Source organism: Streptomyces sp. NPDC007157 (assembly GCF_040634235.1).
GTDB lineage: Bacteria > Actinomycetota > Actinomycetes > Streptomycetales > Streptomycetaceae > Streptomyces.
This window is the reverse complement of record NZ_JBEYFE010000013.1, coordinates 170,245-224,516: the sequence shown is the minus strand read 5'-3', so window position 1 is coordinate 224,516 and position 54,272 is coordinate 170,245. Positions and strand designations below refer to the sequence as shown.

Annotated in this window: 56 protein-coding genes, 1 pseudogene and 1 riboswitch (2 of these 58 only partly in view); of the genes and pseudogenes, 17 read left to right on the top strand and 40 right to left on the bottom strand. The window is 71.8% G+C overall.

Going from position 1 to position 54,272, the window contains the following annotated elements:
• The 4 genes in view from ABZ642_RS24495 to ABZ642_RS24480 are tightly spaced (each overlapping or abutting the next) and all read right to left on the bottom strand, a layout consistent with a single transcriptional unit that may run on beyond the window.
• Positions 1–380: the 5' end (the start) of a YihY/virulence factor BrkB family protein gene (locus ABZ642_RS24495; RefSeq protein ID WP_360487827.1), read on the bottom strand. 526 nt of this gene lie to the left of the window's left edge; the window shows 380 of its 906 coding nt (coding positions 1–380); its start codon is at positions 378–380; its stop codon lies off the left edge, out of view.
• Positions 368–793, bottom strand: a complete 426-nt coding sequence (locus ABZ642_RS24490) for a GtrA family protein (protein ID WP_360487824.1) — start codon at positions 791–793, stop codon at positions 368–370. Before ABZ642_RS24490 ends, ABZ642_RS24495 begins: the two co-directional genes overlap by 13 nt.
• Positions 790–1,860: a decaprenyl-phosphate phosphoribosyltransferase gene (locus ABZ642_RS24485; RefSeq protein WP_360487821.1), complete on the bottom strand. Its 1,071-nt coding sequence runs from the start codon at positions 1,858–1,860 to the stop codon at positions 790–792. Before ABZ642_RS24485 ends, ABZ642_RS24490 begins: the two co-directional genes overlap by 4 nt.
• Positions 1,857–2,381 (bottom strand): phosphatase PAP2 family protein, encoded by a 525-nt coding sequence (locus ABZ642_RS24480; protein WP_360487818.1) that lies wholly within the window; start codon positions 2,379–2,381, stop codon positions 1,857–1,859. The genes ABZ642_RS24485 and ABZ642_RS24480 overlap by 4 nt, the downstream gene beginning before the upstream one ends.
• A 150-nt stretch (positions 2,382–2,531) precedes the next feature.
• On the opposite strand from ABZ642_RS24480, the gene ABZ642_RS24475 reads away from it, so the two are divergent.
• Positions 2,532–3,932, top strand: a complete 1,401-nt coding sequence (locus ABZ642_RS24475; protein WP_360487815.1) for an FAD-binding oxidoreductase — start codon at positions 2,532–2,534, stop codon at positions 3,930–3,932.
• A gap of 15 nt (positions 3,933–3,947) precedes the next feature.
• Positions 3,948–4,703 carry a decaprenylphospho-beta-D-erythro-pentofuranosid-2-ulose 2-reductase gene (locus ABZ642_RS24470; RefSeq protein ID WP_360487812.1) on the top strand — a complete coding sequence of 252 codons (756 nt, stop codon included), beginning with the start codon at positions 3,948–3,950 and terminating at the stop codon, positions 4,701–4,703.
• A gap of 16 nt (positions 4,704–4,719) precedes the next feature.
• On the opposite strand, the gene ABZ642_RS24465 is transcribed toward ABZ642_RS24470, so the two are convergent.
• The 3 genes from ABZ642_RS24465 to ABZ642_RS24455 form a co-directional block, all read right to left on the bottom strand.
• Complete coding sequence (locus ABZ642_RS24465) at positions 4,720–5,298, bottom strand: 2'-5' RNA ligase family protein (RefSeq protein ID WP_360487809.1); 579 nt, start codon at positions 5,296–5,298, stop codon at positions 4,720–4,722.
• A 225-nt stretch (positions 5,299–5,523) separates the two neighbouring features.
• The gene (gene trpS, locus ABZ642_RS24460; RefSeq protein WP_360487806.1) at positions 5,524–6,537 is read right to left on the bottom strand and encodes a tryptophan--tRNA ligase; all 1,014 of its coding nucleotides are present in this window, start codon (positions 6,535–6,537) and stop codon (positions 5,524–5,526) included.
• 142 nt (positions 6,538–6,679) lie between these two features.
• Positions 6,680–8,134, bottom strand: a complete 1,455-nt coding sequence (locus ABZ642_RS24455) for a glycine hydroxymethyltransferase (RefSeq protein WP_360487803.1) — start codon at positions 8,132–8,134, stop codon at positions 6,680–6,682.
• A gap of 32 nt (positions 8,135–8,166) precedes the next feature.
• A riboswitch (ZMP/ZTP riboswitch) is annotated at positions 8,167–8,256 on the bottom strand.
• A gap of 102 nt (positions 8,257–8,358) precedes the next feature.
• Here ABZ642_RS24455 and rocD point away from each other — a divergent pair.
• Positions 8,359–9,564 carry an ornithine--oxo-acid transaminase gene (gene rocD / locus ABZ642_RS24450; protein ID WP_360487800.1) on the top strand — a complete coding sequence of 402 codons (1,206 nt, stop codon included), beginning with the start codon at positions 8,359–8,361 and terminating at the stop codon, positions 9,562–9,564.
• 144 nt (positions 9,565–9,708) lie between these two features.
• Here rocD and ABZ642_RS24445 read toward each other — a convergent pair whose 3' ends face one another.
• Together ABZ642_RS24445 and ABZ642_RS24440 are read right to left on the bottom strand one after the other, a co-directional pair.
• Positions 9,709–10,893 (bottom strand): glutathionylspermidine synthase family protein, encoded by a 1,185-nt coding sequence (locus ABZ642_RS24445; RefSeq protein WP_360487797.1) that lies wholly within the window; start codon positions 10,891–10,893, stop codon positions 9,709–9,711.
• 7 nt (positions 10,894–10,900) lie between these two features.
• Positions 10,901–11,251, bottom strand: a complete 351-nt coding sequence (locus tag ABZ642_RS24440) for a hypothetical protein (protein ID WP_360487794.1) — start codon at positions 11,249–11,251, stop codon at positions 10,901–10,903.
• A 335-nt stretch (positions 11,252–11,586) separates the two neighbouring features.
• Here ABZ642_RS24440 and ABZ642_RS24435 point away from each other — a divergent pair.
• The 4 genes and pseudogenes from ABZ642_RS24435 to ABZ642_RS24420 form a co-directional block, all read left to right on the top strand.
• Positions 11,587–12,513: pseudogene (locus ABZ642_RS24435) on the top strand (hydrolase); the annotation flags it as partial.
• Between the two features lie 114 nt (positions 12,514–12,627).
• Positions 12,628–13,455 (top strand): DMT family transporter, encoded by an 828-nt coding sequence (locus ABZ642_RS24430; RefSeq protein ID WP_360488016.1) that lies wholly within the window; start codon positions 12,628–12,630, stop codon positions 13,453–13,455.
• A gap of 67 nt (positions 13,456–13,522) precedes the next feature.
• Positions 13,523–14,014: a DUF2975 domain-containing protein gene (locus ABZ642_RS24425; protein WP_360487791.1), complete on the top strand. Its 492-nt coding sequence runs from the start codon at positions 13,523–13,525 to the stop codon at positions 14,012–14,014.
• Positions 14,014–14,235, top strand: coding sequence for a helix-turn-helix transcriptional regulator (locus tag ABZ642_RS24420; RefSeq protein ID WP_360487788.1), 222 nt, complete (start codon positions 14,014–14,016; stop codon positions 14,233–14,235). The genes ABZ642_RS24425 and ABZ642_RS24420 overlap by 1 nt, the downstream gene beginning before the upstream one ends.
• A 74-nt stretch (positions 14,236–14,309) precedes the next feature.
• Here ABZ642_RS24420 and ABZ642_RS24415 read toward each other — a convergent pair whose 3' ends face one another.
• Positions 14,310–15,740 (bottom strand): PLP-dependent aminotransferase family protein, encoded by a 1,431-nt coding sequence (locus tag ABZ642_RS24415; protein WP_360487785.1) that lies wholly within the window; start codon positions 15,738–15,740, stop codon positions 14,310–14,312.
• Positions 15,741–15,786: 46 nt separating this feature from the next.
• Here ABZ642_RS24415 and ABZ642_RS24410 point away from each other — a divergent pair, with 46 nt between their 5' ends.
• On the top strand, positions 15,787–16,284 hold the full coding sequence (locus tag ABZ642_RS24410; protein WP_360487782.1) for a carboxymuconolactone decarboxylase family protein: 498 nt from the start codon (positions 15,787–15,789) through the stop codon (positions 16,282–16,284).
• Between the two features lie 97 nt (positions 16,285–16,381).
• Here ABZ642_RS24410 and ABZ642_RS24405 read toward each other — a convergent pair whose 3' ends face one another.
• The 3 genes from ABZ642_RS24405 to ABZ642_RS24395 form a co-directional block, all read right to left on the bottom strand.
• Complete coding sequence (locus ABZ642_RS24405; protein ID WP_360487779.1) at positions 16,382–17,035, bottom strand: chaplin; 654 nt, start codon at positions 17,033–17,035, stop codon at positions 16,382–16,384.
• A gap of 329 nt (positions 17,036–17,364) precedes the next feature.
• On the bottom strand, positions 17,365–17,640 hold the full coding sequence (locus tag ABZ642_RS24400; protein WP_360487776.1) for a hypothetical protein: 276 nt from the start codon (positions 17,638–17,640) through the stop codon (positions 17,365–17,367).
• Positions 17,641–17,715: 75 nt separating this feature from the next.
• Complete coding sequence (locus ABZ642_RS24395) at positions 17,716–18,456, bottom strand: hypothetical protein (protein ID WP_360487773.1); 741 nt, start codon at positions 18,454–18,456, stop codon at positions 17,716–17,718.
• A gap of 463 nt (positions 18,457–18,919) precedes the next feature.
• Here ABZ642_RS24395 and ABZ642_RS24390 point away from each other — a divergent pair, with 463 nt between their 5' ends.
• The 3 genes from ABZ642_RS24390 (at position 18,920) to ABZ642_RS24380 (ending at position 20,411) form a co-directional block, all read left to right on the top strand.
• Positions 18,920–19,405, top strand: a complete 486-nt coding sequence (locus tag ABZ642_RS24390; RefSeq protein WP_360487770.1) for a hypothetical protein — start codon at positions 18,920–18,922, stop codon at positions 19,403–19,405.
• Positions 19,406–19,611: 206 nt separating this feature from the next.
• Positions 19,612–19,899 carry a hypothetical protein gene (locus ABZ642_RS24385; RefSeq protein ID WP_360487767.1) on the top strand — a complete coding sequence of 96 codons (288 nt, stop codon included), beginning with the start codon at positions 19,612–19,614 and terminating at the stop codon, positions 19,897–19,899.
• Between the two features lie 224 nt (positions 19,900–20,123).
• Positions 20,124–20,411: a hypothetical protein gene (locus ABZ642_RS24380; RefSeq protein ID WP_360487764.1), complete on the top strand. Its 288-nt coding sequence runs from the start codon at positions 20,124–20,126 to the stop codon at positions 20,409–20,411.
• Between the two features lie 84 nt (positions 20,412–20,495).
• On the opposite strand, the gene ABZ642_RS24375 is transcribed toward ABZ642_RS24380, so the two are convergent.
• The 16 genes from ABZ642_RS24375 to ABZ642_RS24300 form a co-directional block, all read right to left on the bottom strand.
• On the bottom strand, positions 20,496–20,840 hold the full coding sequence (locus ABZ642_RS24375; protein ID WP_360487761.1) for a hypothetical protein: 345 nt from the start codon (positions 20,838–20,840) through the stop codon (positions 20,496–20,498).
• Positions 20,841–21,140: 300 nt separating this feature from the next.
• Complete coding sequence (locus tag ABZ642_RS24370; RefSeq protein ID WP_360487758.1) at positions 21,141–21,464, bottom strand: hypothetical protein; 324 nt, start codon at positions 21,462–21,464, stop codon at positions 21,141–21,143.
• A 96-nt stretch (positions 21,465–21,560) separates the two neighbouring features.
• Positions 21,561–21,926 carry a hypothetical protein gene (locus tag ABZ642_RS24365; protein ID WP_360487755.1) on the bottom strand — a complete coding sequence of 122 codons (366 nt, stop codon included), beginning with the start codon at positions 21,924–21,926 and terminating at the stop codon, positions 21,561–21,563.
• Positions 21,927–21,933: 7 nt separating this feature from the next.
• The gene (locus tag ABZ642_RS24360) at positions 21,934–22,179 is read right to left on the bottom strand and encodes a hypothetical protein (protein WP_360487752.1); all 246 of its coding nucleotides are present in this window, start codon (positions 22,177–22,179) and stop codon (positions 21,934–21,936) included.
• A 229-nt stretch (positions 22,180–22,408) separates the two neighbouring features.
• Positions 22,409–23,821, bottom strand: a complete 1,413-nt coding sequence (locus tag ABZ642_RS24355) for a condensation domain-containing protein (RefSeq protein WP_360487749.1) — start codon at positions 23,819–23,821, stop codon at positions 22,409–22,411.
• Positions 23,822–23,945: 124 nt separating this feature from the next.
• On the bottom strand, positions 23,946–24,896 hold the full coding sequence (locus ABZ642_RS24350) for an ABC transporter substrate-binding protein (RefSeq protein WP_360487746.1): 951 nt from the start codon (positions 24,894–24,896) through the stop codon (positions 23,946–23,948).
• A gap of 2 nt (positions 24,897–24,898) precedes the next feature.
• A complete protein-coding gene (locus ABZ642_RS24345) occupies positions 24,899–26,833 on the bottom strand; it encodes an ABC transporter permease subunit (RefSeq protein ID WP_360487743.1) in 1,935 nt (644 codons plus the stop codon).
• The gene (locus ABZ642_RS24340) at positions 26,833–28,158 is read right to left on the bottom strand and encodes a betaine/proline/choline family ABC transporter ATP-binding protein (protein ID WP_360487740.1); all 1,326 of its coding nucleotides are present in this window, start codon (positions 28,156–28,158) and stop codon (positions 26,833–26,835) included. Before ABZ642_RS24340 ends, ABZ642_RS24345 begins: the two co-directional genes overlap by 1 nt.
• Positions 28,158–29,684 carry a GMC oxidoreductase gene (locus ABZ642_RS24335; RefSeq protein ID WP_360487736.1) on the bottom strand — a complete coding sequence of 509 codons (1,527 nt, stop codon included), beginning with the start codon at positions 29,682–29,684 and terminating at the stop codon, positions 28,158–28,160. The genes ABZ642_RS24340 and ABZ642_RS24335 overlap by 1 nt, the downstream gene beginning before the upstream one ends.
• A 115-nt stretch (positions 29,685–29,799) precedes the next feature.
• Entirely contained in the window at positions 29,800–31,311 is a 1,512-nt protein-coding gene (locus ABZ642_RS24330; RefSeq protein WP_360487733.1) for an aldehyde dehydrogenase family protein, read from the bottom strand.
• A gap of 162 nt (positions 31,312–31,473) precedes the next feature.
• On the bottom strand, positions 31,474–32,217 hold the full coding sequence (locus ABZ642_RS24325) for a DUF2637 domain-containing protein (protein WP_360487730.1): 744 nt from the start codon (positions 32,215–32,217) through the stop codon (positions 31,474–31,476).
• 24 nt (positions 32,218–32,241) lie between these two features.
• Entirely contained in the window at positions 32,242–32,406 is a 165-nt protein-coding gene (locus ABZ642_RS24320) for a hypothetical protein (protein ID WP_360487727.1), read from the bottom strand.
• A 194-nt stretch (positions 32,407–32,600) separates the two neighbouring features.
• Entirely contained in the window at positions 32,601–33,446 is an 846-nt protein-coding gene (locus ABZ642_RS24315) for a hypothetical protein (protein WP_360487724.1), read from the bottom strand.
• A 389-nt stretch (positions 33,447–33,835) separates the two neighbouring features.
• On the bottom strand, positions 33,836–34,186 hold the full coding sequence (locus ABZ642_RS24310) for a hypothetical protein (protein WP_360487721.1): 351 nt from the start codon (positions 34,184–34,186) through the stop codon (positions 33,836–33,838).
• Positions 34,176–35,933: a hypothetical protein gene (locus ABZ642_RS24305; protein ID WP_360487719.1), complete on the bottom strand. Its 1,758-nt coding sequence runs from the start codon at positions 35,931–35,933 to the stop codon at positions 34,176–34,178. The genes ABZ642_RS24310 and ABZ642_RS24305 overlap by 11 nt, the downstream gene beginning before the upstream one ends.
• A 125-nt stretch (positions 35,934–36,058) precedes the next feature.
• Positions 36,059–37,027 carry a LysR family transcriptional regulator gene (locus tag ABZ642_RS24300; RefSeq protein WP_360487716.1) on the bottom strand — a complete coding sequence of 323 codons (969 nt, stop codon included), beginning with the start codon at positions 37,025–37,027 and terminating at the stop codon, positions 36,059–36,061.
• A 102-nt stretch (positions 37,028–37,129) separates the two neighbouring features.
• On the opposite strand from ABZ642_RS24300, the gene ABZ642_RS24295 reads away from it, so the two are divergent.
• Positions 37,130–38,533: an MFS transporter gene (locus tag ABZ642_RS24295; protein WP_360487713.1), complete on the top strand. Its 1,404-nt coding sequence runs from the start codon at positions 37,130–37,132 to the stop codon at positions 38,531–38,533.
• Positions 38,534–38,572: 39 nt separating this feature from the next.
• The gene (locus tag ABZ642_RS24290; protein WP_360487710.1) at positions 38,573–39,259 is read left to right on the top strand and encodes a siderophore-interacting protein; all 687 of its coding nucleotides are present in this window, start codon (positions 38,573–38,575) and stop codon (positions 39,257–39,259) included.
• A gap of 9 nt (positions 39,260–39,268) precedes the next feature.
• Here ABZ642_RS24290 and ABZ642_RS24285 read toward each other — a convergent pair whose 3' ends face one another.
• Positions 39,269–40,057, bottom strand: coding sequence for a hypothetical protein (locus ABZ642_RS24285; RefSeq protein ID WP_360487707.1), 789 nt, complete (start codon positions 40,055–40,057; stop codon positions 39,269–39,271).
• Between the two features lie 202 nt (positions 40,058–40,259).
• On the opposite strand from ABZ642_RS24285, the gene ABZ642_RS24280 reads away from it, so the two are divergent.
• A complete protein-coding gene (locus tag ABZ642_RS24280) occupies positions 40,260–40,682 on the top strand; it encodes a hypothetical protein (RefSeq protein WP_360487704.1) in 423 nt (140 codons plus the stop codon).
• 65 nt (positions 40,683–40,747) lie between these two features.
• Here ABZ642_RS24280 and ABZ642_RS24275 read toward each other — a convergent pair whose 3' ends face one another.
• The 7 genes from ABZ642_RS24275 to ABZ642_RS24245 form a co-directional block, all read right to left on the bottom strand.
• Entirely contained in the window at positions 40,748–41,737 is a 990-nt protein-coding gene (locus tag ABZ642_RS24275; RefSeq protein WP_360487701.1) for a malate dehydrogenase, read from the bottom strand.
• 393 nt (positions 41,738–42,130) lie between these two features.
• Positions 42,131–43,177 carry a DUF2690 domain-containing protein gene (locus ABZ642_RS24270; protein WP_360487698.1) on the bottom strand — a complete coding sequence of 349 codons (1,047 nt, stop codon included), beginning with the start codon at positions 43,175–43,177 and terminating at the stop codon, positions 42,131–42,133.
• 346 nt (positions 43,178–43,523) lie between these two features.
• Positions 43,524–43,991 carry a helix-turn-helix transcriptional regulator gene (locus tag ABZ642_RS24265; RefSeq protein WP_360487695.1) on the bottom strand — a complete coding sequence of 156 codons (468 nt, stop codon included), beginning with the start codon at positions 43,989–43,991 and terminating at the stop codon, positions 43,524–43,526.
• 265 nt (positions 43,992–44,256) lie between these two features.
• Positions 44,257–44,961 carry a response regulator transcription factor gene (locus ABZ642_RS24260; RefSeq protein WP_360487692.1) on the bottom strand — a complete coding sequence of 235 codons (705 nt, stop codon included), beginning with the start codon at positions 44,959–44,961 and terminating at the stop codon, positions 44,257–44,259.
• Positions 44,958–46,121 carry a sensor histidine kinase gene (locus ABZ642_RS24255; RefSeq protein WP_360487689.1) on the bottom strand — a complete coding sequence of 388 codons (1,164 nt, stop codon included), beginning with the start codon at positions 46,119–46,121 and terminating at the stop codon, positions 44,958–44,960. Before ABZ642_RS24255 ends, ABZ642_RS24260 begins: the two co-directional genes overlap by 4 nt.
• A 281-nt stretch (positions 46,122–46,402) precedes the next feature.
• Positions 46,403–46,831, bottom strand: coding sequence for a DUF3017 domain-containing protein (locus tag ABZ642_RS24250; RefSeq protein ID WP_360487686.1), 429 nt, complete (start codon positions 46,829–46,831; stop codon positions 46,403–46,405).
• Entirely contained in the window at positions 46,821–47,675 is an 855-nt protein-coding gene (locus tag ABZ642_RS24245; RefSeq protein ID WP_360487684.1) for a bifunctional methylenetetrahydrofolate dehydrogenase/methenyltetrahydrofolate cyclohydrolase, read from the bottom strand. Before ABZ642_RS24245 ends, ABZ642_RS24250 begins: the two co-directional genes overlap by 11 nt.
• 230 nt (positions 47,676–47,905) lie before the next feature.
• On the opposite strand from ABZ642_RS24245, the gene ABZ642_RS24240 reads away from it, so the two are divergent.
• Positions 47,906–48,502 (top strand): RDD family protein, encoded by a 597-nt coding sequence (locus tag ABZ642_RS24240; protein ID WP_360487681.1) that lies wholly within the window; start codon positions 47,906–47,908, stop codon positions 48,500–48,502.
• A gap of 93 nt (positions 48,503–48,595) precedes the next feature.
• Here the strand turns inward: ABZ642_RS24240 and purH are convergent, their stop codons facing one another.
• Positions 48,596–50,161, bottom strand: coding sequence for a bifunctional phosphoribosylaminoimidazolecarboxamide formyltransferase/IMP cyclohydrolase (gene purH / locus ABZ642_RS24235; RefSeq protein WP_360487678.1), 1,566 nt, complete (start codon positions 50,159–50,161; stop codon positions 48,596–48,598).
• Positions 50,158–50,787: a phosphoribosylglycinamide formyltransferase gene (purN, locus tag ABZ642_RS24230; RefSeq protein WP_360487675.1), complete on the bottom strand. Its 630-nt coding sequence runs from the start codon at positions 50,785–50,787 to the stop codon at positions 50,158–50,160. The genes purH and purN overlap by 4 nt, the downstream gene beginning before the upstream one ends.
• Before the next feature lie 358 nt (positions 50,788–51,145).
• Between purN and ABZ642_RS24225 the strand changes: the two genes are divergently transcribed.
• The gene (locus ABZ642_RS24225) at positions 51,146–51,895 is read left to right on the top strand and encodes a hypothetical protein (RefSeq protein WP_360487672.1); all 750 of its coding nucleotides are present in this window, start codon (positions 51,146–51,148) and stop codon (positions 51,893–51,895) included.
• A gap of 123 nt (positions 51,896–52,018) precedes the next feature.
• Here ABZ642_RS24225 and ABZ642_RS24220 read toward each other — a convergent pair whose 3' ends face one another.
• On the bottom strand, positions 52,019–53,641 hold the full coding sequence (locus ABZ642_RS24220; protein WP_360488013.1) for a DUF6350 family protein: 1,623 nt from the start codon (positions 53,639–53,641) through the stop codon (positions 52,019–52,021).
• A gap of 105 nt (positions 53,642–53,746) precedes the next feature.
• Here ABZ642_RS24220 and ABZ642_RS24215 point away from each other — a divergent pair, with 105 nt between their 5' ends.
• On the top strand, positions 53,747–54,272 hold the 5' portion of the coding sequence (locus ABZ642_RS24215; RefSeq protein ID WP_360487669.1) for a sigma factor-like helix-turn-helix DNA-binding protein. The gene runs 326 nt beyond the window's last position; the window shows 526 of its 852 coding nt (coding positions 1–526); the start codon lies at positions 53,747–53,749; the stop codon falls past the right edge of the window.

The window sequence follows — 54,272 nt, the reverse complement described above, 5'->3', positions numbered from 1 at the left end:
TCCCACACCGTGCGCAGACAGTCCCGCACCTGGCCGACCCAGCCGATGCCGGTGAACAGCAGGACGGCACCGGCGATGAGACCGACCGTGCCGGCGTTCTGCACCAGCGAGTTGATGTCCAGCTGGTCGGAGATCCCCGGGAACTGGTCCGCGATCTTGCCTTGCAGGGTGTGCTGCCGAGACTCGCTCAGGGTGGCGGCGGCGATCGCGGCGGCCACGGTCAGCAGCGGGAAGAGCGAGATGAAGCTGATGAAAGTCATGGCGGCGGCCAGCCGGGCCCACTTCACCCGGTCGAGCCGCTCGTACGACCGCCACGCGTGCGTGTGCATCAGCCGGCCGACCAGCGGGCCGACGACGGGAAGTTTTCTCAGCCAGTCCATGATCCGACTCTGCCCTCCGCGCGGAAGACAAATGTACGGGTACCCCAGAAGCGCAGAACCGTGGCAAGCGCCATGCCGACGACCGCGCCGGAGACGGTGTCGGCGCGCTGTGAGGTGAGACCGAGGCCGTAGTGGCTGACGGCGAGGCAGAGCAGCTGGACCAGGGCGCCGGCGAGGTTCACGGCGACGAAGACGGCGTAGGGGCGCAGCCCCGACAGGCGCGCGTTGCGGTAGGTGCCGCGCGCGTTGCCGACGTAGGCGACCGTGCAGCCCGCCAGGAAGGAGAGGGACTTGGCGGTGAGCGGGTCGAGGGCGGCCGGGCCGCGCAGACAGCTGAAGAGGGTGAGGTCGGCGGTGTAGGCGAGCAGGCCGACGGCCGCGAAGCCGATCAGCTCGCGCTGGTGCGCGGTCACCAGTGAGCCACCGCCAGCCCGTACATCGCGAGCCAGGCCAGGCCGATCAGGGCGAGGGCGCGGTCGCGCAGGACGACGTCCTCGGGTTCGCCGGCGGTGCCCCGGTCGGCGAAGACGGCGTAGCGCAGGATCGCCAGGATGAAGGCGACCATGGACAGCTGACGCCACGGCAGCAGGCCCGCGGCGGGGGTGCGGTGGCCCTCCAGGGCCCACAGGCAGTAGGCGAGCACGGCGACCCCGGCGGCGAGCTGCCAGACGAAGCGCAGGTAGCCGGTGGTGTATTCGGTGAGCAACGCGCGCGTGGCGCCCGCCTTGCCCGCCAGTTGCACGGCCTCGGAGTAACGCTTGGCCGACACCATGAAGAGCGCGCCGAAGCCGGTGGTGATCAGGAACCAGCGGGACAGCGGGATGCCGAGCGCGACCCCGCCGATCACCGCCCGCATCAGGAAGCCGGTGGTGACGACGACGAGGTCCACCACCAGGACGTGCTTCAGGGCAACGCAGTACGCCAGTTGCATGCCCACGTAGGCGATCAGGAGGGCCGGGACGAGGGGCGGGGTCAGCCAGACCGCGAGCAGCGGTCCCAGGACGGCCAGGACGCCTCCTGCCACGTAGGCGACGGGGACCGGGACCTGGCCCGCGGCGACCGGGCGGCGGCACTTGGTGGGGTGGGCGCGGTCGGCGTCCGCGTCCCGGGCGTCGTTGATCAGGTAGACGGCGGCGGCGCAGGTCGTGAAGAGGACGAAGGTGAGGGTGAGCGAGAGGAGCGCGTGCGCGGAGAAGAGCCGGCCGGCGGCGGCCGGGGCGGCGATGACGAGGGTGTTCTTGACCCACTGTTTGGGGCGGGTGGTCTTCAGCAGGCCTTTGAGCAGACCGCCGGGGGTGACCCGCGCGCGGGCCGGTCCGTTCGTCGGTCCGTGCGCCGGTTCGTGCGGCCGGGCGGGGTGGCCGCGCTGCTCGTGCAGATTCGTTTCAGCAGTGCCGTCGGCCGTCGCCTCGGTGGCGCCGGCCGTCGCTTCGACGGAGTCGGCGGTCGCTTCGGTGGCGGCGTGCGCGGTCTCGGTCACCCACGCCTCCCCGCGCACGCGGAATCCGGCACTCCTCCGCGCATCCACCGCGCCCCGGCGCGCGCCGTGAGCGCCCCCAGGGCCGCGCCCGCGGCGACGTCCGACGGGTAGTGCACGCCGACGACGAGCCGGGAGAGGCACATGGCGGCCGCCAGGGGCGCGAGGGCGGGCGCGCCGAGCGCCCCGAAGGCGACGGCGGCGGCCGCGGCGGAGGTGGCGTGCGAGCTGGGGAAGGAGTGCCGGCCCGCGGTACGCACCCGGGGCCGCACATGCGCGGGGCGCGCACGGCGCACGAGCCGTTTGACGCTCATGCTGCCGAGGTGCGCGCCCGCGACGAGCGCCGTGCCGCGCAACCAGGCGCCGCGTCGCGCGCCGTCCACGGCGGCCCCCGCGAGGCCGGCCGCGAGCCAGAGCGCGCCGTGCTCACCGGCGACGGAGAGACCGCGCGCGGCCGACGCGACGCGTGGATCGGCACCGCAGGCGTGCAGCGCGGAGAGGATCCGGTGGTCCATGTCGTCCATTGGACTCACTGTTCACCTTGATCCCGCCAAAGCTACGACCATATTGAGCGACATTCCGATAATCACCCGTTTCGGGGAGTCAGGTGATCTTCTGTAACCAATCACCAATAGCACCCATAACACCCATACGGCAGCGATACGGTCGCCCTCATGCCTGGAAAGCCTGGCGGGCCCGCAGGTCCCGCCGAGTCCGCACCCCCCGGAACCACCGTGTCCGTCACCGGCTGGGGCCGCACCGCCCCCACCGCCGCCCACCTGATCCGTCCCCGGACGTACCAGGAGGCGGCGAACGCCGTCCGGGACTGCGGGGCACGCGGCGGCATCGCGCGGGGCCTGGGGCGCGCGTACGGGGACGCGGCGCAGAACGCCGGCGGCGCCGTGCTCGACATGACGGGCCTCGACCGCATCCACGCCATCGACGCCGACGGCGGCACCCTCCTGTGCGACGCGGGGGTCTCCCTGCACCGCCTGACGGAGGTGCTGCTGCCGCTCGGCTGGTTCGTCCCGGTGACCCCGGGGACCCGCCAGGTGACGGTGGGCGGCGCGATCGGCGCCGACATCCACGGCAAGAACCACCATGTCTCGGGATCCTTCTCCCGTCACGTGCTGTCCTTCGAACTCCTCACCGCGGACGGCCAGGTCCGCACGGTGAGCCGCGGCACCCCGCTGTTCGACGCGACGGCCGGCGGCATGGGTCTGACCGGAGTGATCCTCACGGCGACCGTCCGCCTTCTCCCGGTCGAGACGTCGTACATGACGGTCGACACCGAACGCGCCACCGACCTCGACGACCTGATGCACCGCCTGACCACCACGGACCACCACTACCGCTATTCGGTCGCCTGGATCGACCTGCTGGCGCGTGGGGCGGCGACCGGGCGCGCGGTGCTCACGCGGGGCGACCACGCGCCCCGGGAGGCGCTCGGTGAGGACACGCGCGCCGGGCGTGCACCACTCGCCTTCCGCCCCCGTCAGCTCCCGGCCGCCCCCACGTTCGTCCCCGAAGGCCTCCTGGGCCGCACCACCGTCGGTCTCTTCAACGAACTCTGGTACCGCAAGGCGCCACGCGCGCGTACCGGCCAACTCCAGCGCGTCTCCGCGTTCTTCCACCCCCTGGACGGCGTCCCGCACTGGAACCGCGTCTACGGCCGAGGCGGCTTCGTGCAGTACCAGTTCGTCGTCGGCTACGGCCAGGAGGACGCCCTGCGCCGGATCGTGGCCCGTATCTCCGAGCGCCGCTGCCCGTCCTTCCTGGCCGTCCTCAAGCGCTTCGGCGACGCCGACCCCGGCTGGCTCTCCTTCCCCGTGCCCGGCTGGACCCTCGCGCTCGACATCCCGGCCGCGCTGCCGGGCCTCGGCGCGTTCCTCGACGAACTCGACGAGGAGGTCGCGGGCGCCGGCGGCCGCGTCTACCTCGCCAAGGACGCCCGGCTCCGCCCCGACCTGCTCGCCGCGATGTATCCACGGCTCGCCGACTTCCGCGCCCTGCGTGCGGAGTTGGACCCGCGCGGGGTGTTCGTCTCCGACCTGTCCCGCCGTCTCGGCCTCTAGGAGCTGATCGCTGTCATGAAGGACGCCTTCGGAATGCCCCAGTCCCTGCTCGTGCTCGGCGGTACGTCCGAGATCGCGCTGGCCACCGCGCGCCGGCTGATCGCCCGCCGCACCCGCACGGTCTGGCTGGCCGGCCGCCCCTCCCCCGCCCTCGACCACGCCGCCGGACATCTGCGCACGCTGGGCGCCGACGTCCGCACCGTCCCCTTCGACGCGCTCGACCCCGAGTCCCACGAGGCCGTCCTCGGCAAGGTCTTCGCCGAGGACGACATCGACATGGTGCTGCTCGCCTTCGGTGTCCTGGGCGACCAGGCGACCGACGAGCGGGAGCCGGTGCAGGCCGTGCGGGTGGCGCAGACCAACTACACGGGCGCCGTTTCGGCGGGCCTGGTCTGCGCGCGGGCCCTGCAGACGCAGGGCCACGGCTCACTGGTGGTGCTGTCCTCGGTGGCCGGGGAGCGGGCGAGGCGCTCCAACTTCATCTACGGCTCCAGCAAGGCGGGCCTGGACGCGTTCGCCCAGGGCCTGGGCGACGCGCTGCACGGGACGGGCGTGCACGTGATGGTCGTACGGCCGGGGTTCGTGCGGTCGAGGATGACGGCCGGACTGGCGGAGGCGCCCCTGGCCACGACCCCGGAGGCGGTGGCGACGGCGATCGAGACGGGGCTGCGCAGGCGCTCGGAGGTGGTGTGGGTGCCGGGGGCGCTGCGGGTGGTGATGTCGGCGCTGCGGCACGCGCCGCGGTCGGTGTTCCGGCGGCTGCCGATCTAGGGCCTGTCCTGGTCGGCTACCGGCTGGCGATGGTGTCCCGCTCCGCGTGCCCCACCTGAGGCGGCACGACGGAGCCCCCGAACACGTACTCGTGCAGCTTCCGCCACACGCCGTCGGAACCCTGCTCGTAGAGGGCGAACCCCATGCAGGGCCACTCGGCCTCGTACCCCGCCAGCTCGGCGAAGGCCCGGTCCATCGCCGCCTCGTCGATCCCGTGCGCGACGGTGACATGCGGGTGGTACGGGAACTGCAGCTCGCGGTCGAGCGGCCCGGACGCGGCACGGACCCGCTGCTGGAGCCAGGCGCAGTCGTCCGCCCCCTGGACCACCCGGACGTACACGACCGGCGAAAGGGGCCGGAAGGTGCCCGTGCCGCACAGCCGCATCGGGAACGGCCGGCCCACCGCGGCGACCTCGCCCAGGTGGGCCTGGACGGCGGCCAGCTCGCCCTCGGCGATCTCCGTGGGCGGCAGCAGCGTGACGTGCGTGGGGATGCCGTGGGCCGCGGCGTCGCCGAAGCCCGCGCGCCGCTCCTGGAGCAGGCTGCCGTGAGGCTCCGGGACCGCGATCGAGACGCCGATCGTTACGGTCCCCACGTCATCTCCTGTCGGTCGTGATGGCCGGACGCGTGTCGGGTTCGTACCCGGCCGTCCGTCTATCGACTGTACGGCCACGGCCGCCTTCCGGGCAGCCGTGGCCGAAGTGATGTGCAGCGCTCCCGTGCGCTCCCCCGAGCGCCCCGAGCGCCCCGAGCGCCCCCGGCGCCCCGCTCGGTACCGTCGGCGCTCCGCCCGGCGCTCGGCGGGTCAGTGCTCGGCGGGTCAGTGCTTGGCGGGCAGGAAGCCCACCCGGTCGTAGGCCTGGGCCAGGGTCTCCGCGGCGACGGCGCGGGCCTTCTCCGCGCCCTTGGCGAGGATCGAGTCGAGCGTCTCCGAGTCGTCCAGGTACTGCTGGGTGCGCTCCCGGAACGGGGTCACGAAGTCGACCATGACGTCGGCGAGGTCCGTCTTGAGCGCGCCGTACATCTTGCCCTCGTACTCCTGCTCCAGCTCGGCGACCGACTTGCCGGTGAGGGTGGAGTAGATGGTGAGGAGGTTGCTGACGCCCGGCTTGTCCGCCACGTCGTAGCGGATGACCGTGTCGGTGTCGGTGACCGCGCTCTTGACCTTCTTGGCCGTCGTCTTCGGCTCGTCGAGGAGGTTGATGAGGCCCTTCGGCGTGGACGCCGACTTGCTCATCTTGATCGACGGGTCCTGGAGGTCGTAGATCTTCGCCGTCTCCTTGAGGATGTACGGCTTCGGGATCACGAAGGTCTCGCCGAAGCGGCCGTTGAAGCGCTCGGCGAGGTCGCGGGTGAGCTCGACGTGCTGGCGCTGGTCCTCGCCGACGGGCACCTCGTTGGCCTGGTAGAGCAGGATGTCGGCGACCTGGAGGATCGGGTACGTGAACAGGCCGACGCTGGCGCGGTCCGCGCCCTGCTTGGCCGCCTTGTCCTTGAACTGGGTCATCCGGCTGGCCTCGCCGAAGCCGGTGAGGCAGTTCATGACCCAGGCGAGCTGCGCGTGCTCGGGGACGTGGCTCTGCACGAAGAGGGTGCAGCGGTCCGGGTCCAGGCCGGCGGCGAGCAGCTGGGCCGCGGCGAGGCGGGTGTTGGCGCGCAGGTCGGCGGGGTCCTGCGGGATCGTGATCGCGTGCAGGTCGACGACCATGTAGAAGGCGTCGTGGGATTCCTGGAGGGCTACCCACTGGCGGACGGCGCCGAGGTAGTTGCCGAGGTGGAACGAGCCGGCGGTGGGCTGGATGCCGGAGAGCACGCGGGGTCGATCAGAGGCCATGCCCCCATTCTCGCAGAGGGTGCGGGTGGGATTGGTCTCCGCGGTGGGGGGGGTGTCCGATGCGCGGGGGACTGCGGCGCCGTTGTGGCCGGTCGCGCAGTTCCCCGCGCACGTCAGGGGGCGCTGCCCCTGACGGCGTTGATCAGCCCAGGTCGATCTCCGGGTACAGCGGGAAGCCCGCCACCAGGTCCGTCGCGCGCTGGGCGATCTCCGTCGACACCTTCTCGTCCAGGACGTGCGAGGCCTTGCTCGGCGCGCCCGACTTCGTCGTGCCCGGCTCGGTCGCCGTCAGGACACGGTCGATCAGGGCCGCCACCTCGTCCATCTCGGCCGTGCCCAGGCCGCGCGTGGTCAGGGCCGGGGTGCCGATGCGGATGCCGGAGGTGTACCAGGCGCCGTTCGGGTCGGCCGGGATCGCGTTGCGGTTCGTCACGATGCCGGAGTCGAGGAGGGCCGTCTCGGCCTGGCGGCCGGTGAGGCCGTAGGACGACTCGACGTCGATCAGGTTGAGGTGGTTGTCCGTGCCGCCGGTGACCAGGGTGGCGCCACGGCGCGTCAGCCCCTCGGCCAGGGCACGCGCGTTGTCGACGATGCGCCGGGCGTAGTCCTGGAAGGCGGGCTGCCGGGCCTCGGCGAGGGCGACGGCCTTGGCGGCCATGACGTGCGGGAGCGGGCCGCCGAGGACCATCGGGCAGCCGCGGTCGACCTGGTCCTTCAGCGAGTCGTCGCACAGGACCATGCCGCCGCGCGGGCCGCGCAGCGACTTGTGGGTGGTGGTGGTCACGATCTGGGCGTGCGGGACCGGGTCGAAGTCACCGGTCAGGACCTTCCCGGCGACCAGGCCCGCGAAGTGCGCCATGTCGACCATCAGGGTCGCGCCGACCTCGTCGGCGATCTCCCGCATGATCCGGAAGTTCACCAGACGGGGGTACGCGGAGTAGCCGGCCACCAGGATCAGCGGCTTGAACTCGCGGGCCTGGACACGCAGCGCGTCGTAGTCGATCAGGCCGGTCGCCGGGTCGGTGCCGTAGGAGCGCTGGTCGAACATCTTGCCGGAGATGTTCGGGCGGAAGCCGTGGGTGAGGTGACCGCCGGCGTCCAGGGACATGCCGAGCATCCGCTGGTTGCCGAAGGCCTGCCGCAGCTCGGCCCAGTCGGCCTCGGAGAGGTCGTTGACCTGGCGGACGCCCGCCTTCTCCAGGAAGGGGACCTCGACGCGGTCGGCGAGGACGGCCCAGAAGGCGACCAGGTTGGCGTCGATGCCGGAGTGCGGCTGGACGTAGGCGTGCCGGGCGCCGAACAGCTCTCGGGCGTGCTCGGCGGCGAGCGCCTCGACCGTGTCGACGTTGCGGCAGCCGGCGTAGAAGCGGCGGCCGACGGTGCCCTCGGCGTACTTGTCGCTGAACCAGTTGCCCATCGCGAGCAGGGTCGCCGGGGAGGCGTAGTTCTCGGAGGCGATCAGCTTGAGCATCTCGCGCTGGTCGTGGACCTCCTGGCCGATGGCGTCGGCGACCCGCGGCTCGACCGCGCGGATCACGTCGAGGGCGGCGCGGTACGCGGTGGACTCGGTGGAGAGGGGCGCGGACTTGTCTGACATTCGGGACCTCCGGACATGGCGTTCGGCGTTCACGGTTCGGCCCAGGCGCACGGCACTCGATCAGACACAGGCCGCTCCCCGATGGTCGGTCCCATCCCAGCGCGCCAGTCACGGCCCGCTGGTCAGACTACCCGGCACGCCGGGCCCGGGGGCCGTGGCGTCCACCAGTCGGGCAGGGGCAGAGGGTAGTAAGGGGGCACCTCGCCGCGTTCTCTGGAGTCGCCGTGACCACTACGGAAGCCCTCATCGCCGCCGCCGACGCGCACAGCGCGCACAACTACCACCCGCTGCCGGTGGTGATCGCCACGGCCGAGGGGGCGTGGATGACGGACGTGGAGGGGCGCAGGTACCTGGACTTCCTGGCGGGTTACTCGGCGCTGAACTTCGGGCACGGCCACCCCCGGCTGGTGGCGGCGGCGAAGGCGCAGCTGGAGCGGGTGACGCTGACGTCCCGCGCCTTCCACCACGACCGGTTCGCCGCGTTCTGCACGGAACTGGCGGAGCTGTGCGGGATGGAGATGGTGCTGCCCATGAACACGGGGGCGGAGGCGGTGGAGACCGCCGTGAAGACCGCCCGGAAGTGGGGGTACCGGGTCAAGGGGGTGCCGTCGGAGAGGGCGAAGGTGGTGGTCGCCGGCGGCAACTTCCACGGCCGTACGACGACGGTGATCAGCTTCTCGACCGATCCCGAGGCACGGGCGGACTTCGGGCCGTACACCCCCGGCTTCGAGATCGTTCCGTACGGCGATCTGACGGCCATGCGGGCCGCGTTGACCGAGAACACGGTGGCGGTGCTGCTGGAGCCGATCCAGGGCGAGTCCGGGGTGATCGTGCCGCCGGAGGGCTATCTGGCGGGGGTGCGGGAGCTGACGCGCGAGCGGGATGTGCTGTTCGTCGCGGACGAGATCCAGTCCGGACTCGGGCGGACCGGGCGGACCTTCGCGTGCGAGCACGAGGGGGTCGTACCGGATGTGTACGTCCTCGGGAAGGCGCTGGGGGGCGGGGTGCTGCCGGTGTCGGCGGTGGTGGCGCGGGCCGAGGTGCTGGAGGTCTTCCGGCCCGGCGAGCACGGGTCCACCTTCGGCGGGAACCCGCTGGCCTGTGCGGTGGCGCTGGAGGTGATCGCGATGCTGCGCAGCGGTGAGTACCAGGAGCGGGCGGCCGAGTTGGGGGAGGTCCTGCATCGGCGGCTGGCGGAGATCGCGGGCAGTGGGCGGGTGACCGCCGTGCGGGGGCGGGGGCTGTGGGCGGGCGTGGACGTGGATCCGGCGGTGGGATCGGGGCGGGTGGTGTCGGAGCGGTTGATGGAGCGGGGGGTGCTGGTGAAGGACACGCACGGGGCGACCGTGCGGGTGGCTCCGCCGTTGGTGGTGGCGGAGGAGGATCTGGAGTGGGGGGTTGAGCAACTGTGGGAGGTCCTGAGCGCCTGAGGGGGTGCCGCCGCGAGACGAGCGCGAGTGCCGGTGCGCCGTGGCTCGCCGCGCCCACGCGGCGGTTGCCGCGGATCCGATACAGCCCCACGCCCCTATGGGGCGCTCCCGTGCGGGGCGTTCAAAGAATCACGTGCGGGGCGTTCAAAGAATCACGTGCGGGAGGAAGCGCGCGTAGTCGTCCGTCACCAGGCCCGCCGACTCCCTGATGCCCAGGCCCGCCGGCTCCTCCCCCACCACCCACGCGCCCAGCACGACGTGGTTGCCGTCGAAGGTCGGCAGGGGGGCCAGCTCCTGGTAGCAGCACGCCTCGTGACGCTGGACGGCCGCCGTGCCCGGGGTGTGCACCCGCACGCCGGCGCCCTCCCGGCCCAGCAGCGGCTTGCTGACGTACCCCTTGCCGGCCGCCAGCTCCCTGGGGCCGTCGACGTAGGCCGGCAGCAGGTTCGGGTGCCCCGGGTACAGCTCCCAGAGGATCGCCAGCAGCGCCTTGTTGCTCAGGAGCATCTTCCAGGCCGGCTCTATCCACATCGTGGTGCCCGTGCCGCCGCCGTTGTCCAGGGTGTCGAGGACGTGGCCGCCGAAGGCGTCGGTCGTGAGCCATTCCCAGGGGTAGAGCTTGAAGCAGCTGCGGATGAACCGGAGCCGGTTGTCGACGAAGCGGCCGGAGAGGGTGTCCCAGCCGATCTCCTCCATGGAGATCCACTCGGTGTCCAGGCCCGCCTGCTCGGCGGTCTCCTTCAGGTAGGCGACCGTCATCAGGTCCTCGCCGAGTTCGTCGGCGGCGGAGTGGGCGAAGTGGAGGGGGATGCCGGGCGGGAGCAGCCGGGCCTGCCGCTGCCAGGCGGCGACGAGGCGTTCGTGGAGACTGTTCCACTGGTCGGCGCCCGGGAAGCGGTCCTCCATCCAGAACCACTGGGCCGAGGCGGCCTCCACCAGGGAGGTGGGGGTGTCGGCGTTGTACTCCAGGAGCTTCGCCGGGCCGGTGCCGTCGTGGCGGAGGTCGAAGCGGCCGTAGAGGGAGGGGAGTTCGGAGCGGCGGTGCCAGGACTCGGTGACGGCGGCGCGGATGCGGGGGTCGGTGATGCCCAGTTCGGCGAAACGATCCTGCGCCACGATGTGGCCGGCCGCGGCCAGACACATGGCGTGCAGCTCCTCGACCACCTCCTCCAGCGCTTCCACCTCCTCCAGGGTGAAGACGTAGTACGCGCTCTCGTCCCAGTACGGGCGCAGGGCGCCGTCGGGATGGCGGGTGAGGGGGTAGATCAGGCCCTGTTCCTCGACGGTCCGCTGCCAGCCGGGACGGGGTGCGACGGTACGGCGCTCCATCGCGGGGTCAGCCGCCGGAGCTGCCGTGGCCGCTGCCGTGCCCGAACCCGCCGCGGTGGACGCCGTGGCCGCCGCTGGACGAGCCGCCGGAGCCCTTGGCCGGCTTGATGAACGAGCCGCCGCTGACCCAGCCGCTCTTCTTCTTGCCGCCGTAGTAGTAGGCGCCGTCGACAGCGGCCTTGGTGGAGCCGCAGTTCTTGTCGGAGACGACCTGGTAGCCCTTGGTGGCGGTGTAGCTGTTGCGGTCGACACAGCGCTTGTCGGGCTCGGAGGAGCAGGCGGTGAGGGCGGCGGCCAGCAGGCCCATGCCGCCGAGGACCACGGTGCCCGAGCGGAGTTGTCGGCGTGCGTCAGCCATGTTCGTGTTCCCCCGTGTGGCGTGCGGTGGGCCGACGGGAGTCCAGTGATCGCCGGCCGGGTGTGCGGCGACAGCTTAGACGAACGGACTCAGCCGCCTCGACTTGTCATGTCCTGGTAAGAAAATCATGTGAAGCCGCCGGGAGACCTGCCGCCGCACCGGGCACCACGGGTACCGTCCAGCTGTTCGTAGATGAACGATCAACTTCGAACTCTACGCGCGCAGAACCACGGACCACCCCACGGAACCACACCCGTGGCCACGCGCGAAGAGACAACCGCCGCAGCACCCGCACGCCATCCCTCTCGCACCCCCCACCGATGGAGGAATGACAGATGCCCGGCTTCGCCACCTCGCGCCGCACACTCACCGCGGCCCTGACCGTGCTCGGCCTGCTCACCGCTGGAGCCGCGCTCCAGGCCGCCCCCGCCCATGCCGCCACCACCTACCGCGTCCTGTTCGACGACGGCCACGCCGAGGAGGCCGGCAACGCGGACTGGATCATCTCCACCAGCAAGCCCGACCCGCTCTCCCAGGACTCCTCCCCGTCCGACGAGACGGACTGGACCGGCGCGCTGTCCTCGTGGGGCGTCGCCCTGCAGCAGACCGGCGACTACAGCCTGAAGACGGCCACCGGCGCGCTGACCTACGGCGGCTCGTCCTCGACCGACCTGTCGAAGTTCGACGCGCTGGTGCTGCCCGAGCCCAACACCAAGTTCAGCACCGCCGAGAAGACGGCGATCATGAACTTCGTGAAGGCCGGCGGCGGGCTGTTCATGATCTCCGACCACACCGGCGCCGACCGCAACAACGACGGCTACGACGCGGTCGAGATCCTCAACGACCTGATGATGAACAACAGCGTCGACTCGACCGACCCGTTCGGCTTCTCGATCGACTCCCTCGACATCGGTTCCGGCTACCCGAAGGCCGTCAGCGACAGCGGAGACGCCGTCCTGCACGGCGGCTTCGGCACGGTCACCAAGAGCCTGATCGCCGACGGGACGACGGCGACCCTCAAGCCCGCCGACAACGCGAACGTCAAGGGTCTGGTGTACCGCAGCGGTTACTCCGGAAACACGGGCGCCTTCTTCCTGACGTCCGCCTACGGCAGCGGGCGGGTCGCCTTCTGGGGTGACAGCTCGCCCATCGACGACGGCACCGGCCAGTCAGGCAACACGCTGTACGACGGCTGGAACGACAGCGGCGCCACCAACGCCGCCCTCGCCCTCAACGCCACCGCCTGGCTGGCCGGCGCCAGCTGACGCACCGGGTGCGGCGGCGGCTCCGGGTACCGCCCCGGGCCCGCCGTCCGCCCTCCCCCGACCACTTCGCCCCTCACTCCCCTCCCCTACAGTCCCTTTGTGCTCTTTGGAATGGTGTGCGCGCTCGCCGCGGCGCTCTGCTTCGGTACCGCGACGGTTCTGCAGGCGATGGCCGCCCGGGCGGCCGGTGACGGTACGGGCGGGGAGGCCGCGCTGCTGCTGCGGGCCGTCCGGCAGTGGCGGTACGTCGCCGGGCTGGGGCTGGACGGGCTGGGGTTCGTGTTCCAGATCCTGGCGCTGCGGTCGCTCCCCATCTACGCGGTGAGCGCGGCGCTGGCGTCCAGCCTCGCGGTGACCGCGGTGGTCGCGGCCCGGCTGCTGCGGGTGCGGCTGAGCGGGCTGGAGTGGGGCGCGGTGGGGGTGGTGTGCGCGGGGCTCGCGATGCTGGGGCTGGCGTCGGGACCGGAGGGCGACCGGGCCGGGTCCGACGCGCTGAAGTACGCGATGCTCGCGACCGCGGTGGGCGTGCTGCTGCTCGGGCTCGTCGGCGGTCGGCTGTCCGGGCGGTGGCGGGCACTGCTGCTGGGCCTCGGGGCGGGGTTCGGGTTCGGGGTGGTGGAGGTGTCGGTGCGACTCATCGACACCCTGTGGCCGGGCGGCCTGCTCACCAACCCGGCGGCCTACGCGCTGCTCGTCGGCGGCGGCGGTGCCTTCCTGCTGCTGACCTCGGCGCTGCAGCGCGGCTCGGTGACCACGGCGACGGCCGGGATGGTGATCGGCGAGACGATCGGCCCGGCGGCCATCGGCGTGGTCTGGCTCGGGGACCGCACCCGCGAGGGGCTCGCCTGGCTCGGAGTGCTCGGCTTCACCGTGGCCGTCGCGGGGGCGCTGGCACTGGCCCGGTTCGGGGAGGCGCCGGAGAAGGTCGAGGAGGGCTGAGCCCCACCCTTGTCACATCTATCGAGAAACGATAGATTCCCATCGCAAGTCGATGGAAGGATGAGTCGTGGGGAAGCTGACAGTGCGCGCGTTGCGCACCGTGCTCGCGGTGGTGCTCACCGGCACCGTGTTCGTACAGGCGGGCATGGTGTGGACGCTGGCCAGCGGGAACGATCCTGAGGACGGGTCGCTCCCGCTGACCGCGTTCCGCGTGATCACGATCCTGGGCATGGTGTCGGCTCAGGTGGCCCTGGTCTGCGTGTGGCGGCTGGTGACGATGGTGCGACGCGGAACCGTGTTCTCCGACGCGGCCTTCCGGTACGTGGACAGGGTGATCGGCGCGATCGTGGCGATCGCCCTGCTGTGGTTCACGGTCACCGCCCTCAACGCGCCCGGCCAGCGGGACGACCCGGGCGTCACGATCATCATGGGCGGGGTGGGCCTGGCCATCCTCGGGGTCGCGCTCATCGTGCTCGTCCTGCGGATGCTGCTCGCCCAGGCCGTCGCGCGCGACGTCGAAGCCGCGCAGATGCAGGCCGAGCTGGACGAGGTCATCTGATGCCGATCGCCGTCGACATCGACGTGATGCTGGCCAAGCGGAAGATGTCCGTGGGCGAGCTCGCGGACCGGGTCGGGATCACGCCCGCCAACCTGGCGGTACTCAAGAACGGCCGCGCCAAGGCGGTACGGTTCGCGACGCTCGCCGCGCTCTGCGAGGTGCTCGAGTGCCAGCCGGGCGACCTGCTGCGCTGGGAGACCGAGGACGCCGCCGGCGGATGACGTGCCCCCGAGCGAGCGAGAAGCGCCTCCACAGGTGATTTCCGGGCCGTCCTACCGGAGTTCGGTCCGGGAATTCATTCGGCGCCGGTCACGGCCGGGTCCGACAGCACCGTGCACAGGACGTCCAGCGCCCCCGACCAGGCGTGGTCGGCGGGGGTGCCGTAGCCGAGGACGAGGGCGTCCGGGGGCGCGGTGGCCGCGTCGGGGTGGCGGTGGCGCGGGGTGAGGCCCTCGAGGGCGAGGCCTTGTGCGGCGGCGGCCCGGATCACCCGGTGCTGGGTGCCGGGCGGGAGCCGCAGCAGCATGTGCAGGCCGGCCGCGATGCCGGTGACCCGGATCTCCGGGGCGCGCTCGGCGAGGGCCGCGACCAGGTCGTCCCGGCGGCGCCGGTAGCGGGAGCGGGACGCCCGGACGTGCCGGTCGTAGGCGCCCGAGGCGATGAACTCGGCGAGGGTCAGCTGGTCCGGTGCCCCGCAGGTGTCCACGCCGCCCTTGACCGCCGTCACCTCCCGGGCCACGCCCGGCGGCAGCACCATCCAGGCCAGTCGCAGTCCGGGCGCCAGGGACTTGCTGGCCGTGCCCAGGTAGACGACCTCGTCGGGGGCGAGGCCCTGGAGGGCGCCGACGGGACGGCGGTCGTAGCGGAACTCGCCGTCGTAGTCGTCCTCCAGGACCAGACCGCCGGTGCGCCGCGCCCAGTCCACGGCGGCCGCCCGCCGGTCGTGATGCAGCGGCGCGCCCATCGGGAACTGGTGGGCGGGGGTCAGCAGCACGGCGGCCGGCCCCTGCGCCAACTCCCTTGTGTCCGTGCCGCGTTCGTCGAAGGGCAGCGGGCGGGTACGGAGTCCGGCCGCCGTCAGCAGCTGCCAGTGCTCGTCGAGGCCGTACGACTCCACGGCGACCGTGTCCGCCCCGCGGGCCCGCAGCAGCCGGCCGAGCAGGCCGAGGCCGTGCGCGAACCCGGCGCAGATCACGATGCGTTCGGGGTCGGCGCGCACCCCCCGGGCACGGGCGAGGTAGGCGGCGAGCGCGGTGCGCAGTTCGACGCGGCCGCGCGGATCGCCGTAGCCGAAGGCCTCGCTGGGGGCGGCGGTGAGGGCACGGCGGGCCGCCCTGAGCCATTCGGCGCGCGGGAAGGCGGAGACGTCGGGGTGGCCGGCGCGCAGGTCGTAGGCGGGGCGGTGGACGGTCGGTCCGGTGGCGGGGGTCGTGCCGTGCCGCCCGGACGGCGACGCCGTCGGCTCCCTGGTCGCGACCCGGGTGCCGGAGCCCTGGTGGGCGGTGAGCCAGCCCTCGGCGACCAGATCGGCGTAGGCGTCGGCGACGGTGTTGCGAGCGATCCCCAGGTCGGCGGCGAGGGACCGGGAGGAGGGCAGCCGGGTGCCGGGGACCAGCCGGCCGCCGCGGACGGCTTCGCGCAGGGCGTCGGTCAGGCCCCGGCGCAGACCCGGACCGGCTGGTTCCAGATGGAGGTCGATGCCCAGAGTGGCCCATGTTTTCCCCATGGAAATGCACCATACTCCTGGGCTGCCTGGCTCCTAGGGTCGAGATATGAGCACAGAACACCCGACTGAGTACGCACCGGAACACACCCCCCGTCTTGCCTGGTCGGAGCTGGCGCCCGACGTCTTCCGGGCGATGGTCCGGCTGGACACCGCCGCCCGGAAGGGCCTCGACCCGAAGCTCCTGGAGCTGGTGAAGATCCGGGCCTCGCAGCTCAACCGCTGTGCGCTCTGCGTGGACATGCACAGCAAGGACGCGCTGGCGCAGGGCGAGAGCGTCGAGCGGATCATCCAGCTCAGCGCCTGGGACGAGTTCGAGCACTTCTACACCGAGAAGGAGCTGGCGGCGCTGGGGCTGACGGAGGCGGTGACCGTCCTGACGGACGGCTTCGTGCCGGACCACGTCTACGAGCGGGCCGCCAAGCACTTCGAGGAGGCGGAGCTGGCGCAGCTGATCGCCGCCATCACGGTGATCAACGCCTGGAACCGGTTCGGGGTGACCTGCCGGCTGGTGCCCGGGCACTACACGCCGGGCCAGCACGCCTGAGCAGGGGCCGGTGACGTCCGGGCCGGGGCTCCGGCGGTGGGCCGCGGCGGCGGTCGGGGAGAGCGCCGCCGGGCTCCGTCGGACGGGGCGGCCGGGATCACCTCATGTGGCTGACCGTCCTCGGACGGAAGCGCCGGTACAGCACCACTCCAGCGGTCAGCGAGGCCAGGCTCGCGGCCGCCGGCGCCCAGGGGTTGCCCGTTCCGGTGTGCGCGAGCGTGCCGGTCGTCCGCTGCCGGACGACGGTGGCGGGCGGCTTCGGCGCCGGGTGGGCCTTGGCCGGGTGCGACGGCTGGTGGCGGACGGGCGGCGCGGGAGGTGTGGACGGGCCGGGCTCGTCGGCGGACTCGTTGCCGAAGACCGGATTGCCGACCCCCACCACGTTCACGCTGTTGCCGATGACGTTCAGGGGAACGTCGATCGGAAGCTGGATGTCGTTGCCGGAGAGGACGCCCGGCGAGTCGTGGGCGCTGCCGACGGCTGCCGCCCCGTCCTTCTCCGCGGACTTGCCCCCCTCGTTGGCGCACCGGTTGCCCATCGCGGGGTTGAGGAGCCCGACCACGTCGACGGTGTTCCCGCACACGTTCACCGGGATGTTCACCGGCAACTGGATGTCGTTGCCGGACACCAGCCCGGGCGAGCCGGCCGCGGAACCGTCCGCGGCGGAGTCGGCCCACGCGGGCCCCGCGACCGCCATCGCACCAGACGCGACGGCGAAGGCGATCACACTGTTCCGGGTAGCCCGTTTCATGGGTTCCCTGCCCTTCCAGACACGTCGCGGGCACTCACCCGCGATCAGTGAAATCCAAATAAAGCGAAATAAGTAGTACCTTTTGGGGCCGGTATCAGGGCGATACGGGCGTGCCGGGCTGGAGCCTGCGGGCCCGCCTGGCGTCTACGAGACGGGGCGTGCCACGGTCGTCCGGTCCGGCGCCCCCCGACGTCTCGCTGCGCCATGGTTCGCTTCGGGGGCGGCGGATGCGCGCACGACGGCGGGGCACATGGCCGGGGGATCGACACGGCCGACGGCTGTTGCGCGTCGGCTGTGGCGGCACCGGCCGGGCGGGCGGCGGCGAGATGTCAGAGCGCCTGGTTGTTACAGCCCATGTCCGAACCGAGGTGGTTCTGCTGTGCGCCCGGGTTGCCCTCGCCGTTCAGCAGGTTGCCCGCCAGACCGGTGATCGCGCCGACGCTGCCGATCACTTCGATGTTCATGTCGTGCGAACGGCACTCGGTGGCCTGGGTGATGTCGAGGTCGCGGCCCAGGTCGTCGTGGGCGGACGCGGTGCCGGCGCCGAAGGAGCCGACACTGCCGAGCATGGCGCCCACGAGGACTGCCTTCTGGAACTTGCGCATGGGTTCTCCATTGGTATGGCGGATGGAATCTGCGAGAGATCGTGCGGGACGTGCGGATGTTCGCCGGCGCGGCCGTCAGCCGAGTCGGGGGAGCCCCAGCTGGCCGACCGGAGGCGCCGCGACCTGCCCGAGGCCGACCGGGGAGAGCTGCGGCGCGCCCGGGGACCCGAGCTGCGGGCTGAGGAGCGGGTTCACCTGCGGGTTGATCTGGGGGTTCAACTGCGGGGCGACGATCGCCGGCGCCTGCTGGGCGAAGTCCTGGGGTACCTGGGGCATGGCCAGCTGCGGGGCGACCTGCGGCATGACCTGGGGCATGACCTGCGGCACCACCTGAGCCGGCTGCGCGGGGGCGGCCTGGGCCGGCTGCGGCGGGGCGGCCTGCTGCGGGTACTGCGGCGCGGCCTGCTGCTGGTACGGAGCAGGGGCCTGCTGCGGGTACGGCGTCGTGGCGGCCTGCGCGACTCCCTGCGAAGAAGCCGTGCTGGAGGCGTAACCGGTCGGCTGTGGCGCCGGCGTGGCCTGCTGCACCGGCTGGGGCGCGGGCGCGGCCTGCTGCACCGGCTGGGGCGCTGGCGCGAACTGCTGCTGGGGCGCGGGCGCGGCCTGCTGGACCGGCTGGGGCGCGGGTGCGGCCTGCTGGACCGGCTGGGGCGCGGGTGCCGGGGCAGCCTGGGGAGCGAATTGCTCGGGAGCCGGAGCCGGAGCCGGGGCGGGACTGCCTTGTCCGATGGGAGCGGCATGACTGACACCGCCGCCGAGTGCGGACAGACCGCTGGCCGCCACTGCAAAGAGCGCGGCCTTGTGAAGCTTGCGCATGAAACCCTCGGCCCTTCGATACCTGATGGGAAGTCCATTGCATTCAGCGCGGTCGCACGTGCAGTCGGTGTGATACTCGTACCGCATCACAGGCAGCAGTAATTCAGATAAGCACGCGGACTTCGCATTCGGAGCCGACAGCGATTGCCTCACCCTCTTCAGGTCCACGGTCGCTGCCCTCTCCTCGTCGGAACGACGATCGACCGGCCGCGGTCACGGGATCCAAAAGCCCGTCACCCATTTGCCTTCCGACGGGGCGCACTTCACCACTCGCACACCCTGCGGCAAATGGGTGACCACGACCCGGCGACCGTTTCTGGTTCTGCACGCGTCTCGTTCCCCACGGGGCAAGAACGATGGTTCACCGCAGCCACGCAGGGGCGGCAGGAACAGCGACAACTGCGCTGCCTCATCAGCATTTCATCAGATTCCGTGCACAGGTCAATGAAGGGCCGAGAATTCCATGCGCAAGCTTCGTAGGGTCGCGCTCGTCGTCGCAGCAGCCGGAGGTCTCACCGCCGTCGGCGCCGCCCCAAGCTCCGCCGTCACTCCCGCCGCCTACAACGGGGCTGTGCCGCCTCCCGTTTCACAGCCGGACGCCCAGGCCGCCTCGGCCGCCTCCGCCCAGGCCACCGCACAGTCCTACGGCTCGCCGGCCCCGCAGCAGGCGCCCCCGCAGCGTGCCACCGAGGTCGCCCCGCAGATCAACCCGCAGCTGAACCCGCAGATCAACCCGCAGCTTTCGTCGCCGGCCCCGCAGCCGGCGCAGGGACAGGCCGCCCCGGTGAGCCAGACCAACATGTTCCGTCCGTCCCAGGAGTGCAGCCCGCAGAGCCTGCTCGACGCGAACGTCCCGGTCGCCCTGCTCGCCGCTTCCCAGACCCGCGGCATCGACTGTTCCCAGGCCAACAGCCAGTCGAACTCGCTCGCCAACGCGCGCCAGGGATGACGGCCAAACGTCGGCGCGCGACAGGGAGTTGTCGAAAACCGCGACCGGCGGGACCGTTCCGACGCGATACGACTTTCGGGTGCTTTCGCCTTTTGATCGCGAAATCGGCGCGTCGCTGCCATCTTTGGCGTATTTCGTACTAATCTCCCGTAACTGTAATAAGTCGATCTCCCGCAGATCGCACCCACTCACTCCCCGGAGATGACATGCGTAAGCTTCGCAACGTTGCCGTCCTGATCGCCGCAATCGGCAGCATCGGACTCGTCGGCGGCACGGCCCACGCCGACCAGGGCGGTAAGGGCGGCGAGCACGGCGACAAGTTCAACATCCAGCAGAGCTCCAACTGCAAGTCGCACGACCTGAACCTGGACGTCCTCGGCGAGGTCGGCCTGCTCAACGGCGTTCTGGGCAACGCGCTGAACGGCGAGGGCAACCCGGGCGCCCAGGCCACCGACATCGGCTCCACCATGGGCTGCAACAACAGCGCCTTCTGAAAATCTGATCGGCGCGAAAACGTCGGTTGACAAATGGTCCCGGCGCCGGGCTTCAATCCTGCGCCGGGACCATTTGCGTGCGTCGGCCGACCGCAGAGGTGACGAAAATCAGGCGAGTTCGGCGCGCCGCTGGATTATCTCGGTTATTTCGTATCAACCTTCAGGTCAAGAACGCCGATCTTTCACAGATCGCCTCTACCTCACCTCACCTCACCGGAGATGAAATGCACAAGGTCCGCATGGCTGCCGTCCTCTTCGCCGCATTCGGGAGCATCGGGCTCCTGGGTGCCGGCGCCGCCCACGCCGACCAGGGCGGCGGCAAGCGAGGCGACAGCTTCGACATCCGGCAGAGCAGCACCTGTACGTCGCACGACGGCAACGTCGACATCCTCGGCGAGGTCGGCATCGGCAACGGCCTGGGCGGCAACCTGCTGAACGGCGAAGGCAACGCCGGTGCGCAGCAGAGCCACCTCGGTTCGGACATGGGCTGCAACAACAGCTTCGGCAAGTAGGCCGAACCGACAGATCCCGGTGCCCCGGCAACGGCCGGGGCACCGGGATCTGTCCTGTCCGCGGTGCGCACCACCAGATGGTGCTCAGAATTCGATGTGCGGCTTCTTGAAGCCCTTGGGCAGCTCCGCCGTGTTGGAACAGTCCACCTCCGGTCCGGCGCTCGTGGATCCGCTGCCCAGCAGTCCGTCCTCCGGATACACCGCGCTCGGCCGGTCGGTCGTCTCGCAGTTCTGCGCCTGCTTGATGATGTGCGTGCCGTCCTTGTCGGTGTGGACCTCGCTCTTGCGAATACAGACGGTGTCGCCCTGCGCGTTGGTCTTGCAGTCGCCCGAGTGTCCGTCCGCGTACGCGTGTCCGGCGCCGACGCAGATCGCTGCGAGACTCCCGACGAGGCCCGTGACGGTGGCAATCTTCTGCCGAGTGAACATGTGCTGCTTTCCTTTGCAAAAGAGGCCCGGTCGCGTGCCGTTACCGGCATGCGTCCAGGCCCGAGAAGGTCGAATCAGGGCATCCTGCGCCTGCACGCGGTGCCGACCGCTTCCGACGACAGGATGGCGGCAGCCCGGACGCGTGCCCCGAGGGAGCGGTGCGTCCGGGCTGCCTTCGCCGCGGGGTGTCACTCAGCAAGCCGCTGAACGGACCCCGGAGTTCGTGCGATGTTCCTCGGGCTTCCGAAGGAGGCCGATGCGCTCGTGGTGGCGCCGAGAGGACGAGTCCTCGGTACGCCGTTACTCGCCTTCGCCGCCCTGCTGCTGGCCGTAACCCTGCTCGGGCTGCTCGGACTGGTCGGGGCCGGCCTTCTGCTCCTCCGGCTGGCCCTCCGGCTGGCCCTGCGGCTGGGCCTCCGGCTGCGCCTCCGGCTGACCCTGCGGCTGGGCCGCCGGGCCGTAGTAACCGCTGCCGACGGCAACGGCGTTGGCCGACGAGTTGGCCACGGCGGTGACGCCCTGGCCCGCGTCCTCGCCACCGGCGGCGAAGCTGGCCCCGGCACCGACGAAGGACAGGCCGGCAATCGCCGCCGCTACGACCGCGGCGCGCTGAAACTTACGCATGATATGACCCTTTCTTGTCCGGGCAGGACAGCCCGGCTTGACTACACAATGTGAGCATATACACACATTAGGTAGTCATTCAGGATCTACACTCGCTCATGTCGCGTCGTTCTCGCCTCGCATCATCCCCCGCCAATGACCCGCATGCCGGTCCTCGCGGGTGCCGGTCGATCCCCACGTCTCGGGGGAACAGGTCACCTCGGGCCCGAGCCGCGCCCTCCCGTTGCCCAGGGCGGCGGGCACCGTCAGGGGCTGCACCGTCTGGCAGGTGTCCTGGTGGGGCGGGAGTTCGCCTTCGGGGACCTCGCCCTTGAACCGCTGGGTGCAGGCGAGGTTGCCCAGGAGGTCACGAGTGCAGCCCCCCGGGTCCGCCGCGGCATACGCCTGGGTGATGCCGGCGCCGGTCGCGACGAGGCCGCCGACGAGCACCGAGAGAGCCGCGATCTTCTTCCTGTTCACCATGTCAAGCTCACCCGGTGAAAGCGGTGTTGTACTGACCGCAGGTGGTGTCCGTGGTGCCCGCGAGACCGAGCACACCGATCGGGACGTCGTTCTCGGCGACCGTCTGCGGACTGCACTCCTGGTAGGGGCGGTACAGGTCGGACACCTGCAGCCCGTTGGCGCCGTTGTCGGCGACAGCGGTGCCGGCGCCGAGGGCAGACAGGCCGCCGGCCGCCGCCACCGCCGCGAACACGACCTTCTGAAGCTTGCGCATGGAAACCTCGATTCTTTTTCTGTACATCGAGACCGATTGCCTAGCGTGACCGCGCAAACACTAGCAGTAGCCGCACATGACTTACCGCACGGGAGAACCGTGTTCCCCATGGGGCATATAGCCCGACGAAATCACCGGACGGACGCCAATTGACGGCATAGGGCCGTGAGTTGCGGTTTACCGGATATCGACGCCGATACCAATACGGTCGTATCAGAGGGAAGTTGGGTCAGAGGAGTTCCGGCTGCGCGGCCCGCATGTGATCGCTCGCCGGCACGGAGGCAATCAAGTCCCGCAACTTCTCGGCATATCGCCGCACGTTCTTGTAGGCGGCCTCGGTGTCCGGGTAACGGCAGGCGAACCACAGCCCCTCGTGCAGTCGGCTGACCCAGGCACACACCTGGTCGCCGTACGACACCCGGATCAGCCCGTACGTCTTCTGCTCGCTCCAGCCGGCCGAGCCGGGGGTGAGGCGGGCGTCCACGTACGAGACGATCGAGTACATGTCGGGCGAGGTCGGACGGAAGTCCGCACCGAGCAGACGCAGTACGCGGGCCAGCGGGATGCGCGCCAGCGACCGGTTGGCCCGCAGCTCGGCGCGGACCGTGGCGAGCGCGCCGTCGAAGTCCCGTGCCGCCGGCACCTCGATCGGTGCGCCACCGACGTACCAGCCCACGGAGTCCGACCACTCGGACTTCAACCGGGTGTGGAACGGCACGACCGTACGGTAGACCGGCTGCCCGCCGAGCTCGTGGACGATCAGACTGGTCGCGGCCAGGATGCCCACCAGGCTGCCGCCGTAGGGCCGGCAGTGCGCCTCGAACGCGGCGGCGGTGTCCGCGTCGACGAGCGGCTCGCACATCAGCTTCTGGGCGGGCAGCGCACCACCGGGTTGCAGACCGAGATCGACGGGGAACTCCGGAAGCCTCCCGTCGCACCGGGCGATGAACTCCCGCCAGCGCGCGACGATCGCGTGGGTGTCGTCGATCCCGTCCGCGTTCGCCCGCTCGTGCCGGCAGAAGTCCACGTAACTTCCCACCGGCGTACCGGTGACGGGCCGCCCCGTGACGCCCGACGTGTACAGCCCGTGGATCTCGTTCGAGGTGAGCTGGAGGGAGTAGGCGTCGACATTGGTGTGGTCGAAGGCCATGTACACACTGGTGGAGTCGTCACGGACGACCGCCGCGTAGATGAGGTTCGGCCAGTCGAGCGCGTCCGCCGCGACGTCGAACCGATCCTGCAGGTACCGGGTCAGCACCTCCGCGTCGGCGAAGTCGCCGACCACCTCGCGGTGCAGCGTCACGTCGTTCGCGTCGAGCGTGAACCGGTGCATGTCGTCGCCGACCCACCGGAAGCCGCTGCGCAGCGTCTCGTGACGCAACGTCCAGCCGCGCAGGGCCTCTTCCAGCGCGTCCAGGTCGGCCCGGCCCGGCAGGTCGAACGCCGTGCCGAGCCAGGTCGGTACGAACAACCCGTCCTCGCGCACCGCCCGCGCCGTTCTGATGTGCGACTCCTGGATGTACGCCGGCGGCCGCGGATCCGGCGGGAGCGCTGTCGCGGCCGCGACGGTCGCCGGGCTGAACGTCCACTCGACTAGCCGTCCGGGCCGGACCTCGCAGCGCTGAATGTCAGAAATTCGCACGATGGCGTCTCCTTCACAGAAGACACCAGCTTGATCAAGTCAAAGCCGTGCGCGAGCGATGGCCGCTGTGTCGCCCACTTTTCAGCGAGACGTGTGACACCTCGAACGAGTTGACGGAAGCGGCTCAGGACAGCCACTTCCTCCAGACCGAAGGGTGGTTGTCCACCCACTTCTTGGCGGCCTCCTGAGGGCTCAGCTTCTGGTCGGCGATCATCAGCGAGACCTCGTTCTGGTCCTCGGTCGTCCACTTGAACTTCTTCAGGAAGGCCGCCGCTCTGCCGCCGCTCTTCGCGAAGTCCGCGTTGAGGTACTTCTGCAGCGGGGTGTGCGGGTAGGCGCAGGCCACCTTGGCCGCGTCGGCGTCACAACCCTCCTGGTACGCCGGGAGCTTCACCTCGGTCATCGGCACCTTCTTGAACAGCCACTGGGGCGAGTACCAGTAGGTCAGGAAGGGCTTCTTCTCCTTGGCGAACTGCTTCATCTGGGTGATCTGAGCGGCCTCGGAACCGGCGAAGACGACCTGGTAGTCCAGCTTCAGGTTGTTCACCAGCGCCTTGTCGTTGGTGACGTACGACGGTGAGCCGTCCAGGAGTTGGCCCTTGCCGCCGCTCTCCGCGGTGCGGAAGAGGGAGGCGTACTTGTTGAGGTTCTTCCAGTTCGTGATGTCGGGATGCTGCTTGACCAGGTAGGTCGGCACGAACCACCCGATGTGCCCGGTGACCCCGAGGTCCCCGGCACGGCCGATGGTCTTCTTGTCCGCGACATACCGCTTCTCCTGGTCCGGGTGGCCCCAGTCCTCCAGGATCGCGTCGACGCGGCCCTGGCTGAGCGCGTCCCAGGCGGGCACCTCGTCCACCTGCACGGTGTCGACGCGGTAGCCGAGTTCGTGTTCGAGGAGGTACTGGGCGACGGCCACGTTGGACTGCGCGCCGACCCAGGACTGCACGGACAGGGTCACGGTCTTCGACCCTTGCGCGTTGGCGAAGGGCGAGGCCTGCTTGGTCATGTCGGCGGCACCACAGCCGGTCGCGAGGACCAGCACGGAGGCGGCGGCCACGAGAGTCGTACGACGCATGGTCAGGCTCCCTTCCCCGTACGGCGTTCCGTGGGCTGGGTGACGCGGTCGAGCATCAGGCCCAGGCAGACGATGGCGGCACCGGCCACCAGTCCGGTCGCCAGGTCGCCCTGGGCGAGCCCGAAGGCGACGTCGTAGCCGAGGGCGCCACCGCCGACCAGGCCGCCGATGATGACGACGGCGAGGACCAGCACCACTCCCTGGTTGAGGGCGAGGAGCAACGCGGGCCGGGCGAGCGGAAGTTGGACCTGCCACAGCTGCTGGCGGCCGGTCGCGCCGAGCGACCGCGCGGACTCCAGGGCGGCGGGGTCGACCTGCCGCAGCCCCTGGGCGGTGATCCGTACGACCGCGGGCAGCGCGTAGACGACGGCGGCCGCCACGGCCGGGGCGCGGCCGACGCCGAACAGGGCGACGACCGGGATCAGGTACACGAACTGCGGCATGGTCTGGAACACGTCCAGGACCGGGCGCAGGGCACGTTCGACGCGGTCGCTGCGGGCGGCGGCGATACCGGCCGCGAAGCCGAGCACGAGGGTGACGGCGACGGCCGCGAGGACCTGGGACAGCGTGTCAAGGGACGGCTCCCACACCCCCAGCACCCCGATCGCGGCCATCGCGAGGACGGCGGTGAGCGCGGTGCGCCAGGTGCCGATCAGCCAGGCCAGGGCGGCGACGATGAGCAGCACCGACCACCAGGGCAGCCACTGCAGGCCCGACCGGACGGGGTCCAGGATCCAGGTGGTGAAGTGGGCCGCCCAGTCGGCGGTGCCGCCCACGACCGGGACGCCCGAGTACAGGTGGGCGGTCATCCAGTCGACGGCGCGGTTGACCGGTTCGGCGAAGTTCAGGGTCCAGGCCGCGGGCCAGTCCAGGCCGCCGAGGAGACGGGCGGCGACGGCGACGGCCACGGTGGCGGCGAGGGCGTAGAGGAGGCCGGCCGGGGAGGGGCGGGTGTCGCCCCGGTCGCCCGCCGCGGCGGTGATGCGGTCCAGGACGACCGCAAGGAGCACGATCGGGATGCCGGCCGCGAGGGCGGCGCCGACGTCGACCGAGGCGAGGGCCTGGTAGACGCGGTCGCCGAGGCCGCCGGCGCCGATGACGGAGGCGATGACCGCCATCGACAGCGCCATCATGATCGTCTGGTTGAGGCCGAGGAGGAGTTCCTTGCGGGCCAGCGGGACACGGGCGGTCAGCAGCCGCTGCCTGCGGGTGGCGCCCAGGGAGTCCACGGCCTCCAGGACTTCCGGGTCGGCGCCGCGCAGGCCGAGGGCGGTGAGCCGGGCCATGGGCGGGGCGGCGTAGACGACGGTGGCGAGGACGGCCGCGGGGACGCCGATGCCGAAGACCAGGACGACCGGGAGGAGGTAGGCGAAGGCGGGGAGCACCTGCATGGTGTCCAGGACCGGGCGCAGGGCGCGGTGCAGCCGGTCGGAGAGACCGGCGCCGAGGCCGAGGACCAGGCCGACGGCGACGGACGCGAGGACCGCCACGACCATCAGGGCGAGGGTCTGCATCGTCGGCACCCACATGCCGAGGGCACCGCAGGCGAGGAACGCGGCGGCCGTACCGACGGCGAGCCGGAGGCCGGCGACGCGGTGCGCGACGGCGGCGGCGAGCACGGTGACGCCGGGCCAGCCCGCGGCGAGCAGGGCGAGGTAGACGACGCGGACGGTGAGGACGACGGCGTTGCTGATGTAGCCGAGGAAGTAGAGGAAGAGGGGGTGGGTGTCGCGGTTGTCGATGACCCAGTTGCTGGCGGAGGTGAGCGGTGCGGAGAGGTCGACGGTGAGGGTGTGGGGCCAGGCGGCGCTGGTCCAGTGGGAGTTGGCGAGGGGGACGAGGACCGCGGCGACCACGGCCAGGGCGAGGAGCTTGCGCACGGCCTGGCTTGCGGGCAGGGCTATTCGACGGGGGCTCGGGACAGTGATCGTCGCCATCAGACACCCTCCGGACTGGTGCGGGGGGCGGGGGGTTTCACTGGCCCGCGCTCGCTGGGTGCCTCCCCGGCGGCACGACTGCCCGCGGCTGGGTCGGCCGAGTCGGCGTCCGGCCCGCCCGCGGCGGCGGAACCGTCGGCTGCGGGACCTCGCGACGGGCCGTCCCCCTCCCCGCCTGGGGGCGCGGGGCTCTGACATGTGCGGCTCTGCCGCGTGGGCGCGACCAGCCCAGCACGACCCGCAGCCGAATGACTGCCCGCAGCTCCTTTCGCCACGACGCCGAGCAACGTGTCCGCGTCGACGACCCCGACGCACCGGTCCCCGTCCACGACCCGCGCCGGGGCGCCGGCCCCCGCCACCACGTCGATCGCCTCGGCGACCGTCGCGGCCGGGCCGACCGCGGGTCCCGCCGAGGCCTCCCCGTCCTTCGCCGGTCTCATCGCGGAGCGCACCGTCAGGACCTGCTCGCGCGGCACGTCCCGCACGAACTCCCGGACGTAGTCGTCGGCCGGGGAACCCACGATCTCCTCCGGCGTCCCGAGCTGCACCACCCGCCCGTCCCGCATCAGCGCGATGCGGTCGCCGAGCTTGAGCGCCTCGCTCAGGTCATGCGTGATGAAGACCATCGTGCGGCCCTCCTCCTGGTGCAGGCGGACCACCTCCTCCTGCATGTCCCGCCTGATCAGCGGGTCGAGCGCGCTGAACGGCTCGTCGAAGAGGAGCACCTCGGGGTCGACGGCGAGCGCGCGCGCCAGCCCGACCCGCTGGCGCTGGCCGCCGGACAGCTGGCCGGGGCGGCGCTGCTCCATGCCCTCCAGGCCGACCTTGGCGACGACCTCCGCGGCCCGCCTGCGCCGCTCGGACCTGCCGACGCCCTGGATCTCCAGGCCGTACCCGACGTTGTCCAGGACGGACCGGTGCGGCAGCAGCCCGAAGTGCTGGAAGACCATCGCCGCGCGGTGCCGGCGCAGCTCCCGCAGCCGGCCCTTGTCCATCGCACGGACGTCCTCGCCGTCGATGGCGATCGTGCCGGAGGTGGGCTCGATGAGCCGCGTCAGGCAACGGACCAGCGTCGACTTCCCGGAGCCGGACAGGCCCATCACCACGAAGACCTCGCCCTTGCGCACGTCGAAGGAGACGTCACGGACGGCGGCCGTACAGCCGGTGCGGGCGCGCAGCTCGGCGGGGGCGAGCCCGGTCAGCTCGGGGTCCGCGGGCACGCGGTCGGCCTTCGGGCCGAAGACCTTCCACAGGCCGTCGACGGAGAACACCGGGGTCGAGGCAGGAGATGTGGCAGGGGTCGTCACAGGGGTCGTACTACTCATCACGCACCGCCCTTCAGCAGGTCCACGGCCCTCTCGCCGACCATCAGCACTCCGATCATCGGGTTCACGGCCGGCATGGTCGGGAAGACGGACGCGTCGGCGACACGGATGCCGTCCAGGCCGCGAATCCTCAACTCCGGGTCCACCACGGCCTGTCGGTCGTCCACCGCGCCCATCCGGCAGGTGCCCGCAGGGTGGTACACCGTGTGCGCGACCTTGCGGGCGTACTCACTGAGCTCGGCGTCGCCGAGGATCTCCGGCCCGGGGCACACCTCGCGCTTCAGCCAGCCGGCCAGCGGCTCGGTCTTCGCGATCTCGCGGGCGATACGGATGCCGTCGACGAGGGTGCGGCCGTCGTAGTCGTCCTCGTCGGTGAAGTAGCGGAAGTCCAGCGCGGGCTTCACGGACGGGTCGGCGCTGGTGAGGTACAGCCGGCCGCGGCTGCGCGGCTTGGGGATGTTCGGTGTCATCGAGACGCCGAACTCCGGCCGCCGGTAGCCCAGTCGCTCCGGGTTGTCGGTGAACGGGATCTGGTAGAAGTGGAACATCAGGTCCGGGCCCGCGTGGTCGGGGTCGCGGCGCACGAACAGGCCCGCGTCGGAGTCCATCGCGGAGTTCTCCGGGATCGGGCCGTTCGTCTCCCAGACGATCACCGACTCGGGGTGGTCGAGGAGGTTCTCGCCGACGCCCGGGAGGTCGAGCACGGCCGGGATGCCGAGCGCTTCGAGGTCCTGGGCCGGGCCGATGCCCGAGTGCAGGAGCAGCCGTGGGGAGTCGACGGCGCCCGCGCACAGCACGACCTCGTTGCGGGCCCGTATCAGCAGGTCCTCGCCGTCCTTGGTGCGGACGTGGACGCCCTCGGCGCGGGTGCCGTCCAGCTCCAGCCGGTGCGCCCAGGTCTCCAGCAGGATCGTCAGGTTGGGCCGCTCGTCCATCACGGGGTGGAGGTAGGCCACCGAGGCGCTGGACCGCTTGTTGTCCTCGGGGTGGTAGGCGAGGTCGAAGAAGCCGGCGCCCTCGGTGAACGGCTTGCGGTTGAAGCCCTCCACGCGCGGGACGCCCAGCGCCTGCTGCGCCGCGTCGACGAAGTCACGGGCGATGGCGTTCCGGTCCTTCTCGTCGACCGGGACGATGTTGTTGAGGAGGCGGGCGTAGTACGCCTCCATCGGAACCGCGCCCCAGCCCTTGGCGCCGGCCTCCTCCCACTCGTCCCAGTCGGAGGGCAGCGGCTTGAAGGCGATGAGCGTGTTGTGGGACGAGCAGCCGCCGAGGACGCGGGCCCGGCTGTGCCGGATGTGGGAGTTGCCGCGCGGCTGCTCGGTGGTCGGGTAGTCGTAGTCCAGCTCACCGCCGAGCAGGCCCATCCAGCGGCGCAGGGTGAGGACGTCGTCGCGGCCGACGTCGCTGGGGCCGCCCTCGATCACGGCGACCGTGACGTCGGGGTTCTCGGTGAGACGGGAGGCTATGACGGAACCTGCGGTTCCGCCGCCGATCACGACGTAGTCGTAGGTGTGGGACTGGGACATGGGGGGTGCTCCAAAAGGCTTCCGAAGACCTCGGTGAGGCTTCTCGCGTGGCCGCTCTTCTCGTCCGGCGGCTCTTCTCGCGTCGCGGCTTCTCGGGTACGGCGGTCGGGTGGGCTCAGCCGGCGAACCAGCGCACCGGCCGCGGCGCGAGGTTCTGGTAGACGTGCTTGGTCTCGCGGTACTCGGCGAGCCCGGCGGGTCCCAGCTCGCGGCCGGTGCCGCTCTTGCCGAAGCCGCCCCACTCCGCCTGCGGGAGGTAGGGGTGGAAGTCGTTGATCCAGACGGTGCCGTGCCGCAGCCGTCCCGCGACCCGGCGGGCGCGTCCGGCGTCGGCGGTCCAGACGGCACCGGCCAGGCCGTACTCGGTGTCGTTGGCGAGGGCGACCGCCTCGTCCTCGGTACGGAAGGTCTCGACCGTGAGGACCGGCCCGAAGACCTCCTCGCGCACGACCTTCATCTCCCGGTGGCACTGGTCGAGGACCGTCGGCTCGTAGAAGTAGCCGCCGGCGGGACGGTCGGCGGACGGCTCGGGGCGCTTGCCGCCGGAGCGCAGCACCGCGCCCTCGGCCAGCGCCGACGCCACGTACGCCGCGGTCTTGGCGCGCTGCTGCTCGGAGACGAGCGGGCCGCACTCGACGCCGTCCGCCGTACCGCGTCCGAGGCGGATCCGGGCGGCCCGGCGGGCGAGTTCGGCGACGAACCGTTCCCTCAGCGGCTCCTCGACGATCAGCCGGGCGCCGGCCGAGCAGACCTGGCCGCTGTGGATGAAGGCGGCGTTGAGGGCCTGGTCGACGGCGGTGTCGAAGCCCTCCTCGGTAGCACAGGCGTCGGCGAAGACGACGTTGGGGTTCTTGCCGCCGAGTTCGAGGGCGACCTTCTTGACCGACACGGCGGCCGCCTGGGCGACCTTGACCCCGCTGACCAGTCCGCCGGTGAAGGAGACCAGGTCGACATCGGGGTGCTCGGCGAGGCGGGCGCCCACGCTGTGCCCGGGGCCGGTGACGAGGTTGGCGACTCCGGCCGGCAGCCCGGCCTCCACCAGCAGCTCGATCAGCGCGACGGTCGTCAGCGGGGTGATCTCGCTCGGCTTGATCACGAAGGTGTTGCCCGCCGCCAGGGCCGGAGCGATCTTCCAGCTCGCCTGGAGCAGCGGGTAGTTCCAGGGGGTGATCAGGGCGCAGACACCTACGGGCTCGTGGACGACGACGCTGTGGAGGTCGGGCGAGCCCGCGTCCACCACCCGGCCCGCGCCCTCCGCCGCCACCAGGTCGGCGAAGTAGCGGAAGGCGTCGGCGACACAGTCGATGTCGACCCGGCCCTCCTCGACGGTCTTGCCCGCGTCCCGGCTCTCCAGGAGGCCGAGCTTCTCGCGGTCGCGCACGAGCAGATCGGCCACCCGGCGCAGCAGGGCGGCGCGCTCGGCGACCGGGGTGCGGGGCCAGTCGCCGGCGTCGAAGGCGCGCCGGGCGGCGGCCACCGCCGTCTCCGCGTCCTTCTCGTCACCCTCGGTGACCACGGCGAAGGGCAGGCCGTCCGCGGGGTCGATGATCTCGCGTGTCGCGCCGGAGACGGCTTCCAGCCACTCGCCTCCGGCATGGATGGTCGCTTGTGCCGTTCGGTCCGCCATGATCGGTATTGCCTTCCGTTCCTGTTCAGTGCCCCTGTGCGACAGAGGAGTCACACTCGGGGACCGTCACCGCATGCCCTCGGTCCGGGATTGCATGCGCAATCGGTGGCCGAAAGTGTGCTGCATCACTGAACAGTCGGATGAAACGGGGCAAAAGACCTCTCAGGGCGTGGCGCCCGCCGCCTCGGTGTGCGTGGCGTGCCGGGGCCTGCCCTTGGCCGAGATCTGGCCGACGAGTTCCCAGAAGCACACCAGGGCAGTCACCGGCGGAATCCCGAAAATCACTAACGACAACAGCGCGTGGGACGAGTGGCTGGCGCACAGCGCCACGGCCAGGACGGAGGCGGCCAGCACCACGCACCAGGACCGGCGCGCACTCCGGCGCTGGGCGGTGGCCCGCAGGACGGAGAGCGCCGCCACGAACCAGGGCCCGTACACCGTCAGCGGCCAGTACTGCGCCAGCCCCGCGGGCAGCACCCCCGAGGCGATCCCGCGCAGCTGCCCGTAGGAGTAGCAGACGGACCAGGTCAGCATGCACACCGCGCACAGCGAGACCGCCGCGATCAGGAACGTGATGTGCGTGACGCGCCGGCCGCCGTCGAGCAGGTGAGGCTCCTGGCGGGGCCGCCGACGGCTGCCCCTGCGCTGGGTCGGCACGTCCAGCAGGGTGGGGGCCGCACTCGCACTCACGCCGGTCGGCGCGGACAGCATCTGCGCCAGCTCCTCGACCGGATCCCAGTCGTTCTGCGCGACACCCGGCTCCGGTGCGCCCCAGCCGTGCTCGTAGCGAGCGGTGTGGTCATAGAGACCAGAGTGGTCATAGAGGCCGGTGTGATCATAGAGACCAGGGTGGTCGTAGAGACCGGTGTGATCATAGAGACCGGCGTCATGCTGAATCCCGTCCATCGGTAAAACCCTCCGCACCCTGCCTCAGAACGCTCTGTAGAGATCCGCCAGCGTCCGCCGATATTCATTTTCCATCATGTTGATTCTCTTCAGGAAATCATCGAGCAGGTCCGAGCATGAGGTGATATCCATACTTCCGGGCCAGCGGAGCACGGCCGTCGGATGATCTTCTGCTGCATGCCAGTCCAATCGCATCACGGTGACCTAACGACCATCGCCCGGGACGGGATTTGGGGCATTCGGGGGAATTAACGTCACCCGGAAGAGAAGCTATAGAATGCCCATCGGCATGCAATTGAAGAAATTGCGCATTGGCGTGCGGATATATCCCGTGAATACGGAAAGTAAATGAACGAAGATGTGACCGGTGGAGGGACCGGCGTTCAGTCCACGTCGGGGTCCGCGTCACAGAGCGTGTCCGGCGGGCAGAACCAGTCCACCGCCGTCGTGAGCTGGGCGAGCTCGTCGTCACGGCCGTCGGAGTCGGGGCCGTAGGAGGCGACGGCGTAGATGTTGCCGTCCGGTGCGACGAACCGCTCGTCGACGACATGCCAGGTGCCGACGTCCGGCTCGCCGCCGATCCGGCCGGCCAGGTACTCCAGACGGGCGCCGGTGAACCGGCCGTCGTCGAGGTCGGTCAGGCCGAGTTCCCGGAAGCCGTCCGGCTTGGGGGTCTCGGCGGAGAGATAGAGCTCGAAAGAGGCGTCCGGGGAGTCCTCGGCGACCTGGTAGACCTGCAGCCGGTGCTCGCGGTCGGGGCTGCGGTAGCTCACGACGGCGATGCCGTACGAGGAGTCGACGGTGGACCGCGACCAGCCCTCGGGGACGGCGATCCGGAAGCCCTCGGTGTCGTGGCGCAGCTCGTATCCGGTGGGAGGCGCGGAGACCGACGGGGACGGGGAGCCGGTGCCCGTGGGTGACTCGGACGCCTCGGTGGGCCGCGCGGAGGGAGTCGGGGTGACCGAGGCGGCGGCCGTCGCGGGCTTGCGACCGTCGTCCTTGCCGACCACCAGGCTCAGAACCAGGCTCGCGGCCACGCCGACGACGGCGGCCCCCACGACGACGGACCAGACCAGCCTGCGATCACGCCCCCGGGAAGGCACGGGCGCCATGGGCTGCACGGCGGGCGCCCAGCCGGGGGCGGCCGGCCGGCCGGCGCCACCGTCCGCCACCGGCGACACCGGGACCGTGGGCGCCACCCCGGGAGGCGGCTGAGCGGGCAGGGACACCTCGGACGGCTCCGTCGGCGTCGGCGCCCCGGGTCGTGCCGTAGCCGCCCGGTCGCCGCCTCCGTCCGACCACCACTCCGCCGCCGGTGCCGGAACCGGACGCTCAGGAGCCGGCGCCAGCGCAATCCCCTCCGGAGCCGTCGAAGGCGGAGCCGTCGGAGCCGGAGCCGACAGACTCGGAGCCGACAGACTCGGAGCCGACGGACCCGGAGCCATCGGACCCGGAGTCGTCGGACCCGGAGTCGTCGGTGTCGGTGTCGTTGGTGGGTGGACCTGTGGTCCTGTCGGAGGTCGTGGTGGGGACGGCGTGGTGGCGGGGCGGAGGCCGTCCTCCCACCGCTGCGTGTCCTCGTTCCAGTGCCGCGCTCCCCCGCTGGTCATCGGCTCTCTCACCGCCCCAGGAGGCCGGCCAGTGTGCCTGCCGAGGCCAGTACGTTGATGAGGGCCTGGGAGTCGGTGAGGAGTTCGCGCAGGCGTTCACGGCGGGTGGGGCCCGCCTGGCCGGTGCGGGCGATCTCGTCCTCGGTCTCGGCGAGCGCCGTGCCCAGCGCCGCCGTCTGCTCGGTGCCCCGTACCCGCTCCAGGTCGGCACGCAACTCCCGCACCGCCGCGAGGAGTTCCTCGTCGGCCGGGGAGCCGGCGGTGCCGTGGTGGTGGCTCTCGGCGTGCGCGTGGCTGCCGATGGCGAACGTGCTTCCGGAGATGTTCCCCAGGGTGACCTGCGGCTCGTCACTTGCCATTGCTGTCGGGCCCCTTCTGTGTCGTGTGACTGACGGCGGTGGCGTGGCTGCCGAAGGCGAAGGTGGAGCCCTCGACCCGGTCGATGCTCACGTTGGTGCTGTTGTTGACGGTCTTCTGGACGAACTCGCCGGTCTGGTAGCCGGCTTCGGCGAGCGCGGCCCGTACGCCGTTCGTCACCCGGTCCTGGATGCTGCGCAGGTACCGGACGACGTCCATCTCCTGGAAGTGGGAGCCGACGTCCACCGCGCCCAGTTCGCGCACGGACAGCGCGGGCCCCTCGGGCAGCGCACCCGCATGGCCGCCGGTCAACAGCCGCCAGAGGTACACCGCGCCCCGGCCGAGCTGGCCCAGCGAGCGGCCCACCGAGCCCGGGACCAGGGCGATCGCCGCGGCGGTCTTGCCGGCCCAGTTGTTGTTCCGGAACCGGTGGGCGGTGCGGTCGGCGCCCTTGAAGTCCGCGCGGACCGGGGTCAGTACGTGCGGGGCGATCTCCAGCACGAGCATCCGGCCCTGGGTGTGGATGCGCACGAACACCGTGACGACCACCTCCTCCTCCCAGCCACCGACGCGGATCCGCAGGAAGTGCCGGCGCTTCTCGGCGCCCTCCTCGACGGCCCGCGCCCGGTGCTCCTCGAAGGCCTGCGGGAGGTAGGGCGCCTGGTCCCGGGTGAGCAGTCCCTCGGCGGGCAGGAACACGCACTCGTCGATCTCCAGCTGGCGCAGCCGGTCGCGGTTGCCGGGTCCGGCGTACTCGGCGGGGACGCGGAGCTGTTCGAGCAGCGGGCGGATCTTCTCCAGGATCGCCCGGTTGCTGAGCGGCTGCTGCTCCTTCTTCAGCTCGTCGGGCCTGAGTTCGACGGCGAGCACCCACGTGTCGTAGGCGGCGCCCGCCCCGCAGAACGGGTCGGCCTCGTTGTACATGATCAGCGGCGCGTGCTGTTCGATCCGGATGCGCTGCTTGAGCCGCTGGAAGCGGGGGTTCTCGGCCTTCTCGGCGGGGTCGCTCGCCGCGTCCGGGAAGCGCTGCGGAGAGAGTTCGCCGGCCAGTGCCCGGCTGAACTGGGTGCGCTGGGCGTGCGCGCACAGGGCGATGCCGGCGAACACGGCGAGCGTGAGCCAGGCGTGCCAGGCCTCCGCCAGACCGCCGAAGTCGCCGACGCCCGGGGCGAACAGATCACCGAAGCTGGTCGAGTCGGAGTAGCTGGAGCCGTAGTAACCGTCGGAGCCGTACGAGTCGTAGGACGAGCTGTCGTCCGAGCCGCCGCCGAACGCGACGACGAGGGTCGCGATCAGGGCCACCGCGTAGAAGGACCGGCCCCACCAGCGGACCAGGAAGGCGGCGATCACCCGGTACAGCGGCGGCCGGGCGGCGCGGCCCCTGATCCAGGGCGCGACGGCGAGCGCGATGCCCGGCACCAGGAAGAGCACGAGCAGCCCGCCGCTGAGCGGCAGCCCCACCACCCACAGGCCGAGGATCGCCGCGGCCCACAGCAGCTCCTGGCGGCGGGCGCGCAGGGCGTGGGCCAGGACCCGGGCGGCGTCGAAGCCGAGCGAGGGCGCCGCGATCCGCTCTTCGTTGAGGTGGAGTTCCTCGATGACCCGGTCCCGGTAGGCGGAATCCAGATAGGTGCCCGCGCACAGCAGCCGGGTGGCCTCACTGGCGTACGGCGGTGTGGGCGGCAGCGCGGGCGGCGCCCCGGCGGGCGGTCCCGGCTGCGGTTGCTGCGGCACGTAAGCAGTGCTCACGACGATCCCCCGATGCGTGTGACGTGCGGTGCTGGAAGTGCGTTACTGGAAGTCGAGTTGACAAACCATCAGCATAGGGCGACGGCCGTGGCCGGTGAAACGGAATTGCCCGAAGTCACCGCAGGTCAGAAGTCGGCCCGGCGGGACCGCGACCCCTCACCGACGACGGCACCGGGGCCGGCGGCGCTCATCAACTCCCGTACGCAGCCCCGGAGCCAGGCGTGTGCCGGGTCGGCGTCGTGGCGCGGGTGCCAGGCCAGTCCGATGCTGACCGGCGGCAGGTCGAGCGGCACGTCGAAGGTGACCAGGCCGAGCGCGGTGGCCAGGGGCGCGCTCCAGGAGGTGATCAGGCCGATCAGGTCGGAGTCGCGGAGCACGAACAGGGAGGCCGGGAAGGTGCCGACGGTGCCCACCACCCGGCGCTCCAGGCCGAGTCCGGCCAGCGCGGTGTCCACCGGGCCGTGCAGCCTGCCGCGCCGGGAGACGTTCAGGTGACCGGCCGCGGTCGCATACCGCTCGGGGGTCGGCTCGCCGTCCAGGAGCGGGTGTCCGGCCCGTACGACACCGAGCATGCGGTCCTCGTGGAGGTGCTCCACATGGACCTCGGGGAGGGCGGTGTCGACGACCCCCACCTCCAGGTCGGCGGTGCCGTGCCGCAGGAACGGCGCGTCCACGTGACTCTCGGCGAGGAAGCGGATGCGGATGCCGGGCGCCTCCTCGGCGGCCCGGGCGAACAGGGTCGCGCCATGAACGCCGGCGATCGCGTCGTGGCCGATGATCGTGAACGTCCGGGAGACGGTCCGCAGATCGGTGTCCCGGCCGGGCGCGAACAGCGCCCGCGCCCGCTCCACCACCGCGCTCACCTCGGCGCGTACGGCCAGCGCGTGCGGGGTGGGCACCATCGTGCGTCCGGCCCGCACCAGCACCGGGTCGCCGAGCGCCTTGCGGATCCGGCCGAGGGTGCGGCTCATGGCCGGTTCGGACAGATGCAGTCGCCGGGCTGCCCCCTGCACGCTCTGCTCTTCGAGCAGGACGTCCAGCGCGACCAGCAGGTTGAGGTCGAGGCTGCCGGACGCCTCGGTGGATTGCGTCATACGCAGTCATCCCTTGCGAAGGTTGCACTGGAAGGCAGGTCAGTCCCGAGCCTACGGTGACAGGGCACCCCACAACCACCCACCGAGCTCCCGGGAGGAGCCGTGCCCTCGCACGCCCTGAAACGCCCCACCCTGCTCGTGCTGTGCGCCTGCGTGCTGGTGGCGCAGAGCATGGTCGCCGCCATCAACCTGCTCATCCCGCAACTGGGTTCGTCGTCCCTGCACCCCTCGCACAGCGAGATCCTGTGGACGGTCGACGCGTATGTCATCGCCTTCGCCGGGCTGCTCATCCCGGCCGGCGCGCTCGGCGACCGGTACGGCCGCAAGGGCGCCCTGCTCGCCGGCCTCGCCCTGTTCGCGGCGGGCGCCGCCACCAGCGCGCTCGCGCCGGATCCCGCCGTCCTGATAGCGGGCCGGGGGCTGTCCGGCGCCGGAGCCGCCCTGATCACCCCGGCGACCCTGTCGATCCTGGTCCACCTCTCCGCCCCCGAGCGGCGCGCCGGCACCCTGGCCTCCTGGACCCTGGCGATCGGCCTGGGCGGCGCGGCCGGCAACATCGGCGGCGGCCTGGTCGGCCAGTTCCTGTCCTGGCGGGCCCTGTTCATCGCCATGGTCCCGCTGGCGGCCCTGCTCGCCCTGGCCGTCGCCGTCACCACCCCGCGCACCGACCGCTCCCCGCACAGCCATCTCGACCCGCTGGGCACCCTGCTCCTCACCGCGGGCCTGGTGGCGGTGCTGTTCGGCATCATCGAGGGTCCGGCGTACGGCTGGGCGTCCGCGCCCATCCTCGGCTCCTTCGCGGCGGGCGCCGTCCTGACCGTCCTCTTCACCGGGCATGCCCTGCGCTCGGCCGAGCCGCTCTTCGACCCGCGCGTCTTCGCCTCCTCCCGGCTGCGCGCGGCAACCCTGGGTACGGCGACCGGCTTCTTCGGCCTGTTCTCCCTCTTCTTCCTCAACTCGCAGTACCTGCAGGGCGTGAAGGGCTACGACGCCGCCGTCACCGGTGTCGCGATCATGCCGCTGACCATCGGCATGGCCCTGGTCCCGAGGCTGGCCGCCCGCTGGGCGGGACATCCGCGCCCGGTGGTCGGCACCGGGCTCACGCTGATCGGCCTCGGCCTGCTCGGCGCCTCCACCGTCGACGCGTCCACGCCCTACTGGGCGTACGCCTGCTGGCTGCTGGTCATCTCGGCCGGCACCGGCCTGTCCATGCCGGCCCTGACCCTGGGCGTCGTCACCTCGCTCCCGCCGCACCAGGCGGGCCTGGGCTCGGGTCTCGGCACCACGGCCCGGGAGACCGGCGCGGCCCTGGGTGTCGCGGTCACCGGCACGATCCTGTCCGCCCACACCGACCTGGCCTCCGGCATGGGCCCGGCCCTGCGCATCGTCGCGCTGCTGGTCCTGGCGGCGACGGTGCTCGTGGTGGCCGGTCACCGCGACCGGACCCCGACACGTACTATCGCGTCCGACCGGAAACGCGTACTGTCGCGTCGATCCGGTGCCTGAGCAACTCCCGTCACCATACGGCCCGTTGAGGAGCCTCCCATGCCCACCCTGCTGAATCCCGTCCTCGACCTGCTGACCCTGCGCGGCACCGTCACCGAGGCGGAACAGATCACCGCCCGCATCCGCCGGCTGCGCATCGACGGCGACCAGCTCGCCGGTCTCGACGTGCGGCCCGGTCAGCAGGTACGCGTCCTGGTCACCGGCCTGACCCTCCGCACGTACTCGGTGTGGCACTACGACCCGTCCGGTGTCGTCGAGTTGTGCGTGCTGGACCATCCCGAGGGCGGGCCCGGGGCCCAGTGGGGGCGCACGGTCTCCACCGGCGACCAGGTGCGGCTGCGCAAGCCCGAGGGCACGTTCACGCTGCGCCCCGAGGCCGCCCACCATGTCTTCGTCGGCGACGAGACGGCCTCGGTCGCCTTCGGCGCGATGCTCGCGGCGCTGCCCGAGGAGGCCGCCGTCTCCGGCTGCGTGGAGACGGCGACCGAGGCGGACCGGCTGCCCCTCGCGTACGCGGAGCGCCTCGACTGGGTGCTCCGCGGCGAGACTTCCCTGCCGGAGGCGGTACGCCGGCTCGCCCCCGAGCCCGGCGGGATCGCGTATGTCGCCGGGGAGGCGCGGGCCGTGCAGGCGGTCCGGAAGGTGCTCGTCCAGGAGGCGGGGTGGGACCGGCGGGCGGTGCTCACCAAGCCGTTCTGGACGCCGGGGAAGAAGGGGATGGAGTGACGGCGGCGCTCAGGAACACCGGGCGCCGGCAGGGCAGAAGGAGTCGAGCGCCGTGGTGAGCGGCCCCCGGACCAGCGCGGCGGGGAGACTCCCGGGGCCGCTGGAGCGGATCGCGTACAGGGTGCCGTCGGCGGCCTGGAAGCGGTGGTCGACGACCTGCCGGGTGCCCTTGTCCTGATCGTCGTATCGATACGACAGCTCGGCCCAGGTGTCGCCGGAGGTACGGTCGCCGGCCTGGTAGCCGGGTTGCTTCGCGTACCCGTACCCGGGGTCGTTCTCGGCGAGGTCGAGGGACTCGGCCGGGGTGGCCTCGGAGAGCGCGAAGATCTGCAACTGGCGTCCGTCGGACGGGGAGTCGTAGTACACCACCGGCGCCTTCTCCCCCTGCTGCTGCCGCCGGGTCCATCCCTGGGGCACGTCGAGGGTGTACCCGACGGGATCGCGCACGACGCGGTATCCAGCGGCGACGGAGGGGATGGGGGTGGGGCTGGCCGTGGGCTCGGGAGACTCGGGCGCCGACGACTTGGCACTGACGCTCCCGCTCACGGACGGGGCGGTCCCGGCGCCGGAGCGATCACCGTCGTCCCGGCCGAAGTACCAGAACCCCAGCCCGGAGAGACCGGCGACCAGGACCAGACCGACCACCGCGGCGAGCGCCCGACCGGACCGCCGCCGCTGGGTGTACCCGGCCGGCGGGGGCGTGGCCGCGAGCCGCTGCTCCGAGGTCGGGGCAGCGGACCAGGGAGGCGGCGTGTAGCCCCTCCGGGCCTCACCCGGTGCCGGGGGCAGGGACGGCACCGGACGACGACCACCGGGCGGCGGCGGGACGGGCAGGGTCGGGGTCGGGGACGAGAACGCGGTCGGGAGCGGAGGCAGACCCGGGGGCGGCGTCGGGGGCCAGGCCGGGCGTCCCGGGTCCTCACCCGGTACGCGCCCGGGACCGTACGGCTCGTCACCACCGCCCTGTCGCGGGGGACGCGCGCCGGGCGCGGAGCGCTCCGTGCGCCGCGGTTTCTCCAGGGACACCGGCCACTCGGACCGCCGCGAACTCTCCGGCGCGGGCGGCTGGTCGGACTGCCTCGGGCTCTCCGCCGTGGGCGGCTGGTCGGACTGCCTCGGGCTCTCCGCCGTGGGCGGCCGGTCGGACTGCCGCGGGCTCTCCGCCGTGGGCGGCCAGTCGGACTGCCGCGGGCTCTCCGGCGGCTCGGGGCGTTCCTGTCGCCATGGGCTCTCCGGGACTCCCGTGTGCTGCGGGGACACCGTCGGCCATCTCTGCGTGCTCGGCTCCTCCTCCGAGTCCTCCGGATCCGTCTGCCGTAGGCCCTCCGGCGGCTCGCTCGCCGTGCTGTCCTCGGACCAACCGCTCCTGTCGCTCATCGCGAACCCCCCGATTCACTCCACCGCTTGCCTCTTCCGACGGTAGCGGCGGAAACGGGAACGGGCCCCGTTCCGGACGAAACCGGAGCGGGGCCCGTGGGCGCGGGAGGCTCAGATGAGGCCGAGGGCGCGGACCGCGTCGCGCTCCTCCGCCAGCTCCTGCACCGAGGCGTCGATGCGGGCGCGGGAGAACTCGTTGATCTCCAGGCCCTGGACGATCTCGTACACGCCGTCCTTGGTGGTGACCGGGAAGGAGGAGATCAGGCCCTCCGGGACGCCGTAGGAGCCGTCCGAGGGGATGCCCATGGAGGTCCAGTCGCCGTCGGCGGTGCCGTTGACCCAGGTGTGGACGTGGTCGATGGCGGCGTTCGCGGCGGAGGCGGCGGAGGACGCGCCACGGGCCTCGATGATGGCCGCGCCGCGCTTGGCGACGGTCGGGATGAACTCCTCGGCCAGCCACTTCTCGTCGTTCACGACCTCCGCGGCGTTCTTGCCGGCGACGGTCGCGTGGAAGATGTCGGGGTACTGGGTGGCGGAGTGGTTGCCCCAGATGGTCAGACGCTTGATGTCGGCGACCGTGGAGCCCGTCTTCTTCGCGAGCTGGGTCAGCGCGCGGTTGTGGTCCAGGCGGGTCATCGCGGTGAAGCGCTCGGCCGGTACGTCCGGCGCGGCGGCCTGCGCGATCAGCGCGTTCGTGTTGGCCGGGTTGCCGACGACCAGGACCTTGATGTCGTCCGCGGCGTGGTCGTTGATGGCCTTGCCCTGCGGCTTGAAGATGCCGCCGTTGGCCTCCAGGAGGTCACCGCGCTCCATGCCCTTGGTGCGCGGGCGGGCGCCCACGAGCAGGGCGACGTTGGCACCGTCGAAGGCGACGTTCGGGTCGTCGGAGATGTCGATGCCCTGGAGGAGCGGGAAGGCGGAGTCGTCGAGCTCCATGGCGGTGCCCTCGGCGGCCTTGAGCGCGGGGGTGATCTCCAGGAGGCGGAGCCGGACCGGCACGTCCGCGCCGAGCAGCTGGCCGGAGGCGATGCGGAAGAGCAGGGCGTAACCGATCTGGCCGGCCGCGCCGGTGACGGTGACGTTCACGGGAGTGCGGGTCATGGCGTTCTCCGTATGACAGCTGGCGGTGGGCGTCCTTGCCCTGGGGTGCGGACGTACAAATGATCGATCTCTCGGCATCAAGAGATCCACCGGTCAGGCTATCGCGCATTCCGGATGCTGGACGTGGAGGGGTCGGTGTGGCTCACCCCACAGAGGTGACCCCACCGACGTGACCGCACGGACGTGACCCCACGGACGTGGCCCCACGGACATGACCCCACCGACGTGACCCCACGGACGCCGCCCGCGGGCAACGCACGAAAAAGGCGGCCGCCCGTCCGGGAGAGGTGAGACGGGGCGGCCGCCACCGGGGGTACCGGAATCCGGACTCCCGTGGGGGGTACGGTTCGCGTGCCCAGGAATCGCGACGGCATTCCTGGACACACGCAGTTTCTACGAGGTGCACCCCGTCCGCCCCGACGCCAGCGTCGCGCATGCCTTGGCCTGGGCCGCGTCCCGTACCGCGACCATCGGCGTGTACGCGATCGTGTCGCCGACGGCCGTGATGTCGCCGGTCTCCGTCGTGGTACCGGCCGTCACCCGCACCGAGTCGCCCCGGGCCGCGCCGGTGATACGGCCCCAGGCGGCGCCGCAGGTGCTGCTGTAGCGGACCTCCAGGGTGGTCGCGCCGACCGTGGCGGTCCTGGCGGTGGTCACGAGGTCGCCGCTGCACCCCATGGCCTCCGCGTCCTTGCCGGTGCAGCCGGTGCCCGCGCACTTCACGCCGGCCGGCAGGTCGGTGCCGGCGCTGGTCGACGGGGCGGACGAGGTGGCACCGCTCCGGTTCTTCTTCCCGTCGCCACCGTGGTCGGTGAGGAAGAAGACGGCCGCGACGACCACGGCCACGCCGACCACCCCCGCGAGGAACATCGTCAGCCGCCGCCGGCCGCCGCCGGGGGCACCCGGCACCCCGGGCGCGGCCGGCCCGCGGGAGCCCGTGCCCTCCCGGCGGTTGGCGTCGGGCGCCGTCGGCTGGGGCGGGATGGTGGGCGAGACGCCCGCCGGCCCGGCGATCCCCGGCGTCGCGACGGCACTGCCCGCCCGGCGCGGTGCCTTGCCCCCGGCCGTGGTGGTGGACGTGGACGGGACCGGCGGGCCCCCGAACTCCCCCAGCGCGGCCCGCGCCTGGGAGATCCGGATCGCCTCCATCGTCATGTCGTGACGCTGCTCCGAACGGCTCCAGGCCCGTTCGGCCAGCTCCCACATGGTCGTCAGGTGGACGGGATTGGCGCCGGTGACCTCGGCGAGCGCGACGATCGCGCCCTTGGGCGCCAGCAGGCGCCCGCCCAGGTACCGCTCCCAGGACGTCTTGCTGTAGCCGGTGCGGTCGGACAGCGCCGCGACACTCAGCCCGCTGCGGTCCACGAGCCGCCGCAGCTGCGTCGCGAACTCCTTGACCTGCGGATCGAGTTCATCCGGCAGGGCCTTCCAACGAGGCATTGCTTCCCCCCTCATTCCCCCGGTCCTCTTGCCCCCGGTTCGGTGGCGTGTCTTCCCTCGCGTTCCCCTTGCGCGTGGTGCCCCCGCGCCGGTCCCCGTTCTGGTTACCCAGCGGACCGCGGCGCCCCCGGAACCCAGTCCCCCGGCAGGGGGCGCACAGGAGCACTGGCCCGCCCGCGTGCACCGTCGCACGCCGACCGCGAAGCGGTCCGACGGGCCTTCGGCTCGCCCCGATTGGACACGTTAGCCCGCTTGTGAGTCGGCTTCGTGACATATCCGCGAACTTGTCAACACATCGACACACCGGTCATCGGGCCGTGACCTCGCAGGTCACGGGAGACCCGGCTCACCCGAGAGCCACGGCACCGACGACCGCCACGAGAAGCAGGACGAGCAGCAGCAGGACCGCGGCCGTCAGCAGCCGGCCGTGCGGGCGGACCGCCCGCTCCTGTTCCTGCTCCGGGCGGTCCCACCAGGGAAGGGTGGGATCGTCCTCGTACTCCCCGGTGCCGGGCGGTGGTTCCGGCACGTTCGCCGGGCGCGGCCAGGCCTGGACGGCCAGCTCCCAGCGCACGGTGTGCCGTTCGGCGTCGGCACCGGTGAGGCCCGCGACCCGGCACAGCGCGGCGACGGCCTGCCGCGGCGGCGGCTGGACGGCGTTGAGGTACCGCTGCCAGGAGGACTTGCTGTACGCGGTGCGGGCGCCCAGCGCGACCAGGCTGAGACCGGTGTCGTCCTTGAGGAGCCGCAGGTGCTCCACGAAGTGCCGCACCTCCGCAGGGAGCCCCTCCGGCAGCGGCTGCCAGCCGCCCATCACCCACCTCCACGGCTTCCCGCGTTGCCAGTTCGTTGCCAGTTCAGACCGGGTGACGACAGGGGGCGGTCCGACGGTTCCCGCAGGCTGTGGCAGTGCGGACGGTCCGTCGCGGAACTGTCACCTCTGTGCCACAGCCGACGGACATCCGTTGAACAGCCGCCGCCCGATGGGAAGGCTGAAACCCGACGGCGGTCCGTCCTGCTCGGGGGAGGGGACGGGCCGCCTTTCAGCCTTTTCCGCCGCTTCAGGCTCTTCAGGCGCTTCAGCCGCCGAGGCCTGCCGGCCCGCCCAGGCCGCCCAGCCCGCCCGGCGTCACCAGTCCCGTCTCGTACGCCACCACCACCGCCTGTGCCCGGCTGCCCAGGTCGAGCTTGGTCATCGTGCGGTTGAGGTGCGTCTTCACGGTGGCCTCGCTGATGTAGAGGCGGTCGGCGATCTCCAGGTTGGACAGCCCGCGCGCGGTGAGCTTGAGGACCTCGACCTCACGGGAGGTCAGCACGTCGAGGTCGGGCGGCGGGCCGACCTGCGGGGCGGGGCCGTGCTGCCGGGCGAAGGCCTCGACCAGGCGCCGGGTGACACTGGGCGCGAACAGGGCGTCACCGCCGTCCACCGCGGTGACGGCGGCCAGCAGCCGTTCCGGGCCGGAGTCCTTGAGGAGAAACCCCGAGGCACCGGCGCGCAGCGCGCCGTACACGTACTCGTCGAGGTCGAAGGTGGTGAGCACGAGGACACGGGGCGCGGGCCCCGCCGCCTGCGCCAGGATGCGCTCGGTGGCCTCGATGCCGTTCAGACCGGGCATCCGGATGTCCATGAGCACGACGTCGGGGCCGGTCTCGGCGGCCAGCCGCACCGCCTCCGCACCGTCCCCGGCCTCCCCGACCACCTCGAACCCGGGCGCGGCTTCCAGCAGCCCCACCAGACCCGCGCGGATGAGGAACTGGTCGTCGACCACGAGCACTCTGGTCATCCGGTACGGTCGTCCCCCCGCCGTGCGAGTGTGGCCGAGGTCGGCAGGGCCAGCTCGACCGCGAAGCCTCCCTCGGAGCGTGGGCCGACGCTGATCGTCCCGCCGTAGAGCTTGGCCCGCTCACGCATGCCAATCAAGCCATGTCCGGCGCCCGTTCGCACTCTGTCCGGAATCACCCCCTCCCCGTCGTCGAGGACGGACACGGTCAGGCCGTGCGGCCGGTACCGCAGCAGCACGCGCGCGTGCGCGCGGCCGGCGTGCTTGAGGACGTTGGTGAGCGCCTCCTGGACGACGCGGTAGGCGCACAGCTCGACGCCGGGCGGCAGCGGCCGGGGCTCGCCCTCGACCACGAACTCGACGGGCAGCCCGCCGCTGCGCACCCGCTCCAGGAGGTCGGCGAGCCGGTCCAGGGTGGGCATGGGAGCCCGTTCGGCGGCCTGCGGATCCTCCTCGCGCAGCACCTGGAGCATGCGCCGCAGCTCCTCCAGGGCCTCCCCGCTGGTGTCCGCGATCGTCCCCAGCGCCCCGCGCGCCTTGCCGGGGTCCGACTCGAAGACGAACCGGGCGAGGCCCGCCTGCACGGAGATCACCGACATGTGGTGGGCGACGACGTCGTGCAACTCCCTTGCTATCCGCCCGCGTTCCTCGGCGACGGCCCGGCGCGCCCGCTCGGCCTGCTCGGCCTTCAGATGCCGGGAGAGCACGGCGGAGCGCTGCGCGAGATGCCCGAACCAGACGAACACCGAGCAGTACAGCAGCGCCTGCACGACGACGGAGGGCATCGAGGAGCCGCGGGTGACGAGCCCGGCGTACACCCACATGCCGGTCATGCAGACCGCGCAGCCGACGGCGATCCGGACCGGCCGCACCGACGCGACCGTGTACAGGCCCAGCAGGGAGCCGAAGGTGCACACCACGGGCCAGAAGCCGAGGCCGACGTACACGATCGAGGCGCACTGCATCACGGCGAAGACCGCGACCGGCCACCGCCCGCGCAGGGCGAGGGGCAGCTGCGCCAGCACGATCAGCGCGTACGCCCGCGCGTCGAGCTGCGGCCACCCCTGGGCGGGCGACTCCCGCCCCAGCAACACGGCCATCACGACCGTCCCGCACGCGATCAGCGTGTCGACGGCGAGTGGGGGCGGGTTCCGCGGTCGCATCGCCGCAGCGTAACGCGGAGGTCCGGGGCCGGGAGTCAACCACCGGACGTACCGCGGAAGTTGTAGGGGGTTCCATCAGGGGTGGGATTCGCCGGGGGTGCCGGGGCCCTACCTTCGAACGGGGGGAAGGCCCGCACCCACCGGGGGAGGTGCGGGCGCCCCGACAGAGACGCGGGGCTGTGCCGAGGTGCGGCTACCGCCGCACGCCGGGCTGTGCCGAGGTACGGCTACCGCCGCGTGGGCGCGACCAGCCACAGCGCACCGCGGCCGGCAACGCGTCCTCAGCTCTTCATCGTGAAGTGCAGCGCGTCCTTCAGATACGGGATCACCAGCCACGGCTTCGGCTGCGCCATCAAGGCCAGCAGCACGATCACCAGCCCCAGCACCCCGTACGTCGCGATGTCCGTGAACCGCGACCGCACCGCCAGCATCCCCACGCTCGGCAGTATCCAGCGCATCACCGCCCCCGCGAGCAGCCCCGCCCCGATCAGCAGCGCACCCACCCGGAACTGGTCCAGCGAGGTCAGCAGCAGCCCCACCGCGACGGTCGCCAGCACCACCAGCAGCGGCCACTGCCGAGCCGGCGCCGGCAGGTCTCCCGACGCGGCCCTGCCGCCCCCCTCGGGGCGCGCCGTGTCCCGTGTGAACAGCGGGAAGCGCCGGGTCGTACGGCGCCCCGCGTGCTGTCCGTGACCGCCGTCAGCCGACACTGCGCTCGGCCGCCTCGACCACGTTGACGAGCAGCTGGGCCCGGGTCATGGGTCCGACACCACCGGGGTTCGGGGAGAGCCATCCGGCGACCTCGGCGACACCGGGGTGCACATCGCCGACGATCTTCCCCTCGGCGTTGCGCGAGACGCCGATGTCGAGGACGGCCGCACCCGGCTTGACGTCCTCGGCACGGATCAGGTGCGGGGAGCCGGCCGCCGCGACGATGATGTCGGCACGCCTGAGGTGGGCGGAGAGATCACGCGTGCCGGTGTGGCACTGGGTGACCGTCGCGTTCTCGCTGCGCCGGGTGAGCAGCAGCGGCATCGGGCGCCCGATGGTCACGCCACGGCCGACGACCACGACCTCGGCGCCCTTGATCTCGACGCCGTAGCGGCGCAGCAGGGTCAGCACGCCGTTGGGGGTGCAGGGCAGCGGCGCGGGCTCGCCGAGCACCAGCCGGCCCAGGTTCATCGGGTGCAGGCCGTCCGCGTCCTTGTGCGGGTCCATCAGCTCCAGGATGCGGTTCTCGTCGATGCCCTTGGGCAGCGGGAGCTGGACGATGTAGCCGGTGCAGGCGGGGTCGTCGTTGAGCTCGCGGACGACGGCCTCGATCTCCTCCTGGGTCGCGGTGGCGGGCAGCTCGCGCTGGATGGAGGCGATGCCGACCTGCGCGCAGTCACGGTGCTTGCCGGCGACGTACTTCTGACTGCCGGGGTCGTCCCCGACCAGGATCGTGCCGAGGCCGGGCGTGACGCCCCTCTCCTTCAGCGCCGCCACGCGGGCGGTCAGATCGGACTTGATCGCGGCTGCGGTGGCCTTGCCATCGAGAATCTGGGCGGTCATGGCTCCATCCTCGCGGATGCCGGTCTCCCGGTTCCAATCGGGTGTGCGGTCATGATCAATCATGTTGCACTTGCACAACACCTCGCGAATCGGACTGGACAACAACTCGCCCTTACTAAACGATGAGCGGCGCAGTATCGCGGTCCGGTTGGGGGGCAAACCGCTCAGAACATGACGTACCTCCGTCCCTGTCCGCGTCGTCCCCGCAGGTCCAACGGAGGAAATCGGCCATGAGTTTCGGCTCGCCCAACAACCCCTACGGTCAGCAGCCGCAGAACCCGCAGCAGGGTCAGCCCGGCTACGGCTACCCGCAGCAGCAGCCCGGCTACCAGCAGGCCCCGCAGGGCGTGCCGCCGCAGCAGGGCTACGGCTACCCCCAGCAGCCCGGTTTCCCGCAGCAGGGCGGCTACGGCTACCCTCAGCAGGGCTACGGCGCGACCCCGCCGTACGCGAACTGGGGTCAGCGCTTCCTCGGCACCCTCGTCGACGGCCTGGTCTTCCTGGTGCCGTACATCCTGGTGATCGTCGGCAAGGACACCCCGGCACTGGCGGCCATCGGCGGTCTCGCGCTCCTCGGCCTGGCGATCTGGCAGCTGATCATGGAAGGCCGCACCGGCCAGACCGTCGGCAAGAAGGCGCTGGGCATCCGCCTGGTGAAGGAGGCCACCGGCCAGCCGATCGGCGTCGGCATGGCCTTCGTGCGCCGCATCGCCCACGTCCTGGACAGCCTCGCCTGCTACCTGGGCTGGCTGTGGCCGGCGTGGGACGCCAAGCGCCAGACGTTCGCCGACAAGGTGTGCGGCACGATCGTGATCCGCAGCAACTGAGCGATCCGAGCAACCGGCCGACTCCCGCACGCTCCAAGGGCCGTGTCCCCCGCCTGGGGGACACGGCCCTGGTGTTGTTCGGTCCCACAACCCTCAGTGGAAGAAGTGCCGCGTCCCCGTGAAGTACATCGTCACGCCCGCCTTCTTCGCGGCCTCCACGACGAGTTCGTCACGCATCGAACCGCCCGGCTGGGCCACGGCCCGCACGCCGGCCGCGGTGAGGATCTCCAGGCCGTCGGGGAAGGGGAAGAAGGCGTCGGAGGCGGCGTAGGAGCCGCGCGCCCGCTCCTCCCCCGCCCGCTCGACGGCGAGCTTCGCGGAGTCGACGCGGTTGACCTGGCCCATGCCGACGCCGACCGAGGCGCCGTCCTTGGCGAGCAGGATGGCGTTGGACTTCACGGCCCGGCAGGCCTTCCAGGCGAAGGCGAGTTCCCGCAGCTCCTCGGGGCTCAGCGCCTCGCCGGTGGCCAGGGTCCAGTTGGCCGGGTCGTCGCCGTCGGCCTGGAGCCGGTCGGTGACCTGGAGCAGCACACCGCCGTCGACGGGCTTGACCTCCACCTGGTTGGCGGGGGCGCCCGGGGCCTTCAGCACCCGGATGTTCTTCTTCTTGGCGAGGGCCTCCAGGGCCCCCTCCTCGTAGTCGGGCGCCACGATGACCTCGGTGAAGATCTCGGCGACCTGCTCGGCCATCTCCTTGCTGACCGGCCGGTTCACGGCGATGACCCCGCCGAACGCCGACAGCGGGTCACAGGCGTGCGCCTTGCGGTGCGCCTCGGCGACGTCCGAACCGATCGCGATGCCACAGGGGTTGGCGTGCTTGATGATCGCGACGCACGGCTCGTCGTGGTCGTACGCGGCACGGCGCGCGGCGTCCGTGTCCGTGTAGTTGTTGTACGACATCTCCTTGCCGTGCAGCTGCTCGGCCTTGGCGAGGCCACCGCCACTGGCGTCGACGTAGAGGGCGGCGGGCTGGTGCGGGTTCTCGCCGTAGCGCAGGGTGTTCTCGCGCTCCCAGGTGGCGCCCAGGAAGTCCGGGAACCGCGACTCGTCGACCGGGGCGTACTCGGAGGCGAACCAGGAGGCGACCGCCACGTCGTACGACGCGGTGTGCTGGAACGCCTCGGCGGCCAGCCGCTTGCGGGTGGCGAGGTCGAAGCCGCCCGCGGCGACGGCGGCCAGCACGTCGGCGTACCGCTCGGGGCTGGTGACCACGGCGACCGAGGGGTGGTTCTTGGCGGCGGCGCGGACCATCGAGGGGCCGCCGATGTCGATCTGCTCGACGCACTCGTCGGGCGAGGCGCCCGAGGCGACGGTCTCACGGAACGGGTAGAGGTTCACGACGACGAGGTCGAACGGCTCGACACCGAGCTCTTCGAGCTGCTTGCGGTGGCTCTCCAGGCGCAGGTCGGCGAGGATGCCGGCGTGCACCTTGGGGTGCAGCGTCTTGACCCGGCCGTCCAGGCACTCCGGGAAGCCGGTGAGCTCCTCCACCTTGGTCACGGGGACCCCGGCGGCGGCGATACGGGAGGCGGTGGAGCCGGTGGAGACGAGCTCGACGCCCGCCTCGTGCAGCCCGCGCGCGAGGTCTTCGAGGCCCGTCTTGTCGTAGACGCTGACGAGCGCCCGTCGGATGGGCCGCTTGTTGCTCTCGGCGGTCACTGGATAACTACCTTTCGTCCCTCGATGCGATAGCCGTTGCGGGCGATCCGCCCCACGACCTCGACGAGCAGGCTTCGCTCGACTTCCTTGACGCGCTCGTGCAGAGCGCTCTCGTCGTCCTCGTCCCGGACCTCCACCACGCCCTGAGCGATGATCGGCCCGGTGTCGACGCCGTCGTCGACGAAGTGGACGGTGCAGCCGGTGACCTTGGCGCCGTACGCGAGCGCGTCCCGTACGCCGTGGGCCCCGGGGAAACTGGGCAGCAGGGCGGGGTGGGTGTTCACGGTCCGCCCGCCGAACCGCGCCAGGAACTCCTTCCCGACGATCTTCATGAACCCGGCGGAGACGACGAGGTCGGGCTCGTGGGCGCTGACGGCGTCGGCCAGTGCCCGGTCCCACTCCTGCCGCGTCCCGAAGTCCTTCACGCGGGTCACGAAGGTCGCGATCCCGGCGCGCTCGGCGCGCGCCAGCCCCTCGATGCCGTCGCGGTCGGCTCCGACGGCGACGACCTCGGCGCCGTAGGCCTCGACGCCGGCCTCGGCGATCGCGTCGAGGAGCGCCTGGAGGTTGGTGCCGGATCCGGAGACCAGCACGACGAGGCGCTTGGCCACGGGCTTGGCGGCCACGGTGGGGCCCTTTCTCGGGGGAGCGTCGGTACGGCGGCCGGACTCGTACCCGCTTTGTACATTCGTACGAGTGCTTCGCGCCCCGGGATACGGGGAAGTCTACGAAGCGGCCGACCGGCAGCAACGATACCGGCACACCGGACGGCCCCCACGGGACGGGGGCGTGGCCGGAAGGTAGCGTCTGGGAGGTACCGAGGCGGGAACGCGTCCGGGATACGACGCGTTCAGGAAGTAACCAGCCGTTTCGCCCGCTGTATCGATCAGCCGTAGCCATCAGCTGTATCCGTGCAGTCGTATCCGTAAGCCACTGGTAGCCATCAGCTCTGTTCATCTTGATCTAGGGGAAGACGCTCACTTGATGCCGGACCGCAGCCTGGGACTTCGTATGCTCCCCCCGCAGTCGGTGCAGGGAGGGCCGCGTTTCGCCGTGCTGTTGCGGGAGCGGCCGGCCTCGCCGCCGGAGGCGCCCTCGGACCGGCCGAAGGGTGACCAGCAGGACGACAACCCCTTCGCCCCGCCGCCGGAGGGCACGCCGGACAAGCCGTGGCGGCCGCGCCGCCCGGCCGGTGACGGAGACCGGGAATCGCCCTGGGGCAGCCAGTGGAGCGACCGCCAGCCCGGCCGGCAGTCCGGCGGCTTCGGCCAGCGTCCCGACGAGGGCGGCCCGGGCGGCGGCGGTCAGGGCGGCCCCGGTGGCCCGGGGATGCGCTGGGACCCGACGGACCCGGCCCAGCGCCGGGCGCGGTACGCCCTGCTGAGCGGTATGTGGGCCTTCCTCTTTGCCCTCTTCGGCTGGCCCTACGTGGCCCTGCTGCTGGGCGCCCTGGGCATCTACTGGGGTGTCAGCGCGATCCGCGCCAGGCCGCGCAGCCCCGAGGAGGCCGCGGCCAACGCCAACGCCGGCCGCCCGCAGACGACGGCGGCGATCAGCGGCCTGATCACGGCGTCGCTGGCGCTTGCCCTGGTGGCGGCGACCTTCACGGCGCAGATGGTCTACCGCGACTACTACACGTGCGTCTCGGACTCCCTCACCAACGAGGCCAAGCAGTCCTGCGACCACCTGCTCCCGAAGGAACTCCGCACCATCCTGGGCACCACGAACAGCTGAGGGGCCGACCGGAAGCGGTCCGGACCCACTGACGGCCGGTCAGGTTCCGTCAGGGGCTGTCCGACGCCCAGGCCCGGTCGGGGGCCGTCCGACAGTCAGGATCCGCCGGGGACCGTCCGACGCTCAGGCTCCGCCGGGGCCGTCCGACGGTTCGGAGGAGTCTCGTAGTGCCGCCCACCGGGCCTTGCGGGTCGTCTCGTCCTGCCAGGTGTCGGACGGCGGCGGGGTGGCCGACGGCATCTCGTACGGCTCGGCGGGCAGCGCCTCGTACGGCTCGAACGTGTCGCCGTCGCCCTGGTCGGGCAGGATGACGGCCACCGGGGCCGGGACCGAGGGGGTCCCGCTCTTCTTCTCCATCGGCGGCTCCTCCTCCGGCCTCTGCTTGCCGAATCCCAGCCACGCCGCGAGCGAGCCCGGACCCAGCCCCCGCCAGGCCCGCAGCGCCAGGGCCGCCGGTACGCCCACGCCCAGCAGCCAGCCGCCGGTCGCCGCGCCCGTCTGCCACCAGACCGGGCCGAAGCGGGTGAGCGCGGCGACGCCCAGGGGCCCGCCCGCCAGCTCGGCCAGGGCCGCGAGCAGCAGCGCGCACAGCAGGGCCGCGAGCAGCATCACCCCGGCCGTACGCCCGGCCGGCCAGCGCCGTCTGGCCGCCCTGCCGACCACGAACCACGCCATCGTCACCCCGGCCGCCAGCGGCACCGCCCCGGCCAGCCAGTTCAACGGCGTGCCGGGCCCGTCCGCCGGCACGGCCGCGAGCAGCGGAAAGGGCGGCAGCAGCGGGGCCGGGTCGGCGGCGAGGGGGTTCACGACATGACCGGCGCCGAGCGCGAAGCCGGGGCCGACGGCGTACGACGCCGACCACACCGCCGCGTTCGGGATCAGCGAGACGCAGAGCAGCAGGACCGCGAACCGGCCCGTCCACCCCTCCGTCAGTTGCAGGAACGACGCCCGGGCCGGCTCACCGTGCAGCACCAGCGACACCGCGAGCAGCAGCGTCCCGCCGCCGAAGAACACGGCCACCCCGGCCAGGGACGCGCGGACGGCCGTACCCCACCGCACCCGGGTGTCCCGGCCCAGGAGCAGTCGCCGTACCGGCCCCGGGACCATCCCCAGCAGGCTCAGCAGCGGTTCGCGCGGACGGCCGTACGCCGTCCACACCCCGGCGCCCGCCGCGGCCGCCGCGAGCAGTGGCAGACACACCGCCACCCACCCCCACACGGGCCGCAGTTCGCCGCCGGACGCGTACAACGCGGCGCAGCCGCCGACGCCGAGGTAGCCGGCCACGACCCCGGTCCACGCCGTCCGGGCCCGGACCGGCGGCGGTGCGTCCACGTCGGCATCGCCGCCGTGGCCGTCGGCGTCCGGGGCGTCCACCGCCTCCCGCGCTCCCCGGTACACCAGCAGCGCCGGCAGCACCAGGAGCAGCAACGGCGTCACCCCGACCGGGGCCGGCACCCCGGACAGGGTGTCGGTGCGGACCAGTTCGATCCCGTGGGCGAGCAGCCACAGCGCCGCCGCGAGATGCAGCGCGCCGCCCGGTCCGTTGTCGGGATACGGCGAACTGACCCACAGCGCCATCACCAGCACGGAGAAGCAGGCGAGTCCGAGCCCGGCCGCGATCGCGCCGCCCAGGAGGCTCGCGGCCAGCCCGGGGGATCGGTCGCGCAACCGGGTGAGCAGGTGCGACAGAAGCGGCGGGCGCGACGAGCGCGACGGAGGTGCCGACAGCGGTCGGTGGGCGGGCATCCGAGTCACGACCGCCATGCTCCCAACGACACGCGCTTTCCCGTCGTAACAGGCGAACCACCGAAGTGTCGCCCAATATATGTTTATGTGTTTTTTCGAAGGAAGGTGCGCCCGGTGACGCAGAGCCCTGTCCCCGCCGACGAGGCCGTACCGTCCGCTGCCCTGACGCCCACTCAGGCCTTCGACGCGCTGTACGCGTTCTGCGCCCCGGCCCTGGTACGGCAGACCTACCTGCTCACCGGGCGCCGGGAGCTGGCGCGGGAAGCCGTCGAGCGGGCCTTCCAACTCGCCTGGCAGAACTGGCCGCAGGTGGCCCGCGACCGGGACCCGGCCGGCTGGGTGCGGGCGGTGGCGCACGAGTGCGCGCTCTCCCCCTGGCACCGGTTCCGGCTGCGCTACCGCCAGCCCGAAGCCCTGCCGGCCGACGCGGCCGACCGCGCGCTGCTGGAGGCACTCCTCGAACTCCCGCCGTCGTACCGCCGCACGCTCCTCCTGTACGACGGTGTCGGCCTCGACCTGCCGGAGACGGCGGCGGAGACGGAGGCGAGCACACCGGCGGCGGCGCGGCGGCTGACCCATGCGCGGCGGGCGGTCGCCGACCAGGTTCCCGAGCTGGCGGACCCCACCGCGT

Excerpts from the sequence above, each read along its gene's own strand:
- ABZ642_RS24480 (WP_360487818.1), bottom strand. The coding sequence starts at position 2,381 with ATGGACGACATGGACCACCGGATCCTCTCCGCGCTGCACGCCTGCGGT.
- ABZ642_RS24475 (WP_360487815.1), top strand. The coding sequence starts at position 2,532 with ATGCCTGGAAAGCCTGGCGGGCCCGCAGGTCCCGCCGAGTCCGCACCC.
- ABZ642_RS24470 (WP_360487812.1), top strand. The coding sequence starts at position 3,948 with ATGAAGGACGCCTTCGGAATGCCCCAGTCCCTGCTCGTGCTCGGCGGT.
- trpS (WP_360487806.1), bottom strand. The coding sequence starts at position 6,537 with ATGGCCTCTGATCGACCCCGCGTGCTCTCCGGCATCCAGCCCACCGCC.
- ABZ642_RS24455 (WP_360487803.1), bottom strand. The coding sequence starts at position 8,134 with ATGTCAGACAAGTCCGCGCCCCTCTCCACCGAGTCCACCGCGTACCGC.
- ABZ642_RS24445 (WP_360487797.1), bottom strand. The coding sequence starts at position 10,893 with ATGGAGCGCCGTACCGTCGCACCCCGTCCCGGCTGGCAGCGGACCGTC.
- ABZ642_RS24440 (WP_360487794.1), bottom strand. The coding sequence starts at position 11,251 with ATGGCTGACGCACGCCGACAACTCCGCTCGGGCACCGTGGTCCTCGGC.
- ABZ642_RS24430 (WP_360488016.1), top strand. The coding sequence starts at position 12,628 with ATGGTGTGCGCGCTCGCCGCGGCGCTCTGCTTCGGTACCGCGACGGTT.
- ABZ642_RS24420 (WP_360487788.1), top strand. The coding sequence starts at position 14,014 with ATGCCGATCGCCGTCGACATCGACGTGATGCTGGCCAAGCGGAAGATG.
- ABZ642_RS24415 (WP_360487785.1), bottom strand. The coding sequence starts at position 15,740 with ATGGGGAAAACATGGGCCACTCTGGGCATCGACCTCCATCTGGAACCA.
- ABZ642_RS24410 (WP_360487782.1), top strand. The coding sequence starts at position 15,787 with ATGAGCACAGAACACCCGACTGAGTACGCACCGGAACACACCCCCCGT.
- ABZ642_RS24405 (WP_360487779.1), bottom strand. The coding sequence starts at position 17,035 with ATGAAACGGGCTACCCGGAACAGTGTGATCGCCTTCGCCGTCGCGTCT.
- ABZ642_RS24400 (WP_360487776.1), bottom strand. The coding sequence starts at position 17,640 with ATGCGCAAGTTCCAGAAGGCAGTCCTCGTGGGCGCCATGCTCGGCAGT.
- ABZ642_RS24395 (WP_360487773.1), bottom strand. The coding sequence starts at position 18,456 with ATGCGCAAGCTTCACAAGGCCGCGCTCTTTGCAGTGGCGGCCAGCGGT.
- ABZ642_RS24390 (WP_360487770.1), top strand. The coding sequence starts at position 18,920 with ATGCGCAAGCTTCGTAGGGTCGCGCTCGTCGTCGCAGCAGCCGGAGGT.
- ABZ642_RS24385 (WP_360487767.1), top strand. The coding sequence starts at position 19,612 with ATGCGTAAGCTTCGCAACGTTGCCGTCCTGATCGCCGCAATCGGCAGC.
- ABZ642_RS24380 (WP_360487764.1), top strand. The coding sequence starts at position 20,124 with ATGCACAAGGTCCGCATGGCTGCCGTCCTCTTCGCCGCATTCGGGAGC.
- ABZ642_RS24375 (WP_360487761.1), bottom strand. The coding sequence starts at position 20,840 with ATGTTCACTCGGCAGAAGATTGCCACCGTCACGGGCCTCGTCGGGAGT.
- ABZ642_RS24370 (WP_360487758.1), bottom strand. The coding sequence starts at position 21,464 with ATGCGTAAGTTTCAGCGCGCCGCGGTCGTAGCGGCGGCGATTGCCGGC.
- ABZ642_RS24365 (WP_360487755.1), bottom strand. The coding sequence starts at position 21,926 with ATGGTGAACAGGAAGAAGATCGCGGCTCTCTCGGTGCTCGTCGGCGGC.
- ABZ642_RS24360 (WP_360487752.1), bottom strand. The coding sequence starts at position 22,179 with ATGCGCAAGCTTCAGAAGGTCGTGTTCGCGGCGGTGGCGGCGGCCGGC.
- ABZ642_RS24350 (WP_360487746.1), bottom strand. The coding sequence starts at position 24,896 with ATGCGTCGTACGACTCTCGTGGCCGCCGCCTCCGTGCTGGTCCTCGCG.
- ABZ642_RS24345 (WP_360487743.1), bottom strand. The coding sequence starts at position 26,833 with ATGGCGACGATCACTGTCCCGAGCCCCCGTCGAATAGCCCTGCCCGCA.
- ABZ642_RS24340 (WP_360487740.1), bottom strand. The coding sequence starts at position 28,158 with ATGAGTAGTACGACCCCTGTGACGACCCCTGCCACATCTCCTGCCTCG.
- ABZ642_RS24335 (WP_360487736.1), bottom strand. The coding sequence starts at position 29,684 with ATGTCCCAGTCCCACACCTACGACTACGTCGTGATCGGCGGCGGAACC.
- ABZ642_RS24330 (WP_360487733.1), bottom strand. The coding sequence starts at position 31,311 with ATGGCGGACCGAACGGCACAAGCGACCATCCATGCCGGAGGCGAGTGG.
- ABZ642_RS24325 (WP_360487730.1), bottom strand. The coding sequence starts at position 32,217 with ATGGACGGGATTCAGCATGACGCCGGTCTCTATGATCACACCGGTCTC.
- ABZ642_RS24310 (WP_360487721.1), bottom strand. The coding sequence starts at position 34,186 with ATGGCAAGTGACGAGCCGCAGGTCACCCTGGGGAACATCTCCGGAAGC.
- ABZ642_RS24300 (WP_360487716.1), bottom strand. The coding sequence starts at position 37,027 with ATGACGCAATCCACCGAGGCGTCCGGCAGCCTCGACCTCAACCTGCTG.
- ABZ642_RS24290 (WP_360487710.1), top strand. The coding sequence starts at position 38,573 with ATGCCCACCCTGCTGAATCCCGTCCTCGACCTGCTGACCCTGCGCGGC.
- ABZ642_RS24275 (WP_360487701.1), bottom strand. The coding sequence starts at position 41,737 with ATGACCCGCACTCCCGTGAACGTCACCGTCACCGGCGCGGCCGGCCAG.
- ABZ642_RS24270 (WP_360487698.1), bottom strand. The coding sequence starts at position 43,177 with ATGCCTCGTTGGAAGGCCCTGCCGGATGAACTCGATCCGCAGGTCAAG.
- ABZ642_RS24265 (WP_360487695.1), bottom strand. The coding sequence starts at position 43,991 with ATGGGCGGCTGGCAGCCGCTGCCGGAGGGGCTCCCTGCGGAGGTGCGG.
- ABZ642_RS24260 (WP_360487692.1), bottom strand. The coding sequence starts at position 44,961 with ATGACCAGAGTGCTCGTGGTCGACGACCAGTTCCTCATCCGCGCGGGT.
- ABZ642_RS24255 (WP_360487689.1), bottom strand. The coding sequence starts at position 46,121 with ATGCGACCGCGGAACCCGCCCCCACTCGCCGTCGACACGCTGATCGCG.
- ABZ642_RS24245 (WP_360487684.1), bottom strand. The coding sequence starts at position 47,675 with ATGACCGCCCAGATTCTCGATGGCAAGGCCACCGCAGCCGCGATCAAG.
- ABZ642_RS24240 (WP_360487681.1), top strand. The coding sequence starts at position 47,906 with ATGAGTTTCGGCTCGCCCAACAACCCCTACGGTCAGCAGCCGCAGAAC.
- ABZ642_RS24225 (WP_360487672.1), top strand. The coding sequence starts at position 51,146 with ATGCCGGACCGCAGCCTGGGACTTCGTATGCTCCCCCCGCAGTCGGTG.
- ABZ642_RS24220 (WP_360488013.1), bottom strand. The coding sequence starts at position 53,641 with ATGCCCGCCCACCGACCGCTGTCGGCACCTCCGTCGCGCTCGTCGCGC.